The sequence below is a fragment of the Cyanobacteria bacterium FACHB-DQ100 genome (assembly GCA_014695195.1).
In the GTDB taxonomy this organism is placed as follows: domain Bacteria; phylum Cyanobacteriota; class Cyanobacteriia; order Leptolyngbyales; family Leptolyngbyaceae; genus Leptolyngbya.
The window spans coordinates 288,358-346,028 of the sequence record JACJNW010000028.1; the positions used below are offsets into that span (position 1 = coordinate 288,358).

Annotated in this window: 51 protein-coding genes (2 of these 51 only partly in view); 34 read left to right on the forward strand and 17 right to left on the reverse strand. The window is 49.4% G+C overall.

The features are described from left to right. From H6F51_12530 to H6F51_12545, 4 genes are all read left to right on the forward strand, one after another. Nucleotides 1–118, forward strand: partial view of a class I SAM-dependent methyltransferase gene (locus H6F51_12530; protein ID MBD1823306.1) — the final stretch only. It extends 542 nt beyond the left edge of the window; the window shows 118 of its 660 coding nt (coding positions 543–660); its start codon lies beyond the left edge, outside the window; the stop codon is at nucleotides 116–118. After that, nucleotides 115–1,260 carry a cobalt-precorrin-5B (C(1))-methyltransferase gene (locus tag H6F51_12535; protein ID MBD1823307.1) on the forward strand — a complete coding sequence of 382 codons (1,146 nt, stop codon included), beginning with the start codon at nucleotides 115–117 and terminating at the stop codon, nucleotides 1,258–1,260. Before H6F51_12530 ends, H6F51_12535 begins: the two co-directional genes overlap by 4 nt. A gap of 184 nt (nucleotides 1,261–1,444) precedes the next feature. Continuing rightward, a complete protein-coding gene (guaA, locus tag H6F51_12540; protein ID MBD1823308.1) occupies nucleotides 1,445–2,992 on the forward strand; it encodes a glutamine-hydrolyzing GMP synthase in 1,548 nt (515 codons plus the stop codon). A gap of 145 nt (nucleotides 2,993–3,137) precedes the next feature. Then, complete coding sequence (locus tag H6F51_12545; GenBank protein ID MBD1823309.1) at nucleotides 3,138–4,067, forward strand: cation transporter; 930 nt, start codon at nucleotides 3,138–3,140, stop codon at nucleotides 4,065–4,067. Nucleotides 4,068–4,140: 73 nt separating this feature from the next. Here the strand turns inward: H6F51_12545 and H6F51_12550 are convergent, their stop codons facing one another. Then, the gene (locus tag H6F51_12550) at nucleotides 4,141–5,982 is read right to left on the reverse strand and encodes an ATP-dependent metallopeptidase FtsH/Yme1/Tma family protein (protein ID MBD1823310.1); all 1,842 of its coding nucleotides are present in this window, start codon (nucleotides 5,980–5,982) and stop codon (nucleotides 4,141–4,143) included. Nucleotides 5,983–6,158: 176 nt separating this feature from the next. Here H6F51_12550 and H6F51_12555 point away from each other — a divergent pair, with 176 nt between their 5' ends. The 3 genes from H6F51_12555 to H6F51_12565 are packed head-to-tail and all read left to right on the forward strand — an operon-like array spanning nucleotide 6,159 to nucleotide 9,051. After that, nucleotides 6,159–7,343 carry a tetratricopeptide repeat protein gene (locus tag H6F51_12555; GenBank protein MBD1823311.1) on the forward strand — a complete coding sequence of 395 codons (1,185 nt, stop codon included), beginning with the start codon at nucleotides 6,159–6,161 and terminating at the stop codon, nucleotides 7,341–7,343. Then, complete coding sequence (locus tag H6F51_12560; protein MBD1823312.1) at nucleotides 7,337–8,131, forward strand: aminotransferase class IV; 795 nt, start codon at nucleotides 7,337–7,339, stop codon at nucleotides 8,129–8,131. Before H6F51_12555 ends, H6F51_12560 begins: the two co-directional genes overlap by 7 nt. Nucleotides 8,132–8,184: 53 nt before the next feature. Beyond that, nucleotides 8,185–9,051 carry a universal stress protein gene (locus H6F51_12565; GenBank protein ID MBD1823313.1) on the forward strand — a complete coding sequence of 289 codons (867 nt, stop codon included), beginning with the start codon at nucleotides 8,185–8,187 and terminating at the stop codon, nucleotides 9,049–9,051. On the opposite strand, the gene H6F51_12570 is transcribed toward H6F51_12565, so the two are convergent. The 3 genes from H6F51_12570 to H6F51_12580 all read right to left on the reverse strand — a co-directional run bounded on the left by H6F51_12570 (nucleotide 9,048) and on the right by H6F51_12580 (nucleotide 12,294). Further along, nucleotides 9,048–10,595 (reverse strand): serine/threonine protein kinase, encoded by a 1,548-nt coding sequence (locus H6F51_12570; GenBank protein ID MBD1823314.1) that lies wholly within the window; start codon nucleotides 10,593–10,595, stop codon nucleotides 9,048–9,050. The two genes, H6F51_12565 and H6F51_12570, sit on opposite strands and share 4 nt — an antisense overlap. 79 nt (nucleotides 10,596–10,674) lie before the next feature. Further along, nucleotides 10,675–11,133 carry a hypothetical protein gene (locus H6F51_12575; GenBank protein MBD1823315.1) on the reverse strand — a complete coding sequence of 153 codons (459 nt, stop codon included), beginning with the start codon at nucleotides 11,131–11,133 and terminating at the stop codon, nucleotides 10,675–10,677. 45 nt (nucleotides 11,134–11,178) lie between these two features. Further along, nucleotides 11,179–12,294 (reverse strand): anhydro-N-acetylmuramic acid kinase, encoded by a 1,116-nt coding sequence (locus H6F51_12580; GenBank protein ID MBD1823316.1) that lies wholly within the window; start codon nucleotides 12,292–12,294, stop codon nucleotides 11,179–11,181. Between the two features lie 41 nt (nucleotides 12,295–12,335). Here H6F51_12580 and H6F51_12585 point away from each other — a divergent pair, with 41 nt between their 5' ends. Both H6F51_12585 and H6F51_12590 read left to right on the forward strand, forming a co-directional pair. After that, nucleotides 12,336–12,470 (forward strand): pentapeptide repeat-containing protein, encoded by a 135-nt coding sequence (locus tag H6F51_12585; protein MBD1823317.1) that lies wholly within the window; start codon nucleotides 12,336–12,338, stop codon nucleotides 12,468–12,470. A gap of 159 nt (nucleotides 12,471–12,629) precedes the next feature. Then, entirely contained in the window at nucleotides 12,630–12,992 is a 363-nt protein-coding gene (locus tag H6F51_12590) for a PepSY-like domain-containing protein (protein MBD1823318.1), read from the forward strand. 60 nt (nucleotides 12,993–13,052) lie between these two features. Here the strand turns inward: H6F51_12590 and argJ are convergent, their stop codons facing one another. Continuing rightward, nucleotides 13,053–14,309 carry a bifunctional ornithine acetyltransferase/N-acetylglutamate synthase gene (argJ, locus tag H6F51_12595; GenBank protein ID MBD1823319.1) on the reverse strand — a complete coding sequence of 419 codons (1,257 nt, stop codon included), beginning with the start codon at nucleotides 14,307–14,309 and terminating at the stop codon, nucleotides 13,053–13,055. Nucleotides 14,310–14,656: 347 nt separating this feature from the next. Further along, nucleotides 14,657–17,248, reverse strand: coding sequence for a bifunctional aconitate hydratase 2/2-methylisocitrate dehydratase (acnB, locus tag H6F51_12600; protein ID MBD1823320.1), 2,592 nt, complete (start codon nucleotides 17,246–17,248; stop codon nucleotides 14,657–14,659). Nucleotides 17,249–17,447: 199 nt separating this feature from the next. Here acnB and H6F51_12605 point away from each other — a divergent pair, with 199 nt between their 5' ends. Further along, nucleotides 17,448–18,374 (forward strand): LysR family transcriptional regulator, encoded by a 927-nt coding sequence (locus H6F51_12605; GenBank protein ID MBD1823321.1) that lies wholly within the window; start codon nucleotides 17,448–17,450, stop codon nucleotides 18,372–18,374. A 51-nt stretch (nucleotides 18,375–18,425) separates the two neighbouring features. Beyond that, complete coding sequence (locus H6F51_12610) at nucleotides 18,426–19,496, forward strand: anthranilate phosphoribosyltransferase family protein (GenBank protein ID MBD1823322.1); 1,071 nt, start codon at nucleotides 18,426–18,428, stop codon at nucleotides 19,494–19,496. Here H6F51_12610 and H6F51_12615 read toward each other — a convergent pair. After that, nucleotides 19,493–20,818 carry a histidine phosphatase family protein gene (locus H6F51_12615; GenBank protein MBD1823323.1) on the reverse strand — a complete coding sequence of 442 codons (1,326 nt, stop codon included), beginning with the start codon at nucleotides 20,816–20,818 and terminating at the stop codon, nucleotides 19,493–19,495. The two genes, H6F51_12610 and H6F51_12615, sit on opposite strands and share 4 nt — an antisense overlap. Before the next feature lie 127 nt (nucleotides 20,819–20,945). On the opposite strand from H6F51_12615, the gene H6F51_12620 reads away from it, so the two are divergent. After that, on the forward strand, nucleotides 20,946–22,451 hold the full coding sequence (locus tag H6F51_12620) for a CPBP family intramembrane metalloprotease (GenBank protein ID MBD1823324.1): 1,506 nt from the start codon (nucleotides 20,946–20,948) through the stop codon (nucleotides 22,449–22,451). Here H6F51_12620 and H6F51_12625 read toward each other — a convergent pair. Then, nucleotides 22,448–22,828 (reverse strand): hypothetical protein, encoded by a 381-nt coding sequence (locus H6F51_12625; protein MBD1823325.1) that lies wholly within the window; start codon nucleotides 22,826–22,828, stop codon nucleotides 22,448–22,450. The genes H6F51_12620 and H6F51_12625 overlap by 4 nt on opposite strands. A gap of 184 nt (nucleotides 22,829–23,012) precedes the next feature. On the opposite strand from H6F51_12625, the gene H6F51_12630 reads away from it, so the two are divergent. The 4 genes from H6F51_12630 (at nucleotide 23,013) to H6F51_12645 (ending at nucleotide 26,601) form a co-directional block, all read left to right on the forward strand. Further along, a complete protein-coding gene (locus tag H6F51_12630; protein MBD1823326.1) occupies nucleotides 23,013–23,276 on the forward strand; it encodes a TM2 domain-containing protein in 264 nt (87 codons plus the stop codon). 105 nt (nucleotides 23,277–23,381) lie between these two features. After that, nucleotides 23,382–23,564 (forward strand): hypothetical protein, encoded by a 183-nt coding sequence (locus tag H6F51_12635; GenBank protein ID MBD1823327.1) that lies wholly within the window; start codon nucleotides 23,382–23,384, stop codon nucleotides 23,562–23,564. Nucleotides 23,565–23,654: 90 nt separating this feature from the next. Further along, nucleotides 23,655–26,003 (forward strand): copper-translocating P-type ATPase, encoded by a 2,349-nt coding sequence (locus tag H6F51_12640; protein MBD1823328.1) that lies wholly within the window; start codon nucleotides 23,655–23,657, stop codon nucleotides 26,001–26,003. A 169-nt stretch (nucleotides 26,004–26,172) separates the two neighbouring features. Then, the gene (locus H6F51_12645; protein ID MBD1823329.1) at nucleotides 26,173–26,601 is read left to right on the forward strand and encodes an FHA domain-containing protein; all 429 of its coding nucleotides are present in this window, start codon (nucleotides 26,173–26,175) and stop codon (nucleotides 26,599–26,601) included. Nucleotides 26,602–26,651: 50 nt separating this feature from the next. Here H6F51_12645 and H6F51_12650 read toward each other — a convergent pair whose 3' ends face one another. Continuing rightward, a complete protein-coding gene (locus H6F51_12650) occupies nucleotides 26,652–26,999 on the reverse strand; it encodes a hypothetical protein (GenBank protein MBD1823330.1) in 348 nt (115 codons plus the stop codon). Between the two features lie 285 nt (nucleotides 27,000–27,284). On the opposite strand from H6F51_12650, the gene H6F51_12655 reads away from it, so the two are divergent. Both H6F51_12655 and H6F51_12660 read left to right on the forward strand, forming a co-directional pair. Then, nucleotides 27,285–27,920: a dTMP kinase gene (locus H6F51_12655; protein ID MBD1823331.1), complete on the forward strand. Its 636-nt coding sequence runs from the start codon at nucleotides 27,285–27,287 to the stop codon at nucleotides 27,918–27,920. After that, nucleotides 27,920–28,405, forward strand: coding sequence for a nucleoside deaminase (locus H6F51_12660; GenBank protein MBD1823332.1), 486 nt, complete (start codon nucleotides 27,920–27,922; stop codon nucleotides 28,403–28,405). Before H6F51_12655 ends, H6F51_12660 begins: the two co-directional genes overlap by 1 nt. Before the next feature lie 10 nt (nucleotides 28,406–28,415). Here H6F51_12660 and H6F51_12665 read toward each other — a convergent pair whose 3' ends face one another. Further along, nucleotides 28,416–28,775, reverse strand: a complete 360-nt coding sequence (locus H6F51_12665) for a cupin domain-containing protein (protein MBD1823333.1) — start codon at nucleotides 28,773–28,775, stop codon at nucleotides 28,416–28,418. Nucleotides 28,776–28,778: 3 nt separating this feature from the next. Further along, on the reverse strand, nucleotides 28,779–29,051 hold the full coding sequence (locus H6F51_12670) for a hypothetical protein (GenBank protein ID MBD1823334.1): 273 nt from the start codon (nucleotides 29,049–29,051) through the stop codon (nucleotides 28,779–28,781). Nucleotides 29,052–29,179: 128 nt separating this feature from the next. Here H6F51_12670 and H6F51_12675 point away from each other — a divergent pair, with 128 nt between their 5' ends. From H6F51_12675 to H6F51_12695, 5 genes are all read left to right on the forward strand, one after another. Continuing rightward, the gene (locus tag H6F51_12675) at nucleotides 29,180–30,652 is read left to right on the forward strand and encodes an HlyD family efflux transporter periplasmic adaptor subunit (protein MBD1823335.1); all 1,473 of its coding nucleotides are present in this window, start codon (nucleotides 29,180–29,182) and stop codon (nucleotides 30,650–30,652) included. Between the two features lie 245 nt (nucleotides 30,653–30,897). Continuing rightward, a complete protein-coding gene (rimO, locus tag H6F51_12680) occupies nucleotides 30,898–32,271 on the forward strand; it encodes a 30S ribosomal protein S12 methylthiotransferase RimO (protein ID MBD1823336.1) in 1,374 nt (457 codons plus the stop codon). Between the two features lie 200 nt (nucleotides 32,272–32,471). Continuing rightward, entirely contained in the window at nucleotides 32,472–33,905 is a 1,434-nt protein-coding gene (locus H6F51_12685; protein ID MBD1823337.1) for a DEAD/DEAH box helicase, read from the forward strand. Between the two features lie 75 nt (nucleotides 33,906–33,980). Continuing rightward, nucleotides 33,981–34,757, forward strand: coding sequence for a 3'-5' exonuclease (locus tag H6F51_12690; protein ID MBD1823338.1), 777 nt, complete (start codon nucleotides 33,981–33,983; stop codon nucleotides 34,755–34,757). Nucleotides 34,758–35,096: 339 nt separating this feature from the next. Then, nucleotides 35,097–36,581: a glucosaminidase domain-containing protein gene (locus H6F51_12695; protein ID MBD1823339.1), complete on the forward strand. Its 1,485-nt coding sequence runs from the start codon at nucleotides 35,097–35,099 to the stop codon at nucleotides 36,579–36,581. A gap of 94 nt (nucleotides 36,582–36,675) precedes the next feature. Here the strand turns inward: H6F51_12695 and gndA are convergent, their stop codons facing one another. The 4 genes from gndA to H6F51_12715 all read right to left on the reverse strand — a co-directional run bounded on the left by gndA (nucleotide 36,676) and on the right by H6F51_12715 (nucleotide 41,625). Continuing rightward, nucleotides 36,676–38,193 carry an NADP-dependent phosphogluconate dehydrogenase gene (gene gndA / locus H6F51_12700; GenBank protein ID MBD1823340.1) on the reverse strand — a complete coding sequence of 506 codons (1,518 nt, stop codon included), beginning with the start codon at nucleotides 38,191–38,193 and terminating at the stop codon, nucleotides 36,676–36,678. Between the two features lie 125 nt (nucleotides 38,194–38,318). Further along, the gene (locus H6F51_12705; GenBank protein MBD1823341.1) at nucleotides 38,319–39,962 is read right to left on the reverse strand and encodes an ATP-dependent DNA helicase RecQ; all 1,644 of its coding nucleotides are present in this window, start codon (nucleotides 39,960–39,962) and stop codon (nucleotides 38,319–38,321) included. A gap of 130 nt (nucleotides 39,963–40,092) precedes the next feature. Beyond that, complete coding sequence (locus H6F51_12710; protein MBD1823342.1) at nucleotides 40,093–41,109, reverse strand: SDR family oxidoreductase; 1,017 nt, start codon at nucleotides 41,107–41,109, stop codon at nucleotides 40,093–40,095. Between the two features lie 15 nt (nucleotides 41,110–41,124). Further along, nucleotides 41,125–41,625, reverse strand: coding sequence for a hypothetical protein (locus H6F51_12715; GenBank protein MBD1823343.1), 501 nt, complete (start codon nucleotides 41,623–41,625; stop codon nucleotides 41,125–41,127). 243 nt (nucleotides 41,626–41,868) lie between these two features. Here H6F51_12715 and H6F51_12720 point away from each other — a divergent pair, with 243 nt between their 5' ends. The 5 genes from H6F51_12720 (at nucleotide 41,869) to H6F51_12740 (ending at nucleotide 46,757) form a co-directional block, all read left to right on the forward strand. Further along, a complete protein-coding gene (locus H6F51_12720; protein MBD1823344.1) occupies nucleotides 41,869–42,966 on the forward strand; it encodes a DJ-1/PfpI/YhbO family deglycase/protease in 1,098 nt (365 codons plus the stop codon). Nucleotides 42,967–43,028: 62 nt separating this feature from the next. Beyond that, the gene (locus H6F51_12725; protein MBD1823345.1) at nucleotides 43,029–43,742 is read left to right on the forward strand and encodes an SRPBCC family protein; all 714 of its coding nucleotides are present in this window, start codon (nucleotides 43,029–43,031) and stop codon (nucleotides 43,740–43,742) included. 202 nt (nucleotides 43,743–43,944) lie between these two features. Further along, nucleotides 43,945–45,114, forward strand: coding sequence for a glutathione-dependent formaldehyde dehydrogenase (locus H6F51_12730; protein MBD1823346.1), 1,170 nt, complete (start codon nucleotides 43,945–43,947; stop codon nucleotides 45,112–45,114). 2 nt (nucleotides 45,115–45,116) lie between these two features. Beyond that, the gene (locus H6F51_12735) at nucleotides 45,117–45,587 is read left to right on the forward strand and encodes a hypothetical protein (protein MBD1823347.1); all 471 of its coding nucleotides are present in this window, start codon (nucleotides 45,117–45,119) and stop codon (nucleotides 45,585–45,587) included. Continuing rightward, on the forward strand, nucleotides 45,588–46,757 hold the full coding sequence (locus H6F51_12740; protein MBD1823348.1) for a glutathione-dependent formaldehyde dehydrogenase: 1,170 nt from the start codon (nucleotides 45,588–45,590) through the stop codon (nucleotides 46,755–46,757). Nucleotides 46,758–47,008: 251 nt separating this feature from the next. On the opposite strand, the gene H6F51_12745 is transcribed toward H6F51_12740, so the two are convergent. Then, nucleotides 47,009–47,965: an aldo/keto reductase gene (locus tag H6F51_12745; GenBank protein ID MBD1823349.1), complete on the reverse strand. Its 957-nt coding sequence runs from the start codon at nucleotides 47,963–47,965 to the stop codon at nucleotides 47,009–47,011. Between the two features lie 135 nt (nucleotides 47,966–48,100). Between H6F51_12745 and H6F51_12750 the strand changes: the two genes are divergently transcribed. Both H6F51_12750 and H6F51_12755 read left to right on the forward strand, forming a co-directional pair. Continuing rightward, nucleotides 48,101–50,242, forward strand: a complete 2,142-nt coding sequence (locus H6F51_12750) for a glycine--tRNA ligase subunit beta (GenBank protein ID MBD1823350.1) — start codon at nucleotides 48,101–48,103, stop codon at nucleotides 50,240–50,242. 229 nt (nucleotides 50,243–50,471) lie between these two features. Further along, nucleotides 50,472–50,924 (forward strand): late competence development ComFB family protein, encoded by a 453-nt coding sequence (locus H6F51_12755; GenBank protein MBD1823351.1) that lies wholly within the window; start codon nucleotides 50,472–50,474, stop codon nucleotides 50,922–50,924. A gap of 47 nt (nucleotides 50,925–50,971) precedes the next feature. On the opposite strand, the gene H6F51_12760 is transcribed toward H6F51_12755, so the two are convergent. Continuing rightward, the gene (locus H6F51_12760; protein ID MBD1823352.1) at nucleotides 50,972–52,315 is read right to left on the reverse strand and encodes a sensor histidine kinase; all 1,344 of its coding nucleotides are present in this window, start codon (nucleotides 52,313–52,315) and stop codon (nucleotides 50,972–50,974) included. Between the two features lie 87 nt (nucleotides 52,316–52,402). Here H6F51_12760 and H6F51_12765 point away from each other — a divergent pair, with 87 nt between their 5' ends. The 4 genes from H6F51_12765 to H6F51_12780 form a co-directional block, all read left to right on the forward strand. Next, complete coding sequence (locus H6F51_12765) at nucleotides 52,403–54,040, forward strand: cyclic peptide export ABC transporter (protein MBD1823353.1); 1,638 nt, start codon at nucleotides 52,403–52,405, stop codon at nucleotides 54,038–54,040. Nucleotides 54,041–54,223: 183 nt separating this feature from the next. After that, nucleotides 54,224–56,815: a GAF domain-containing protein gene (locus H6F51_12770; GenBank protein ID MBD1823354.1), complete on the forward strand. Its 2,592-nt coding sequence runs from the start codon at nucleotides 54,224–54,226 to the stop codon at nucleotides 56,813–56,815. 166 nt (nucleotides 56,816–56,981) lie between these two features. Next, nucleotides 56,982–57,284, forward strand: a complete 303-nt coding sequence (locus H6F51_12775) for a hypothetical protein (GenBank protein MBD1823355.1) — start codon at nucleotides 56,982–56,984, stop codon at nucleotides 57,282–57,284. A 251-nt stretch (nucleotides 57,285–57,535) separates the two neighbouring features. Then, on the forward strand, nucleotides 57,536–57,671 hold the beginning of the coding sequence (locus tag H6F51_12780) for a pentapeptide repeat-containing protein (protein MBD1823356.1). The gene runs 554 nt beyond the window's last position; the window shows 136 of its 690 coding nt (coding positions 1–136); it begins with the start codon at nucleotides 57,536–57,538; its stop codon lies off the right edge, out of view.

Consider the following 57,671-nt stretch of genomic DNA (forward strand, 5'->3'; position numbering starts at 1 on the left):
TCACGATAAGATTACCAACACCATTCGCGCCTTTAATGCCAAAGTGGCGCAAGACGATCGCGTCTGGATCAGTCTATTGCCAATCGCCGATGGATTAACGTTAGCCCTGAAGAAATGAAATCTGGATATACCTTACCTGTTTTTGCTTGTGCCTCTGCGATCGCTGCTCTGCACCACCTTCGACACGGAATCGCGATCGATCAGGTTGAGCTTGATTTAATTAATCCGGCTCAAATTGTTCAGATCGCGATCGATCAGGTTGCGAAATTAAGTAAAAATTCTGCGTTAGCAATCACTCGCAGCGATCCGGGTGACAATCTCGACCTCACCCGCAATACGCCTGTTTGGGCAATGGTGGAATTAGAGACAAGTGCTGCGATTGGAGATCTCGGAGGCCCCCTAAATCCCCCACGAGTGGGGGACTTTGATGTTTCCGATAATGTAGAGAGAATTACGATCGTCGGCGGTGAAGGCGTTGGACAGCGATCGGATCAACAAGCTGCCATCTACGCTTACGCTCAACAGCTAATTCTCACCAACTTAAATCGGTTGCTTCATGCTGGAGAATCGCTGCGCGTCACCTTAATCTTGCCTGAAGGTCGGCAACTGGCAAAACGCACCTCAAACGAAGCGTTCGGAGTCGTTGAAGGCTTATCGCTGCTTGGAACTTCGGGCATTGCTCAACCGCTCAGCGCTCCCGACCAGCTCGAACAATTTCGCGCAGAACTTCAGGAAAAATCAAAGCGATTTGACACCCTCGTTTTTTGCATTGGAGAGAATGGTTTGGATCTTGCCGCAAAATTGGGCATCGATCGCGATCGCACCCTCAAAACTGCGAATTGGATCGGGTCTCTCTTAGTCGAGGCGGGAATTCAGCAAGTGAAATCAATCCTCCTATTTGGCTATCACGGTAAATTAATGAAACTTGCAGGTGGCATCTTTCATACCCATCATCATGTTGCCGATGCTCGACAAGAAATTCTCACCGCTCATGCTGCAAAAGTGGGAATCGATCCAGCAGATTTGCAAGCCATTCTTGCCAGCGCTACGGCTGAAGACGGATTGAAATACTTAAGAAATTTAGGAAAAGAAATCGAAGTTTATACCTCGATCGCCCAAACGATCGACGATCGTGCCCAGCATTACATCTTTACCCACAGTGAGGCAACCGTTGAGGTCGGTAGTATTTTGTTCGATCGTGCTCGGCAGATTTTGGTAAAAAGCAGAAAAGCAACCCAACTGCTTGAGTCCGTTTGCTAATGTGATTAGAATAGCCAGAATATCTAAAACGATTCATTTTTTACCGCTCTTCAAAACGCCCGTTTATCGTCGGTTTGACTCTCGTTCATTTCATCAGGAAACTCCCGTGACTCCACACACTGACCCGTCTGTTCTGGATACCCCGATCGTATCTACTTCAGATTTGGATGCGCTCGATCGTCAAATGATCGTGATTCTCGATTTTGGGTCGCAATATTCAGAACTGATTGCCCGCCGCATTCGCGAAACCCAAGTCTATTCTGAAGTTCTGTCGTATCGCACCACGATCGAACAGTTGCGCCAACTCAACCCCAAGGGCATTATCCTATCCGGTGGCCCAAATTCGGTTTATGACAATGGCGCACCGCATTGTGATGCGGGAATTTGGCAGCTTGGCATTCCCGTTCTGGGAGTCTGCTACGGAATGCAACTGATGGTGCAACAGCTTGGCGGCAATGTCGAACGCAGCGATCGCGGCGAATACGGCAAAGCAAATCTCGCGATCGATGATCCGACCGATTTGCTTACCAATGTCGAAGATGGCTCGATCATGTGGATGAGCCATGGTGACTCAGTGACGCAACTTCCATCTGGATTTGAGATCCTCGCTCACACGGCGAATACGCCTTGTGCTGCCATTGCCGAACACGATCGTAAACTCTACGGCGTACAGTTCCACCCGGAAGTGGTGCATTCTCAATACGGACAAGCTTTAATCCGTAACTTTGTCTACCACATCTGCGAATGTGAGCCGACCTGGACAACCGATGCGTTTGTCGAAGAAGCGATTCGCGAAATTCGTGCCAAAGTTGGGGATAAGCGAGTGCTGTTAGCGCTGTCTGGCGGCGTGGATTCCTCAACGCTGGCATTCCTGCTGCATCGAGCGATCGGCGATCAACTCACCTGTATGTTTATCGACCAAGGCTTCATGCGAAAGCTAGAGCCAGAACGCTTAGTGAAGCTGTTTCATGAGCAGTTTCATATCGATGTTGCCTATGTGAACGCTCGCGATCGTTTCTTGGCAGCGGTCGAGGGTATCACCGATCCTGAAGAAAAACGCAAACGCATCGGGCACGAATTCATCCGCGTGTTTGAAGCAGAATCGAAGCGGTTAGGGCCGTTCGATTATCTCGCTCAAGGGACGCTTTACCCGGACGTGATTGAATCTGCAGATACTAACGTTGATCCAAAAACCGGAGAACGAGTCGCAGTCAAAATCAAGAGCCATCACAATGTCGGTGGACTGCCAAAAGATCTGCAATTCAAGCTGATCGAACCGTTGCGGAAACTGTTCAAAGACGAAGTACGAAAGGTTGGTCGATCGATCGGTCTGCCTGAAGAGATCGTCAATCGTCAGCCCTTCCCTGGCCCCGGTCTAGCGATTCGGATTTTGGGCGAAGTGAACGAAGAAAAGCTGAACATTCTGCGGGATGCCGATCTAATCGTGCGTCAGGAAATCAATCGCGCAGGCATTTACCACGATGTATGGCAAGCTTTTGCCGTCTTGCTGCCTGTGCGAAGCGTCGGAGTGATGGGAGATCAACGCACTTATGCTTATCCGATCGTGCTGCGCTGCGTCAAGAGCGAAGACGGCATGACCGCAGACTGGGCGCGAATTCCCTACGATCTGCTTGAAACCATTTCCAACCGCATTGTGAACGAAGTCAAGGGTGTGAACCGTGTGGTTTACGACATCACCTCGAAGCCACCGGGAACGATCGAGTGGGAATAAGTAGAAACGGCACGATCGCCCTCAATTAATCAAGGGCGATCGGACGGTTGCACACGACTGATCATTGCAGAATTTCTCGTAGTGACGCGATTAATCGCGTCACTACAATCTGAACCTAGAATTGAGAAGCTGCATTCGACTCGATATGGCACCCCACCACAGGCATCCCCCCGGTCACGGTCATACCCACCGGACTAATTCTTACAATCGCGCTTTTATTGTCAGTGTCACGCTGAATGCTGGTTTTGTCGTTGCTGAAGTGGTGTATGGACTTTTAGCTAACTCTCTAGCGCTGCTTGCGGATGCAGGACACAATCTCAGCGACGTTTTAGGATTATTACTGGCTTGGGGGGCGAGTATTTTAGCGCGTCGTCAACCGACTCCCCGACGCACGTTTGGATTTCGCCGATCGTCAATCTTAGCCGCTTTGCTCAATGCAACGTTTCTCCTCATTGCCTGTGGTGGCATTGGCTTAGAAGCGATCCAACGATTTCACACTCCAGCACCCGTTGAAGGTGGAACGATTATTTTGGTAGCAGCGATCGGGATTGCGGTGAATACGATCAGTGCGCTGATGTTCGTGTCGGGACGCAGCTCTGATCTGAATATTCGCGGCGCATTTTTGCATTTAGCCGCCGATGCGCTGGTTTCGCTGGGCGTGGTGCTAACTGGGATTGCAATTCTGATGACTGGATGGCAGTGGCTTGATCCGATCGTCAGTTTGGCAATTACGATCGTGATTGTGATCGGGACATGGCAACTGTTTCAAGAATCGTTTAATCTCATGCTGGATGCAGTTCCAGAAGAGATTGAACCGCTTGCGGTGCGAACGTACCTTGCAGAGCGTCCTGGTGTCGCTCAGGTGCATGATTTGCACATTTGGGCGATGAGTACAACCGAGGTGGCGCTAACGGCTCATTTGATCACCCCGGCTGGGCATCCGGGAGATGCCTTCTTAGCTGAACTCTGCCGCGAGTTGCATGATCATTTCGGCATCGAACACGCCACAATTCAAATCGAGCTTGGTGATCCAAGTACAGCTTGTGCTGTAGCTTGTGAAGATGCCATCCAATAAATAGAGGGATGCCCCGGTGGAACATCCCTCAAAAAGATTCTATTGGGTTAGAAACTAGGCGAGTATTCAGCGCTTACGCGATCGCTGCAATCTTCACATCACTGGTGCTGAGCAATTCTTGCAGTTCGTCTGAATCCACCGTTTCTTTCTCAACTAGCATTTCAGCCAGTTTGTCGAGAACCGGACGATTTTGAACCAGAACCGCTTTAGCGCGACGATACGCTTGCTCGACCAAGTTCCGCACTTCGTCATCGATCGCGGCTGCGGTTTCTTCCGAGAAGTCGCGTTCTGCGGCAATGTCCCGACCGAGAAACATATTGCCTTGCTGACGACCAAGCGCTACCGGGCCTAAACGATCGCTCATTCCAAAGCGTGTCACCATCTGCTTCGCCACTCGTGCCACTTGCTGAAGGTCATTCGATGCGCCTGTGGTCACTTCTTCTTCACCAAAGACGATCTCTTCAGCAATCCGACCACCGAGTGCAACTGCCATCTGGTTTTGCAGGTAGGAGCGGGAGTATAAGCCCGAATCCATCCGGTCTTCGCTCGGTGTGAACCAAGTTAAACCACCTGCACGACCGCGAGGAATGATGCTGATTTTTTGAACTGGATCGTAATCGGGCATTAACGCACCGACTAATGCATGACCTGCTTCGTGGTAAGCGACTAGCTCTTTACGCTTTTCGCTCATGACGCGATCTTTCTTCTCAGGTCCAGCGAGGACGCGATCGATGGCATCGTTAATTTCGTCCATCGAAACTTCGGTCAGATTGCGACGAGCCGCCAGAATCGCGGCTTCGTTCAGCAAGTTCGACAAGTCTGCTCCGGTAAATCCAGGAGTCCGACGGGCGATCTTTTCAAGATCAACATCTTTCGACAGGGTTTTGCCGCGAGCGTGGACGTTGAGCACTTCCAAACGACCTGCGTAATCAGGACGATCGACCACCACTTGACGGTCAAACCGACCCGGACGCAAGAGCGCAGCATCCAGCACATCAGGGCGGTTCGTTGCCGCGATGATGATGATTCCGGTGTTGCCTTCAAACCCGTCCATCTCGGTAAGAAGTTGGTTCAGGGTTTGCTCCCGTTCATCGTTTCCGCCACCGAGACCTGCGCCCCGTTGACGACCAACCGCATCAATTTCATCAATAAAGACGATACAAGGTGCGTTGGTTTTTGCTTGCTCAAACAGATCGCGGACGCGGGAAGCTCCCACACCGACGAACATCTCAACGAACTCAGAACCCGAAATTGAGAAGAACGGTACACCTGCTTCACCTGCAACTGCTTTTGCCAGCAAGGTTTTACCGGTTCCGGGAGGGCCGACAAGCAGGACACCCTTGGGAATTTTTGCGCCAATTGCGGTAAAGCGATCGGCATTCTTCAAGAAGTCCACGACTTCATTGAGTTCGAGTTTTGCCTGGTCAATCCCTGCCACATCATTAAATGTGACTTGGGTTTGAGGTTCCATTTGAACTCTAGCTTTGGATTTGCCGAAGTTCATGGCTTGGCTACCCGGCCCGTTTTGAGCACGGCGCAACAGGAAGAATAGACCCACAAGCAGCAAGATCGGGAAGAACAGGCTGCTGACGGCGCGGAGCCAGAAGTCGTTGCCATCGGTTGCAGGCAGGACAGAAATATCAACGTTGTTGCGGGTCAGAATGCTAATGAGTTCGGGGTCGCTGGGTAGATTAACTAGAATCCGGCTACCGTCTTGGGACTGCACCAAGGCGCGCGAGCGATCGGAACTCAAACTTACTTTATTGACGTTATTTTTTTCAACTTCTTGAATAAACTGGCTGTAGCGCCAAGTTTCACGTGTTTGGGGTTGCTTATCAAAGACCGCCGTTGCTAAGGCAATCACGACGATCGCTAAAAGCGCATATAGCCCTGCATTTCTCCACCGCTTGTTCACCGGGGTGTATCCTCCTGAAAATAGGAATGAAAAGGGATCTCAGATTTGTATTGTTAATTTATATTACTGCTTATTAAGGCAGCTTGCATGGATCTGCAAGAAATCTGAGAATCACTGGTTTATCCAATTTAACGTAATGATTTGATAATGGACTTCGATTTCTGGGGCAAATTGCGATGCAGCTAAGCTTTTGTATCATTGTCAAAAATGAAGAGCAGAATTTGCCGCAATGCTTGAGGAGTGTGCAGGATTGGGTCGATGAAATGATTGTGTTAGATACGGGATCGAGCGATCGTACCGTTGAAATTGCTCGATCGTTTGGGGCACAAGTTCACTCTTTTGATTGGTGTAATGATTTCTCAGCAGCGCGGAATGAGTGCTTGAAGTATGCTCAGGACGATTGGGTATTAGTGCTGGATGCAGATGAAACTTTAGTGCCTGAAGTTGCGCCGATTTTGCGAAGCGCGATCGAGCAGGAGGAGTATTTAGTCTTTAATTTAGTCCGGAGGGAAGTTGGAGCCGCACAATCGCCGTACTCGCTAGTTTCTCGATTGTTTCGGCGGCATCCTGAACTTTGGTTTTCTCGTCCCTATCACGAGATGATTGATGATCAGGTGTTGTTGTTGTTGCAGCACGAACCGCACTGGAAAATTGGAGCAGTTTCAGAAGTTGCAATTCTGCATGAAGGCTATCAGGCGGACGTGATCGCGGGGCGCGACAAGGTGAATAGAGCACGATCGACCATGGAAGCCTTCCTCGCTGCTCATCCGAATGATCCTTATGTTTGTAGCAAGCTGGGTGCGCTCTATGTTGGAGTGGGTGAAACTGCAAAAGGAATCGAGCTTTTAGAGCGGGGATTATCGGCGGTCGAAGATGCTTCGACAAAATACGAACTGCATTATCATCTGGGTGTTGTGTATTCAGAGCTAAATGAGATAGAGAAAGCGGCACAACAGTATCAGGAAGCGATTCGGCAGGCAGTTCTACCAAAACTTAAGCTAGGAGCAATCAATAACTTTGCAAGCCTGCTGAAGGACTGTGGTGATCTGCAAAATGCAGCGCTTCTTTATCAACAAGCTTTAGACATTGATCCAACTTTCGCGATCGCATATTGCAATTTAGGTGCAACGCTCAAAGCAATGGGACAGTTCACCACCGCGATCGACCATTATCATCAAGCCATTGCACTCAATCCGAACTATGCAGAAGCTTATCAAAATCTCGGTGTGGTGTTGCTGAACCTGGGTCGAGTTCCTCAAAGCTTAGAGGCATTCCGAACTGCGATCGCGCTACATCAACAACAAAATCCTTCTGAAGCTGAAAGACTCAAGCTTGGTTTAAGAGAGATGGGACTATGGTGAAACATTGGTACAACGGCAGCGCGATCGAGGGCGACCAAATTCAACTCTCAATCAATGATCCAGGCTTAATTTATGGTGCAACGACGTTTACAACATTGCGAGTGTATCAATCCCTGGATCACGCTTTAACTCAGTGGGATGAACATTGTGAGCGATTGAAGACCACGATCGCAGCCTTTCACTGGCAAGATCCAAACTGGAACAACATTCGCTCTGGTGCAGAATGGATGGCGCTTCACTATCCAACGCTGAGAGTTGTTGTGTTTCCAGATGGGCGAGAATGGATTACGGGTCGATTGCTCCCTTCTGATTTAGCTCAGCGTCAACAGCAAGGCATTACTGCTTGGGTAGCAGAATCAGAACTGAGTCGATCGCTGCCTCAACATAAAACCGGGAACTATCTCGCGCCTTGGCTTGCACTGCAAACCGCGCAGCAATTGAATGCTCAAGAAGCAATTTTGATTGATCAGCATGGAAACTGGCTCGAATCAAGCACGGGGACGCTTTGGGGCTGGAAAGACGATCGCTGGTGGACACCACCTTTAAGCACGGGCATCTTACCCGGATTATTGCGCTCGCGCTTAGTTCCAGAACTATCACCGATCGAGGAAGCTTGGACGGCTGAAGTGGTGAAGGGATTTGAAGCGATCGCCTATACGAACTGTGTGATGGAACTGATTCCGATTCATACGGTGATCGATCGCGACCAAAAGTATCACTACAATTCGGCTCATACAAAATTTCAGCAAATCAGAAATCTCTTTCTGACCAACTCTACCGACTTGTAGGAAGGCGCGGGATGTTGCACAGTTAAGGAAGAATAGCGCGTTATCTAAATTCTATGTTTTACCGGATTTTAATCTGTACTGACTTCAACGATGGACTCCAACGACTGGTACATTTTGTCCCTCAGTTTGCCGCCAGCGGAATGCAGCAAATTGTATTTCTTCATGTCGTGCCGCTCTCAGAAGATCTCGGAGTGCCTAAGGCCAATGCCGAAAAAGTCGCTCGTGCTCAAAAACGGCTTGCTTCTGCACTAGAACAAATTCCCGCAGGAGTCGAAGTCAAAGTCGAAGTACAACCCGGACGCGCTGTAGATGTGATTCCCCGCATCGCCAAAACCTATCAATCCGATGTGATTTTGATGGGAACCCAAAGCCGTAACCTTTTCACCGAAACTCTATTTGGTAGCACCACCGCAGAACTTTCGCAGCGATCGCCCACTCCCCTCATGACAGTGCGCCCTCAACTGATCTCAGCCCTCACCACCGAAGAACTGACCCTGCGCTGTCAGCATCTATTCCGGGGACTGCTGATTCCCTACGACGACAGCAATGCTTCAAAGCACACGATCGCTCAAATTGTTCAACATGCCCAACCTGAAATCCCTCAGACTTGCTACCTTTGTCGCGTCATTGAAGAAGGCGGCAGATTTGCTCCCTCGCCTGCGGAAGAACAACGTTTAATCTCAGAAACCTTAGCGCCTGCTCAAGCCCAACTGCAAGCCGCAGGTATCAAAGCCGAACTCGAACTGCGTCGAGGAAACGCGATCGCTCAAATCCTACAGGCTGCTCAGGATAAAGATGTCAGCGCGATCGCAATCTCCTCTAACAGCAGCAATCGTGGCTTCTACTCTGTTCCTAGCTTTGCAGCAGAACTCTTACGACGAAGTTTGCATCCCGTTTTATTTTTTCCGGCTCCGCGTTAAGCCGTACTTCTGTCGGAATGAACCTGGGTTAAATCCGACAAAATTTTCGGCTTCATCCGCTCAAATTCAGCTTTGAGCAAATCTTTACTGACGGCTGCTTTGCCCACAGATGCCCAGGCTTGGCTGGCAAGCATCCACTCGCGAATTTGCGATCGTTGGGTAGCTGTGGTCTGTACGGGTATCACATAGGCGCAGTGGTGCGGATCTTCGATCGCGAAAAACAGAATGTAATAACTTTCCTTTTCGATCAGGAGACGAGTTAGTTTTTGACCTTGTTCGGTTTTCAAATCCAGAAAACACTTTAACCAGCGCGGGTTGCCGTCTTTATGCTGAATCTGATTGTAAAGCGCTGTCACCCAGAGAACCACAGGATGCGGCGATTGAATGCACAGAAACGTTTTGAAAAACTGATTGTATAGCCGACCGATTTGAATGTTCTCAATTTCCTGCTGAGGTAGCATCACCCATATCGTTGCTGAAGTGTCCTGCTTGGTTTCGAGAACGTGGGGAAAGACAATTTGCGCGATCGGCTTATCTTTGGGCCAAGCGGTGAGTTGGCAAGCATCATCCGCAGAGAGGCGATGTGTACTGCGAGTTAGTGTTGTAACGGGTCGTTTCAGCAACGCCTCACCAATGCGATGACTAATTTGGCGATTGGCATCGTAGCGCTGTTCGAGCGGCTCTAAAGCTTTGAGAATTTCTTCGACCGTTTGAGGACGATCTTGTGGCAGTTTGGCTAAACACCGCATGACCAGGGCTTCTAGTACCTTCGGAACTCTTGTGGAGGGATTTGCCTCGGCAAAACTTTTTGGTTGCTGAAAATGATGCGTTTTGTACCAACCGCCAAACGAATGGGTATCCGCTTGCAGCGGCATTCGTCCGGTTAGCATTTCATAAAACATCACCCCCAAACTGTAGATATCCGATCGCGAATCGAGTTCGCGTCCTTCCATTTGCTCTGGGGAAGAATACGCCAAAGTTCCCATGTAGGAACTGGTTTGACTGCTGTCGGCTTGCATCAATTTGGAAATCCCGAAGTCGAGAACTTTGAGCAATTCTCCGAAACCCGTGTCCTGTGTTACGAGGATGTTGCTAGGCTTGATATCTCGGTGAATGATTGGACAAAGAGCACCCTCGATCGCAATGCCCTGATGAGCGCAGTGTAATCCCGCACAAAGCTGACGCGCCAAACTGAGAAAGCGAGGAAGCGGTAGATTTTGAGCGCTAATCATTTCGCTCAAGCTATTGCCCTCTAAGTATTCCATTACGTAGTAGGGCACTTCTTGGTCATCGACTCCGTAATCCATCACGCGGACGATGTGCATACTTTTGGTGCTGAGGAGCGCACAAGTCCGGGCTTCACTCCGAAAGCGATCGCGCATTTTCCGCGTTAACAGCGTTTGCGACAGAAACTTGACTGCGACGATCACGCCGCCGAGTAGGACATCTTCCGCTTTGTATACCTGCCCCATCGCACCACGTCCGATCAGCTCGATCAGTTGATAGCGATTGGAGAGCAATTGTCCGATTCGAGGGTCAGTCATGCGGCGAGAGATTCAAGCAACGGATAACTTCAGTATGGACACTTGCGTCTTTGAAATAACTTGATGAAGCGGGGGCTGCCTACGTAAGTGGAGCAGCTTGTCGCTCTAGGGTGGCTTCCATCATGTTGGTCAGCGCGTGTCCAGTAAGCATCGTGCTGGCAAGGTAATAGCGATCGTCGCTCAGGCGGTAGAGTGTTTCAAATCCGCTGCGTCGCTGGCGATCGCCCAAAACCCAGTGCCGTTGAACGAGCGATTCAGGCGCAACCCACCCTTCGCCTTCGATGCGTCCCAGAATACTGTGCTGCAACACAAAGGTATAGCGGCGATCGCCCTGGTCAAGCCGTCCTCGATAGTGCAGGGTCATGTCTTCGCGATCGGGTGCTTGAGGAAACGTGAGTTTGGTAATCAGAGTGAACCAGTCATCACGGCTCCAAGCGACGATGAGTTTTCCTTTCATAGCGATCGGGAGTCCGTCACGCTCTAGCCAATTTCCCTGGAGCGTCCAGCGTCCTGGCTCCATTAAAAACGTGTGGTTCACGGCGGTTCTAGGCTAAGTGGCTCCCCATGCTACCATGCAGCGCTCTTAGGCTACGTGGTAGATTTCCCCTAAAAGTACGGGTTGCGGTGCGCCTGTGACCTCCGGGAGATTACCGGGAATTCCGCGATAGCGCCAATATGCCAGGATTGCAAATGCGATCGCTTCTTTAAAGTCGGCGTTCAGTCCAGCTTCGTCGGTTGTGGTAATAATGCTGTCGGGCAGGAAGGCTTGGAGGCGAGCTTTGAGGTAAGTGTTATGACTGCCACCCCCGCAGACTAGGACGCGATCGGGCAGTTGCGGCAGGAATGTTTTGTAGCTGTGGGCGATCGAGGCAGCGGTGAATTCGGTCAGGGTTGCCAAAATGTCAGCCTGACTTAGACCTGCGGCATCGGCTAAACAAGCGTTGAGATAGTCTTGTCCAAAGTGTTCTCGTCCGGTAGATTTGGGCGGCGGCTGCTGAAAAAAGTCTTGCTGTAACCAGCGATCGACGAGTTCTTGATTTGGGGTGCCGCTAGCCGCCCAAGCGCCATCGCGATCGTAAGTTTGATCGGAGAACTGTTGGACTGCCAGGTCGATCAGCATATTTCCGGCTCCCGTGTCCCAACCCCGAATCGGTAGTCCTGATTTTACTGGAGGTAAAAAGGTGACATTGCCAATGCCGCCGATGTTTTGCACACAGCGATATTCGATCGGGTGTCTGAGTAAAGCGGCATCGATCGCGGGAACGAGGGGTGCGCCTTGTCCGCCGATCGCGATGTCTGCTGTGCGGAAGTTGCTGATTGTGGCGATTTTTGTTTGATGCGCGATCGTGGCTCCGCGTCCAAGTTGCAGGCTGTAGCCTAAGCGATTGGATGGGGGACGATGAAAAACGGTTTGACCGTGCGAACCGATCAGAACGGCTGGCGTTTGGTTGGTCTGAATTCGCAGGGCGGCTTGGGCGAATTGATCAGCAATTTCGTCATCGAGTTCGGCAAGTTCCGCCATTGATAAAGCGGCTCCACTGCAAACCGATAGAATGAGATCGCGTAACTGTGCTGGATAGGGATAGGTTTCACCTGCGATTAGAGTTGCTTGCAAGTCATCTGTAGAGCCAGAGATCTCAACTAGAGCGGCATCAATGCCATCGACGGATGTACCACTCATCAAGCCAGTTATACGCATGGGGTTTGCTGCTTAAAGGTCAGGATTTATTGTGGAGTTGAATGGTTGAAACCGCAATCATTTGCAGAATTGATTCCAGTTTGAAACACAAATTCCGAAATGCTCAATTCCGAAATGCTCAATTCCGAAATGCTCAATTCCGAAATGCTCAATTCCGAAATGCTCAATTAATGTGAACGTCCACAAATCAAATTGAGATTAGCGCCTGGGCAGACTAATTTAGAAATCACCTGCCATTCATTATGCTATTCAACTTTTCCACAGTGCGCCGATCGCATAGACACCCAATTCTGATCGCATCTTTAGCGCTTGCTGGTTGTAGCTCCAGTTATGCAGTGCCAAGTTCTGTTCAGCAAGCTTTCAATCTGAAGTATCCCGGCATAAATGCAAGGTGGGAAGAAAAGCCTTACGGTTATGAAGCAGTTTTTGTAAAGGATGGCAGGGAGTATGAGGCGGAGTTTTCTCGATCGGGGCAGTGGCTCGAAACGGAATACGAAGTGGGAGCCGATCAGTTTTCTGCGATCGTGCTAGAGCGGGTGAGACAGCAATATCCGGGGTATGCGGTGACAAAGCACGAAATTGAACTGACTCCGAGCGGCACATTTTATGAGGTCGAAATTGAGCGCGGTAATGAAGAAATAGAGCTTTATTTTGACGAGCGCGGTAATTCGATCAGCAATGCCAACGAGGATGCTTAGGATACGAGAGCGATCGTATGAAGGACGATCGCTCTTTACAGGAGCAGTAATTTGAATGCTCTAAGTTGTATACTCTGCGTTGATTTTCACATAGTCATAACTTAGATCGCAGCCCCAAGCTTTTCCACTGCCTGAACCGTTACCAATGCTTACAGAGATAATCACCGGATGATCTAACGATTGTCGATCGCCTTCTGTACTTCTTGCAGCTTGTTGCTTCAAATATCCACTCGCTGCTGCACGATCGAACGGTTGTGGTTGTCCGTTCTGCATCATCAAAAATTCACCCAGCTTAATTTGCAAGCCTGCTTGATCGAAGGTGACATCCGCTCGTCCGGCTGCACCCGCAATTCTGCCCCAGTTCGGATCGCGTCCAAAAATCGCCGATTTTACCAGCGACGACCCTGCGATCGTTCGCGCCACTCTCCGCGCCGATGCGTCATCGGCTGCACCCGAAACCTGCACTTCAATCAGACAGGTTGCTCCTTCGCCGTCTCGTGCGATCGCTTTTGCCAAATACATACAAACTTCTGTCAGCATCGCTTCGAGCTTTTCTGCTTCGGCTCCCGCTTCGGTAATGGCAGGTGTTCTCGATTGTCCATTTGCTAAAGCAATCAAACAATCATTCGTACTGGTATCGCCATCGACTGTGATTTGGTTAAAACTACGATCGGCTGCCCGACTTAACATTTGCTGCCATAGAGGAGGAGAAACCGCCGCATCGCAAGTGACAAACGCTAACATTGTCGCCATATTGGGGTGAATCATGCCTGAACCTTTAGCAATGCCACCGATGCGAACCGGACGATCGCCGATCGTCGTTTCGAGCGCAATCGATTTGGGGACTAAATCTGTGGTTGTGATCGCTTTGGCTGCGGCATCGTTTCCGGTTTCGCTCAGGCTTGTGACGAGAGTTGGCACTGCTGATCGCAACGCATCCATTTTGATGCGCTGACCGATGACTCCGGTGGAAGCGAGCAGAATTGTATCTGAAGCTAGATTGAGCGCCTGGGAAATCAGTTGGGCGCTTTCGAGCGCATCAATCATGCCTTGTGCGCCTGTTGCGGCATTCGCTTGTCCTGCGTTGCAGAGAATGGCGCGACAATTTGATTTCGTTTGCAGGCGTTCGCGGCAGTAATCGACCGGAGCAGCGCGGACTTGAGACGTGGTGAAGACTCCAGCTGCGATCGCATCGACTTCGGAGACAATCAGGGCGAGATCTGGTAAGCCAGAGGGCTTGAGTCCAGCCGTGATTCCTGCTGCTTTGTAGCCTTTCGGGGCTGTAATGCCGCCTGCGATTTGCTGCCAGTCTGCCATGATATCTCACCTATGTTCCTGAATCGCGATTATATCGGCAGTCGGGATGAGGGGCTAGAGGTTTAAACAAGAAAAAAGGAGGGTCGCAGTTCGCGAGTCCCCCCATCATCAGGGTGCATCTACTTATCACAGTATGACATTGACAGGGTGAGGGGTGAAACCCCTTCAGTGCAACTTCGTAAAATTTACACCTTATTTTGAAGCAGCTTCACAAAGATCAGTAATCTTACGCTGGGAAAAGCGGTGTCTATAAACTTGTAGGAAAACTCCATTTTTCCAGCAGTTCAGTCGAAAAGCAGATGCCATCGCCTTTTGAGCAAGATCGTAGACACCCTCTTCCCCCCTAGCTAGCTCACACTAGCGATGAGTTTTGCTTCTTCTTCTTTCGATAGCACTCGTCCTTCATCCTCGAAACCGGAAATCCGATCGAAGTTCAAATACTGATACAAGTCTGACGCAAACGGGTCAATTTTCTCCTGTACCACGCTCATGTACTCCTTGATCGTCGGAATTTTGCCCAACAGCGCACAGACTGCCGCCAGTTCCGCAGAGCCAAGATAAACCTGCGCCCCTTTACCCATGCGGTTGTTGAAGTTACGGGTCGAGGTCGAGAACACGGTTACGCCATCCTCGACTCGCGCTTGATTGCCCATGCAGAGCGAGCATCCCGGCATTTCTGTTCGCGCTCCGGTCGCCTGGAAGATTTCGTAGACTCCTTCAGCGCGTAGCTGTTGTTCGTCCATGCGGGTTGGCGGGGCGATCCAAAGCTTGGCTTTGGCGACTCCGGCTCCTTCGAGAATTTTCGCAGCAGCGCGGTAATGTCCGATGTTGGTCATGCAAGAACCGATAAAGACCTCGTGAATCGGATCGCCTGCACATTCGGACATCAGCTTGATGTTGTCGGGATCATTGGGAGCAGCAACGATCGGCTCTTTAATCTGATCGAGATCAACTTCGATAATGTCTGCGTATTCAGCATCTGGATCAGCTTGTAATAAATGCGGATCAGCTAACCATTCTTCCATGTTGCGGACGCGGCGGAGAATGGTACGAGCATCACCGTAACCTCGTGCCACCATATTTTTGAGTAGGGCGGTATTGGAGCGTAAGTATTCAGAAACGGTTTCAACCGAGAGCGCGATCGTGCAGCCTGCTGCCGATCGTTCAGCCGTGGCATCTGTGAGTTCAAACGCTTGCTCTAGCTGCAAATCGGGCAATCCTTCCATCTCGATAATTTTGCCAGAGTAAACGTTCTTTTTGTTTTCTTTGGCAACCGTGAGCTTACCTTGCTGCATCGCGACGTATGGAATCGCGTTTACCACATCGCGTAGGGTGACTCCGGGCTGTAGTTTGCCTTTGAATCGAACTAGTACCGATTCAGGCATATCGAGCGGCATTGCACCGAGCGCAGCGGCAAATGCAACCAAACCTGAGCCAGCCGGGAAAGAGATGCCAAGCGGGAAACGAGTGTGTGAATCGCCGCCTGTGCCAACGGTATCAGGAAGCAGCATCCGATTCAGCCAGGAGTGAATGATGCCATCTCCTGGGCGCAGAGAAACGCCGCCGCGAGAATTAATGAAATCAGGCAGCTCGTGATGGGTTTTGATGTCTACAGGTTTCGGATAGGCTGCTGTGTGGCAGAAGCTTTGCATCACCAGATCTGCGCTGAATCCGAGACAGGCGAGTTCTTTCAGTTCGTCGCGGGTCATGGGCCCTGTGGTATCTTGCGATCCAACCGTGGTCATGATGGGTTCACAAGAGGTTCCGGGACGAACACCGGGAAGCCCACAAGCTTTACCCACCATTTTTTGAGCCAGTGTAAAACCTTTTCCGGTATCGGCTGGCATTTGCGGACGCACGAACAGATCGGAAATCGGTAATCCCATTGCCGATCGAATCTTGTCGGTTAGCGTCCGACCGATCAGCAAGGGAATCCGTCCCCCAGCTCGGACTTCATCCAAGATCGTGTCCGGTTTCAGCGTGAAAGTTGAAATAACTTCACCGGATTCGTTGGTGATTTCACCTTTATAGGGATAAATCGTGATCACATCGCCTGTATTGAACTGCGTGACATCACATTCGATCGGCAATGCTCCCGAATCTTCTGCTGTGTTGAAGAAGATTGGCGCAATTTTCCCACCGAGAATGTAACCGCTCGATCGCTTGTTCGGCACAAACGGAATATCCTCGCCAATGTGCCACAGCACCGAGTTGATCGCTGATTTCCGCGATGATCCGGTTCCGACCACATCGCCCACATAAGCAAGCGGATGCCCTTTTTGTTTGAGTTCGACGATCGTTTCCAGCGATCCAGGTTGGCGCGTTTCCAACATTGCCAGCGCGTGAAGCGGAATGTCTGGGCGCGTGGTGGCGTGAGTTGCAGGTGATAAATCGTCAGTATTGGTTTCGCCCGGAACCTTGAACACCGTCACCGTAATTGCTTCTGGCAAAGGAGCGCGATTGGTAAACCATTCTGCCTCTGCCCAAGACTTCAACACGCGCTGAGCGTAGGCGTTCCCGCTCTCCGCCAGTTCTTGCACATCATGAAACGCATCGTAAACCAGCAGCGTTTTACTCAGAGCCGCTGTCGCTGTTTCTGCAATCTCAGGATTCGGTGACTTGAGCAATTCGATTAGCGAATGCACATTGTAGCCCCCCATCATCGTGCCCAACAGTTCAACCGCTTCTTTCGGTGAGACAAGTGGACTGGTGATTTCTTCTTTCGCGATCGCGCTCAAAAATCCTGCCTTAACGTAAGCCGCTTGATCGACTCCCGGCGGAATACGATCGCGTAACAACGAAAGCAGAAACGCTTCTTCACCTGCAGGTGGAGCCTTGAGCAATTCACACAGGTCTGAAGTTTGCTGCGGGCTGAGAGGGAGGGGTGGAATTCCTAAAGCCGCCCGCTCAGCGAGGTGTTGACGGTAAGATTCAAGCATATTCGGGTTGATTCGGTGTAGATCAGCAGCGTTATCACTCTATCGCGAACTTCTAGTCTAAAACTTCAGAGGAAGGATGCGGTAGAATGACTGCACTTCAAATCCTTTTCTGAACCTAAATTTTCTCCTGTATCAGCCCTTACGAAAGTTCTTTCGCAAATCCGTTAAGGTCACAAGAATGTGACTCAGGTTACACCTTATGCGTCTAGAGCAGCTACAGGCATTTTTAGCGATCGCAGAAACCGGAAGTTTTCAGCAAGCCGCCCGCAAGTGTGATGTGACGCAATCGACGATCAGCCGCCAGCTTCAGTCGCTGGAGGCTGATTTGGGAATGTCTTTGCTGCATCGGACGGCTCAGGCAAAATTGACCGTTGCAGGTGAGCGATTTTTGCCTCGCGCTCGCAGGATCTGTCAAGAATGGCGGAACGCGATCGCTGAGCTTGAAGAACTCCGGCTTGGTAAACAACCTGAACTTTGTATTGCCGCAATTCATTCGGTCTGTGCCTTTCATTTGCCGCCTGTGCTGCAACGCTTCTGTCAAGACTTCCCTGACGTACAGCTGCGGGTCACTTCGCTAGGGAGCGATCGCGCCTTGAAAGTCTTGAAAGATGGATTGGTAGATCTAGCGATCGTCATGAACAACCGCTTTCTCACGGCAAGTCCAGAAATGGTGGTGGATGTGCTTTACGATGAGCCTGTACGGGTGTTAATGGCAGCAGATCACCCTTTGGCGCAGTATCAAATGGTGCCGTGGTCGGAGCTAGTTCACTATCCACAAGTCGTGTTCAAAGATGGGTATGGGATGCAGCGCTTGGTGCAAGAACAATTCCAGCGCCAAGGTGCAACGCTCAAAGCGGCTTTAGAACTGAATACTCTGGATGCGTTTCGAGGCGTGGTCAGGCAGGGAGAATTGATTGCGCTCTTACCTCAAAGCGCCATTCAAGACATTCATCTCGATCCAACGCTGGCAGTACGATCGACCACTGACCCAACGCTCATTCGACAAGTCGTTTTGGTGACGACGCACGATCGACTTCAAATCCCGCCCATTCAGCGATTTCGGGCACTGGTTCAAGAACTCATGCAGCCGTCGTTGTTGGTACAGCTTCCAAAAGCGCTCGTCTGATATGATGTAACACCTTGCAATGTGCAGCCATTCATTTCTTGGGTAGAAGCTATGAGCTATGAGTTTCGGGACTTGCTAAAAAAGGTCGGCAGTGGAACCCACACAAACGAGAACTTGACTCGTCAAGAAGCAGAAACCGCAACTCGACTGATGCTGCTGCAAGAAGCAACTCCCGCCCAGATTGGCGCGTTTATGATTTCGCACCGGATCAAGCGCCCCACCGGAGAAGAACTGGCTGGAATGCTGGATGCCTATGATGCTCTAAGCGATCGGTTGCCTGCGATCGCATCCAAGATTCCCGTTACGGTGATGTGCAATCCTTACGATGGTCGATCGCGCACTGCTCCATTAAGTCCGTTGATTGCGCTGGTTTTAGCGGCGGCAGGCGTTCCGGTGGTGCTACACGGGGGCGATCGAATGCCGACGAAAGAAGGTGTTCCCCTGATTGAACTCTGGGATGGATTAGGCGTGAATTGGAAGCCCTTGTCGATAGCTCAAGTGCATCAAGTTCTAGAAAATACAGGCTTAGGATTTGTCTATTTGCCGACGCATTTTCCCTTAGCTCATGGTTTGGTTCCGTATCGAGAGCAGATTGGCAAACGTCCGCCGTTTTCGACGCTGGAATTGATGTGGAACCCTTATGCGGGTGAATCGCATTTAGTTTGCGGCTATGTCCATCCACCAACTGAAGGAATGTTCCGGGATGCGTTTGCAATGCGGGGAACGACGAACTTTACAACAGTGAAAGGACTAGAAGGCAGCTGCGATTTACCTCGCGATCGTACCGCGATCATCGGCATTGGTATGGGCGAAAAGTTTGAGCGCCTAACTCTAGTGCCGCGTGATTATGGATTTGCCGCAAGAGAGTTACCCCTCACCCCGCTCGATGAACTTTTCACTGAGATGCAGGCAACTCTTAAAGGCGAATTCTCTGAACTGTCGCAAGCGGTGATTTGGAATAGTGGGTTTTATTTGTGGCGATCGCACATCTGCACCAGTCTAGAAGCGGGATTTGCTCAAGCAAAAGCGATTTTAGAACTAGGGCAAGCTGAGCGGAAGTTGCAGCAATTGATTGGAGCGATCGCGAACCTGCGATCGCCCGCCTCGGTCAATTCGATCTAGAGTGCGCCTGCTGCGGTCTTATCCAAAACGCCACCTAGATGAGTTGTGATATTCATTGCCATCAACAAAGGAGTTGCATCGGCTCCTTTGACGTAATCGATCACGCTCACCGCACCGTTTCCTTGCTTAAAATTCCAAAAAGCAGCCGGAGTTAAGCCTGCAACGTAGCAGAGAATCGCTTTGTTAATGGCATCGTGAGCCACAACGAGAATCGTTTCTCCGGGTTGAGCCGACTCAACGATCGCATTCCATCCCGTAACGGCACGATCCCAAACCTGCTGTAAATTCTCACCTTCAGGCATCTGTACCGTTTCCGGTTTACTTTGCCATTGATGCAGCAATCCTGGATAACCTGCTTCAATCTCGGATTCAAATTTGCCTTCCCAAAGTCCGTGACTAATCTCGCGCAGATCATCGCGCAGCTGCAGTTCAACTTCAGGATGGTATTTGAGAATAATTTCTGCGGTTTCTTTTGGACGCGCCATTGAGCTACTGACGGCAGAATCGATTTGCACAGATTTGAGAAATTCTGCGGCTTGACTCGCTTGAACTCGTCCGTTGTCGTTGAGCGGTACATCAATTTGACCCTGAAATCGTCCCTGTCGATTCCACTCAGTTTCGCCGTGTCTCACAAGCAACAGACGAGCGCCTTTGTGATTCGGTCTCGTTTTAGGAATCGTTTCACCCAGATGTGAGGTGACGTTGAGCGATTCGATTTGAACTTGATCCCCCAATTCACCAGAGAAATTGAGAACGCTGATTCCACAGTTAGAAATATGGAAGCGCTGATAATCTGCGGGTTGAAGCCCGATCGCAGTATTAATCAAAGCCCGATTGATGCCACTATGCGCGACGATCAGAATCGTTTGATTCTGGTGTTGGGGAATGATCGATCGCCAAAATCGCTCTGCCTGCTCATATAAATCCAAAACAGGAGAAAGTTCAGCCCCATCCGGTAGCGGCATTCTGACCTTGTGCGGTTCCGAGTGCCAATGAGCATACATTTCCGGGTATTTCTCTGCAATTTCCGTAAACAGCAAGCCTTCCCAAATCTGAATATTAATCTCTTTGAGATCATCAGTCGTTTGAAGCGGAGGCGGATTGTCAAGACCTGCAAGAACAATTTCAGCCGTGCGTTTAGCGCGTTGTAAGGGACTGCTGTAAATCGCATCGAACTTCAAATCTTTCAGGGCGGTTGCAACTTGGGTTGCCATCTTTTCGCCCTTCTCGGTCAGCGTGGAGAGATCACAATGCCCCTGCGCTCTTTTTTCCACGTTATAGCTGCTTTCACCGTGGCGCACGAGAATTACACGAGTCGTCATAGAAGTTGTTTAGGGCAAAAAGTCAGCCTGATTTTATCGTGTTCGGGTAGCGAAAGTACGATCGTGATTCAGCGCGATCGCGCTCTGAGTTCCCTAGAATAACGGGAAGACACTTTAAGGGACTGGCATGACACCGAAGCGGATTTTATTGTGGGGTTTGACTTTAGTCGCAGTCGCGGCGATCGCGCTTGACCTAATTGGCAGTTGGAATCAACCTCAATTCCAAAGTCGATTAGAACTTTCTCAGACCGATTTGCTTCTGCAAGCGGCGCAGTACCAAGGCGATTCAAATACAGCCGCCCTCACCGATCGCAACCCCCAGAAAACCGCGCTGGAAGCGTATCAAAAAACGCGATCGTCCGTCGAAAAAGGAATTTCCACGGCTCAAACCCAAATTGAATCAGATTCCGATTCTGCTAAAGCCTTAACGACGGAACTTGCAAAACAAGTGACATTGCGCGATGAGCTTGATGTCAGAATTGGCATCCTCCAGGCTCAACAAAATCAAGTTGATGCGGCACTCAAAAGCTGGGCGAATCTTACCGCTCCGCAGACTCAAAAAAGCCGCAATCTCAAAATAACGGCGGATACCCTAACTGCACTGTGGCAGAATACATTGCCACCCAGAGCCGAATCCATTCTGAAGCAAAATCTGACAGGCTGGTTCCGCAACCGATCGCTCGAAAAACTCTACACTCTAGAACAGCGATCGGATGCCTTAACTGACCTTCGCAATGCAGAACAGCAAACCTCTCAACAGGCTTTAGTGAAGTGGGTCAGCGCTAATGCGGTTCCAGCGATCGCGCTAATTGTCGGCTTTGGGGTGCTGCTCATTCTAGGGGGACAATGGCTTTTCAAGCGCAATCAATCCTTACTCAAAGGAACGAATTCAGTGCGATGGGCAGTGCCTTGGGATTTTGAGATTACTTGGCAGGTGTTAGTTGTTGGATTCTTCGCTGTTGGGCAACTGTTAATCGGACAGGTGATTGTCCCGCTCGGATTGTTGGCGGCAAGAACAGCATTTCAGCTTGATCCGACGACCTTTACTGTGCGCGATCGAGCGTTTCTCGCTTTTTTCACTTATCTATTGCTGGCAGCAGGTGGACTTAGCGTTCTGTACTTCTCGATTCGGAAGTTTTTGCCGCTTGAGAACAACTGGTTTCGCTTCAGCCTAAAGGGTCGCTGGTTACTTTGGGGAGTGGGCGGATATGCCGCAGCTTACCCGCTAGTTGCAGGAATCTCCTGGATCAATGACAAAATTTGGCAGGGTCGCGGCGGCAGTAATCCGCTCTTGTCGATCGCGCTTGAAGGCCGAGATTCGATCGCGCTTGTTCTATTTTTTGTCACGGCAGCGATCGCGGCTCCGTTGTTTGAGGAAACGTTTTTCCGGGGATTTCTCTTGCCTTCATTGACGAAGTATTTCACGACTTGGCAAGCGATTTTGATCAGTGGCTTGATCTTTGCGATCGTGCATCTCAGCTTATCCGAAGTCCTACCTCTAACTGTGTTGGGCGTGATCTTAGGATTTGTCTACACGCGGACGCAAAATCTGATGGCATCGGTGCTACTTCATGCTTTATGGAATAGCGGCACCCTATTAGCATTGTTCCTACTTGGTAGTGCAGCAACCTAACCTCGCTTCCACCTCAGCTTGATTATCGCGATCGCCCCTAAAAACATTGCACAAAGGGCGATCGCGACGATCGTTTCTTCGATTCTGGGTGACAGAACCACAATGAAATTTTGTCCCTTTGTTACCGCTGCAAAACTCGAAACACAGAACGGCATCAGATACAGCCTGAACGCTTGCCAACGATCGCGCCTGTTTTGAGGAGAAACGCTGAGGAGCAACCCTGTTCCAATCACGGCGCTAATACCGATCGAGTTGATCCAGAGTTTAGGTGACGGATCGAAGTAAAAGTAAACCGTAACCAGATACCAAATGAGGTAGCACCAGAGAACCGCTTTACCGGGTTTGATTTTATAAAGATATTGAATCAATCCTTTCATTGACACATCTTGGTGGGCAAGCGTCGGCGATCGATGTGGATAAATTGTCGCATTAATCCTGCACCGTAAAATGCTTAAGTACTACACCGTGATATTACGGATACATTTGTAAAAATTTATGTAAGTAATTGATAAGCTTGGGGTACACTGCCAGCAGAAGACATGAGCCTCAAAAGGAGAAAGTATGACGAGTGGAACCTCTGGTGATGCAAGCAAGAAAATTGCAGCAGGCATCTGCGGTATTTTGCTAGGAAGCCTTGGCGTACACAAATTTGTTTTGGGTTACACAACCGAGGGGCTAATTATCTTAGCTGCAACCTTTCTAACCTGCGGAGTTGGTGCAATGGTGACATCAATTATCGGAATCGTAGAAGGCATCATTTACCTTACCAAGAGCGATGATGAATTTGTCAGCACCTACATCGCCAGCAAAAAAGGCTGGTTTTAACAGTTGGTTCTAACAAAGGTAGCTTTAACACAAGGGTAGCTTAGTAATGCAGTCTAGTTTTGACGATCGACATTAGGCTGCATTTGATTCTCTTTGGTCTTAACAATGCAGAAGCTTTCAAAATCCTCGCTGCTGTTCTTCTACGGTGTTCTGGGAATGGGCTATTTCAATGCCTTTTCCTCACTCGACATTAATCCAATTCTCAGAAATTACCTCATTCTCGTCCCGGTTCAGATTGGGCTAGTCGTCTATTTTCTCTGGTTCCGTCGCGACACTTTGAAAGACTAAACCCTAACGAGATTCAAAAAAAAATGACCAATCCGGCAAAACATCTTCTACGCTCAAGAAAGGAGATGTCTTTGATCGGAGCGTTGGATCTTGTCGCAAACCGTTTTACCCCCTACAGACGAATCAATCGAAACGATTACCCTTGATGTCACCGGAATGAAATGCGCCGGATGCGTCAAAGCGGTCGAGAAACAACTGACTCAACAACCGGGAGTCAAATCTGCCACGGTCAATTTGGTGACAGAACTCGCTACAGTCGAATGCGATCCGTCGATCGACCCTGATAGCCTCGCTCTCAAACTCACTGAAGCAGGCTTCCCAAGTCAGCCACGCACCGCAGAAAGTTCCGACACTCCTGATCTTACAGAACGCCGTCAAGCAGAAATGCAGCGGCAAACGAAACAACTCGCGATCGCCATCTTACTGCTCGTCTTCTCAACGATCGGACATCTCCACATTGGAATTCTTGGACTGAGTAATGTTTGGTTTCACTGTGGGTTGGCGATCGCCGCGCTGATTTTTCCCGGTCGATCGATGATCGTAGACGGTTGGCAAGGACTCCGCCGCAATGCACCGAATATGAATACGCTGGTGAGTTTGGGAACGCTCACAGCCTTTACCGCGAGTTTCGTTGCCTTGATCTTCCCGCAACTTGGATGGGAGTGCTTTTTCGACGAGCCTGTGATGCTAGTCGGGTTTATCTTACTCGGACGAACCCTCGAACAACGTGCACGCGGACAAGCTGCCGCCGCCCTTCAATCCCTTGCCGCCCTACAACCGCGATCGGCAAGACTAATCGGCAAAAATGGCGCGACTCAACCAGGAATCGAGATTCCGGTCGCTCATATTCGAGTCGGAGAATGGCTGCAAGTTTTACCGAGTGAACAAATCCCGGTTGATGGTGAGGTCGTTCTGGGTGAAACGACGATCGACGAATCCTTATTAACAGGCGAATCTATTCCCGTTCAGAAACAAGTCGGTGACCTCGTCGCGGCTGGAACAATCAATCAATCGGGCGCGATCGCTGTTCGAGTCACGCGAGTCGGCAAAGATACCACTTTGGCGCGAATTATCGATCTGGTCGAATCGGCTCAAGCTCGCAAGGCTCCGATTCAAAAATTAGCCGATACGATTGCAGGCTACTTTACTTATGGCGTGTTATCGATCGCGCTTTGCACTTTCTTATTCTGGGAGTTCATCGGCACTAAGATTTGGACAAATTTACCGCAGTGGACGATCGGTATCGAACATGCTCACGATATGGGCATGATGCCGCATCCCTCACCGATGCTGCTGAGTTTGAAGTTAGCGATCGCTGTCCTTGTCATCGCCTGTCCTTGTGCTTTGGGACTCGCAACGCCGACTGCGATTCTCGTCGGTTCCGGTATTGGAGCAGAGCGCGGATTACTGATTCGAGGGGGAGATGTCCTGGAGCAAGTGCATCATCTCGATACGATCGCCTTTGACAAAACTGGAACACTCACGACTGGAAAACCGGTTGTAACTGATGTGATCGAATTTGAAGGCGGTTCGGTCTTGCAGCTCGCTGCCACGGTCGAAAGTGGAACCCGTCATCCGCTTGCTGCCGCAATTCTAAAGGCTGCTGAAAACCTACCCCTACTTCCGGCACAAGATTTTTACACGCAGGCAGGATTCGGAGTTTCGGCAAAAGTCGAAATTGATTCGGCTCAGCAGCAGGTCTTTCTTGGAACTGCAAAATGGCTCGAAAATAACCACATCGCGATTCCCGAAACTGCTCGATCGCAAGCTGACCAACTTGCAGCCGCAGGAAAAACGATCGTCTATGCCGCCACCGAAGCGCTTATTGGCATTATCGCGGTTTCAGATGCGCTCAGACCGGATGCCCAATCGACGATCAAAGCGCTAAAAGATCTAAATCTGCGGGTCTTGATGCTCAGTGGCGATCGCACCTCAACCGCTCAAGCGATCGCGGCAAATCTTGGATTGTCTGATGTCTTTGCCGAAATTCCACCCGAAGGAAAAGCCAGCGCGATCGCCCAACTCCAAGCTGAAGGTTACTGCGTCGGCATGGTCGGAGACGGCATCAACGACGCACCCGCTCTCGCCCAAGCCGATGTCGGCATCGCGCTCAAATCGGGAACCGATGTCGCGATCGAAACCGCAGGAATCGTGCTGATGTGCGATCGTCTCAGTGATGTGGTTGAATCCATCCGCCTCAGTCGCGCCACCTTTGCCAAGATTCAACAGAACTTATTCTGGGCATTCGCCTATAACTTACTCGGAATCCCGATCGCTGCCGGTCTTTTACTGCCTGCATTCGGTATTTTGCTCAGTCCCGCCGCCGCAGGCGCATTTATGGCATTTAGCTCTGTTAGTGTTGTCACCAACTCGCTATTATTACGACGTTTTTCAAAATCGTCAGAACGACCAGAATCAGTTACATTGGGTGAGGCATAAACGATTTAATCGTCGATCGTAATCAGCCTGATTCATTACAATGAAACACCGAAGCACACCAGCTTGAGCGAATATCGATACTCGTACTCTGTTGCTTCGCGTAAACTAGACTTATCTTTTTTAGGATAAATCCTTCCTGCCGTTCACCCAATCCTTAATTCGAGTGTCAATGCCCTCAGAACCGCATCAAAACCATCTCATCATTATCGAAGATGATAAGGGTCGCCGGGAGTTTGTGTTAGATGCCCCGGTTTATTCGATCGGACGTGATGCCAAGTGCGATATTCGCTTAGTGTCGCAGTTTGTTTCTCGTCGTCATGCGACCCTGCTTCAGCTCCCCAACGAAGACGGAACGCATTATTACCGGATTGTCGATGGCAACCTCAAAGGTAAGCCAAGCGCGAATGGGCTTTTGATTAATGGTCGTAAACTGCAACAATGCGACCTCCGTAACCAAGATGAGATTGTTTTTGGCCCTCAAGTCCGCGCCATCTATTACTTGTTGAAGCGGGATGCGGTGCTGACGGTTCCACCCGATGAGTTTGATATTACCTTGATTAGTCCGAATATGGTTGGTGATCCAGAGGACGAAGAATAAAAAAACTCCGATCTTCTACTGGGGAGATCGGAGTTTTTTAGTTTAGAGAATTAGCCCGTTACTGTTTCAATCAAATTCCAGCCCTGATTTTCGCTGATCGCTTGGCTAACCAAGTTATACATTTTGCGACAGTGATTCTCAACTTGAAGCGGTAGCTCTTCGTTCTTAACAACAAAATTCATCCGAGTTTCTTGGTCGGTTGCCGTTGTCTTATCAATCAGCACCTCCACTGTAACCAGCTTTGGAAATGCCACTTTCCCTGGAATTTCACGCGCCATCATGTAGTCTTCTGTCGCGTAAATGACATCCAGGTTGCAGGACTTCAGCGTCTGATTCAACAGCGGCTGGAGATTCTGCATTGGGACTCCAACAGTGAATAGACAGGTGTAACGAGCCATAGCAAACCCCAATCTTGTGACAAGTGAATCTTCACTTTCTCCGTTACCAACCTACGCTAAAACGATGCTCTGGTCTAGGTATCTGCCCGTAAATTTTAATTCGGTCGCCAGACCAATACAGCCAGCAGTCTGCGTAGTTCTTGTCTAGAGCATGGCGCTCTTAGTGACAAGTCGTTCTAGCCCCTTTATAGCGGATAACCTCAAAAGTGATCTATTCTGCGGAGATCGAATAGAAAGCATTTAATTTGAAATACGCTAGAGGATCGGAACTGACGTGGGTTTAAGATGAGTGGAAAATTGATTGTCTTTGAAGGAATAGAAGGCTGTGGCAAGACGACGCAGCTTGAACGATCGCGCCAATGGTTAACCCGCAGCATTCCAGTAGAGATAATTTCAACCCGCGAACCTGGCGGAACTCGACTCGGTGGGGGCATTCGTCAGCTTTTACTGCACAATGACGAGGAATCAATTCACGATCGGGCTGAGTTGCTGCTGTATGCTGCCGATCGCGCTCAGCACGTCGAAACCTTTTTGCGTCCGCATTTAGAACGAGGCGCGATCATTTTGTGCGATCGCTACACTGATTCGACGATCGCTTATCAAGGTTACGGTCGCGGCTTGGATCGCACCTTGATCGACCAACTCAACCAAGTGGCAACCGGTGGATTACAGAGTGATCTAACCATTTGGCTCGATATTGATGTCGAAGTTGGATTCGAGCGGATGAAACAGCGAGGAAAGCGCGATCGTATCGAGCAAGCCAGTCTTGATTTTCATCATCGCGTTCAACAGGGATTTGCAGCACTCGCGCAGGAGAATTCCGATCGTATCGTTCGCATTGATGGGAGCGGCAGCGAATTAACGGTGGCAGAACAAGTTAAAGCTGTACTGAGTCAGGCACTGAAGCGCTGGGGGATGTGATGGAAACACGCGATCCGACTGCTGAGGAAATACTGAAACATTTGCGGCGAGCAAATCAGATTGCCGTGCGATCGCGCTCCTTTGGTCATCATCCGTTCGGTGGGATTCTGGTTGCTCCGGATCACAAAACCGTTTTGTTCGAGCAAGGCAACGTCAATTCAGTTAATCACGCTGAATCGGTGCTTATCCGAACGGCGTATCAAAATTTGAGTCCGGAGTATTTGTGGGATTGCACCCTCTACACAACGGTTGAACTCTGCGCCATGTGCGCTGGAACGCTGTATTGGGGAAATATTGAGCGGTTAGTGTATGGAATTGCGGAGACTCGGTTATTAGAGTTGACAGGCAATCATTCGGAGAATCCAACGCTAAATTTACCTTGTCGATCGATCTTTCAACAAGGTCAAAAGCCCATTCGAGTTTGGGGCGAAATTCCAGAGGTTGCAGAGGAAATTCTGGAAGTCCATCGCGATTTTTGGACTTAATACTTTGGACTTAATACACCGTTTCGTCTTCTTTGCGCCAAGCCGGATCAACGATGCAAATAAAAACGATCGCCTCATGCCCCACATTCCGAATGAACTGCCGCGCATTCGGCGGGATGTATACAGCATCGCCCACTCGAACTGTCTGCACCTCATCATCGATATGCATCTCACCCACGCCACTGAGAATGTAATACACCTCAGAAGTCTTGAGAGAATGCGGGATGGATACCTGATCCACCGGCACGATCGCATGAGCTAAACTGTAGCGCAGCTCAATCTCTTGCTTTTCTGGATGCAGCAATTCCCGCAGCAGCGTACCGTCTCCTGCGACAAACTCAGGACAATCCGCTAATTTCCTCACCAACATTAGTTAACGCTCGTAATAATCGGGGCAAGCGATCGCATCTTCGGAAAGCGCGGTCATCGGATGCACTGGACACTTGAGATTATAGTCTCCGGTGAAAAATTGGCAGTCCGCGCAGGGAATTTGGTGCATCTGCTTGGCTTGCTTCACCGTGTCTCGTGTGATCTCAAACGTCCGCCAAGCCATGCTCAAAACCAGCGCCCAAGCCGCAATAAAACAAGTCGGAACCAAGAAGGGCTGAAACCAATGAATCAGGCTCACTAAAACTTTAAAGAACATCTCACGAAATCAACCAGATTGTTATGGGCAATTTAGGTTAAATAATAGTAGACCCCTTGGCATCTGACCCCGGACTTACTTAAGGGTGATTTACCAAACTTGCGATTGCCCACTTAATCAACACCATCATGAGAGTTTCTCTGGCTGCTAGCCCCGCCCAATCCCAACAAACCCGCCATCAGCTTGCCAACCCTGAAGACTCCCTATCCTACGAGTTAGGCAAAGCGGTACAGGAGTTGCCGCCAGTCTATACCCGAGTCTTAGCAGGCAGCATCAGCGTTTTAGTGCTGGGAACGATCAACTGGGCGCACTTTAGCGAAGTCGAAGAAGTTGCCAACGCCACCGGGAAAATTGTTCCTTCGACTGAAGTTCGACCGTTTCGCGCTCCCAGCGTCGGCACGATCACAAGAATCAACGTCAAGCCAGGAATGACCGTTGAAAAAGGACAAACCCTGATGGAAATCGACCCAGGGGCAACCGAAACGAATGTCGATAGCTTGAAGCAGGACGCGAAAAAAATTCAGGAAGACATTCAGCGACTCGAAGCGGAGAGCCAAGGACAAGGCGCAACGGGAAATGCGCTACAAGATCAACTGACTGCCTCACGCCAGCGAGAATTTATCGATAAGCAAAATGCTGCAATTGCTGAAGCCAATCGTCAAAACGCCACGATCGGTGAAGCCCAAGCCCGTCTGGAGCGCTTCCAGGAAAACTTGGTCAATGCCCGCGCAACTTTGACAAACGCGACGGCAAGTAAAGCAGATGCTCGTAAAAACCTAGAAATTGCCCAAGAGCGACAAAGACGCCTCAAAACGCTAGAAGACAGCGGAGCCGTTCCGCACTTAGAATTACTGAACGCAGCGGCACAGGTGACACAAGCTAGCCAACAACTGACAAGCGCCATCAACCAAATTAACGAGGCGGAAGGTCAAATCACTTCCCTTGAAAGAGAAATTGAAGCGCAACAACAGCGGATTAATCAGGCTCGACAGGCTTTTGAATCAGCACGCAGCACCGCACAAGGACTCACCCCTCAACGTCAATCAGAGATTTTGACGCAGTTAAAACAACGCCGGGAAGAGTTGACCAAAAAACAAGGCGAAATTGCAGTTGCAACTCAGCAACGTAAAGACCGCGAATCGATCACGGCTCCTTTTGCGGGAATAATCTATAACCTCAAAGCTACAGAAGGATTGGTACAGCAGGGTGAAGAGCTCCTCTCGCTGCTGCCAAAAGACCGCGACTTGGTACTAGAAGTGAAAGTCTCTAACCAAGATATTGGCTTTGTGCGTCCGGGAATGAAAGCAAAAGTGAAGCTGGCAACCTTCCCGTATCAAGAATTCGGCGTGATCGAGGGAGAACTGATTTCGATTAGCCCAGACGCAGTGGTCGAAAGAGATGAAAACGGGCGCGAATTAGGACCTGTTTTTCCAGCAAAGGTGAGACTCGATCGTAATGCAATTCCCGTTCGGGGTCGCAATGTCGAACTTTCTCCAGGGATGGCAGGAACAGCAGATATTGTGACGCGCAAGCGATCAATTCTCTCTTTCTTGGTTGAGCCGATTACACGACGATTTAGCGAAGCCTTCTCGGTTCGATAGAGCGGAAAAAGATTGGGTGTTTTCGGACGCTCAATCTTTGCTGAAAAAATCTGATTTACACAACGTAATATTTCAGATATGCGCTATGATAGACCATAGTGTAGCGAAACGATTGCGTCTGACCACACCGCATCTTCGAGTGGTGAGTAAAGTGAGGAAACTCCGGGAGCGATCGAGCTAATTCTTTAGGCTTCGCTGCGATCGAAGATTTCTGTTTCACTTTCCTTACTTATCCGAAGTTCTACATGGGCAACAAGCCAACGATCGCCTTCTCTCATTTGGGCTGCGAAAAAAATCGAATTGATACAGAGCATATGCTCGGTCTTTTAGTCGAAGCAGGCTATCAGGTCGATGCAGACGAAGAACTCGCCGACTACGTCATTGTCAACACCTGTAGTTTTATCCAAGCTGCCCGCGAAGAATCGGTGCGAACCCTAGTGGAGTTAGCCGAGTCTGACAAAAAGATTGTGATTACAGGCTGCATGGCGCAGCACTTTCAAGAACAATTACTCGACGAATTACCGGAAGCAGTGGCGCTTGTGGGCACAGGCGACTATCATAAGATAGTAGATGTGATTAAGCGCGCAGAATCTGGAGAGCGCGTCAAAGAGGTTTCCGAAGAACCGACTTATATCGCCGACGAAACCACTCCCCGATACCGCACGACGACCGAGGGTGTCGCGTATCTGCGGATTTCAGAAGGCTGCGATTATCGATGCGCCTTTTGTATTATTCCGCACTTGCGAGGAAACCAGCGATCGCGCACAATTGAGTCGATCGTCCAAGAAGCGGAACACTTGGCTTCAGAAGGCGTGAAAGAGATTATCTTAATCTCGCAAATTACGACGAACTACGGATTAGATCTTTACGGAGAACCTAAGCTTGCCGAACTGCTTCGCGCTTTGGGCAAAGTTGATGTTCCCTGGATTCGGATGCACTACGCTTATCCGACCGGACTCACCCCTAAAGTAATCGAAGCAATTCGAGAAACGCCCAACGTTCTACCCTACCTAGATTTACCGCTCCAGCATTCCCACCCGGAAGTGCTACGATCAATGAATCGCCCCTGGCAAGGTCGGGTGAACGACAGCATTATCGAACGGCTGAAAGCAGAAATTCCCAATGCAGTGTTAAGAACGACGCTGATTGTGGGCTTTCCTGGCGAAACAGACGAGCATTTTGAGCATCTCAAGCAGTTTATTGGGCGACACGAGTTCGATCACGTTGGTGTGTTTACGTTCTCGGCTGAAGAAGGAACATCCGCCTACAGCTTGCCGAATCAACTGCCTCAATCGGTCATGGATGCGCGTCGAGATGCCTTGATGCAGCTTCAGCAACCGATTTCCCTCAAAAAGAATCGTGCTCAGATCGGCAAAGTTGTGGACGTGCTGATCGAGCAAGAGAATCCCCAAACCGGAGAGCGCATCGGACGATCGGCGCGATTTTCCCCGGATGTGGACGGAATTGTATACATCGAAGGCGATGCTCCACTCGGCACGATCGTGCCTGTGGTGATTGTCGATGCGGATGTGTACGACCTATACGGACGAGTTGCGAATGCTGCGGATTTGATCCAGCACTCCGCGCTCGCCGTTCCTGCTAGTGCTGTGTTGAAATGACGATGTACCCCGTTTGCTCTGAATGTTAGACCCTCACCGCTTCTAATTTCTTACCCCTTTCCCGCGCCTTTAGTGGCAATGTTGTAGGAGCAAATTGCTTCTATGTCCGATTCAGACGGCTTGGCTGTGATTGCAAAGACCGTCCCTGAGTTCGAGATTGTCGCTCCGGCGCAAGACCCTTACTTTTACTAGGAGACTCAATGACCCTTTCTTTTCATAGCCTTGGACTGTCTGAAGACCGGATTCGCCATTTAGAAGACCTTGGATTTACAGCTCCGACTGCAATTCAGGCACAAGCGATTCCGCATCTACTGGCGGGGCGGGATGTTGTCGGTCAAGCCCAAACCGGAACCGGAAAAACGGCCGCATTTGGTCTGCCAATTCTGGAGCGCATCGATCCCAAATCTCCGAATGTCCAAGCGCTAATTCTGACCCCGACTCGCGAACTGGCAATGCAAGTTTGCCAAGCGATTCGATCGTTTACCGACGATCGTCGAGTCAAAGTCGTGACAATCTACGGCGGACAATCGATTGATTTGCAAGTCGATCGCTTACGTCGTGGTGCTCAAATCGTTGTGGGAACCCCAGGGCGAGTGATCGATTTGCTCGGTCGCGGCGACCTCAGACTCAATGATCTCAATTGGCTTGTCTTAGATGAAGCCGATGAGATGTTGAATATGGGCTTTATTCAAGATGTTGAGAAGATTCTGAACCAAGCCCCCGCTGAACGTCAGACCACGTTCTTCTCAGCCACGATGGAGCCTTCGGTTCGCAAGCTGGTGACGAAATTCTTGCGATCGCCGATTACCGTGACGATCGAACAACCGAAGGCGGCACCCTCGCGAATCAATCAAGTGGCTTACACGATTCCACGGGGTTGGACAAAAGCTAGAGCCATTCTGCCGATTCTGGAACTTGAAGATCCAGAAGCAGCAATTATCTTTGTGCGGACTCGTCGCGCTGCGGCAGAACTCACCAGTCAATTGCAAGCGGCAGGACACAGCGTGGATGAATACCACGGCGACCTGAGCCAAAGTCAGCGAGAGCGCTTGTTGCTGCGGTTCCGTCAGCAGCAGATCAAGTGGGTCGTGGCAACTGATATCGCCGCACGTGGAATTCACGTCGATGACTTGACTCATGTGATCAACTACGACTTGCCAGATAGCGTTGAAAGCTATGTTCACCGGATTGGTCGGACGGGTCGTGCGGGTAAAGAAGGGACTGCGATTTCACTCGTGCATCCGCTTGATCGCCGCAAGCTGCGCGACATTGAAAACCATGTGCGTCAGCGCTTAGAAATCAAAGCGATTCCGACTCGTGCCGAGATCGAAGCTCGCTACTTGGATAAATTACAGTCTCAAGTGCGTGAAGCCTTAGCAGGTGAGCGTGTGGCATCGTTCTTGCCGATCGTCTCTCAGTTAGCTGAAGATTACGAACCGCATACGATCGCGGCTGCCGCGCTGCAAATGATCTACGATCGCACTCGTCCGGCTTGGATTACGATGGGCACTGATCCAACTCCTGAAGAGTCATCTGGTGGACGGATGAACGGGGGAGCTAAATCTAAGCCTGTGAAGCGATCGAGACCTTCGGGATCGTCGGGTCATCGTCGTCAGCCTGCTCAGTCTAAGTAACGCTTCGCTCCTTTGTATGATTAGAACTCCGACTTCTTCAAGAGGTCGGAGTTTTCCAGCTTTCGGACTCACACTATGCCAACTCTTTCAACAGATCTGCTTGCGTTTTATCGAGATATCTGTTCGCGTCCGCTGACGGTGGTTGATCTAGAGACTTCTGGACACAAACCGCCGCGGAGTCGAGCGATCGAAGTCTCTGTTTTGAACGCGAGCTTGAAAGATGGCATTCTCAATCAAGAAACTTATCTAATTAACCCTAATGTGGTAATTTCTCCGATTATCACCAACATTACGGGAATCTCTCAGGAGATGCTAGAAGATGCGCCTGCCCCCGAAGAGGTCTGGCTGAAGTGTTTACCTTTGCTAGAGCAGGGAACACTGACGGCGCATAATATTGGCTTTGACTATCCGTTTATTCGATCAGAGTATGCGCGATTGGGCATTTCGTTTTATCGATCGAAGTCAGAGCAGCTTTGTACAGTGAAGCTGGCGCGATTGATGCTGTCTGAGTTGCCATCCCGCAGCTTACCGAATTTAGTCAAACACTTTGAATTTCCGGTGGGAGAGTCGCATCGCGCTGAAGCCGATACGATGGCATGCTGGCTTTTAGCAGAAATGTTGCTGAAGCAGATTGCTAATGAAGACGATGAAACGGTTTTAACTAGAATCGGGCAGCAGCTTTTGTCGCTGGGCGATGCTGCAAAAATTATAGGGGGTTCCCACAAAACGGTGCGGACTCGGATGGATGTCGCAGGGATTGAACCTTATGTTTCTCGGACGGGTGCTCATCTGTATCGTCGTATTGATGTTGAGCGGATGTATTGGCAAAAGCATCAGCTTTCGCTCACTTAGTCGGTGAACTGAGTGCAATCGTAATGGCTTGTATTGGTGCAGGGCTGATGTGTGGCGAGTATTTAGAGATTTGGGATAAGGCACTATTTCCGCCTGAAAGCGTCTGAGCAATTGATCGGATTCCGTTGATCGATGGAGATTTCGCTGCGGTTTAGTTGGAGCGCGCCGCCTAAACTTTTCACTTATAGGACGCTTCGATCCGGTATCGTTCAAGGTTCCTCAGTATGAGGAATTTAGAAATTAGGGCTTCTTAAATCGCGTCGAAGCACTCTATCGTACTGACGCTGGGATTTTGCGTATCTACCGAGGTCAACATGATTCAGCTTAGCAACACTACACATGATATTCGAGTCGAATTGCTGCCCGGATTGCACGAATGTAGAGATTAAGTCCTGTAAACCATTCATCGCCTCAGAGCGAAAACGACCTGACGATCGTGCGGTTGCGCCAGAGCGGATGTCCCTGCCCGACTCAACTGGTGGTATTTCTAACAGACGCGATCGCCTCGAAACGATTCGACCTACAACTCAACCGATCAAGCGAGTATTTCTTGTTGTTAACTTAGCTGGATCGGCGCAATCCTCGATCGCGGCCAGCCTAACCCGTCTCCGGAGCCAAACGGCAGCGGCGCTAAGAACGCAAGGTTTTACGGTTGTAGAGGTTCCGATAGGGCTTCCACCAGAAACCGCGATCGCTTGGATCAATCGACGTGCGGCTCCTGGAGATACAGCTTTATCGATCCAAACTGACGCATTTTCTAATCCTGATGCGCGAGGCATTGCAGCGTTCTACCGGGCAGGAAGTTTGGAGCGCCGTCAACAGGCGGAGCAACTGATTGATCAAATTTTAATGAACGTGCCGAACTGGATCGATCGCGGAGTCAAACCTGATACTGAAACCGCATTTGGTAGCCTTCCGTTTGTGCGCCAAATGAAGATTCCGGCGATCGCGCTCAGCGTCGGGTTTGCCACGAGTCCGCAGGATCGAGCGATCGTTCGGTCTCGCTCCTTGGCGATCGCTCAAGGCATTGCGACTGGATTAGTGCGTTGGAACCAAACTCCAACGCCGATCAATCTCAGCATCAATGGCAAAGTGTTCGATCGCAAAGGGGCGATTATTGAAGGCAGTGCTTATCTTCCGATCGAGGTGTTAAATCAGCTCAAGATTGATGCCCAACGCTCTAAAACGGCGCGGCTGATCACAAGCAACAATAGCACTTATATTCGAGCGAGTGATTTACGAGCCTTGAGCGTTTTAGTGGGCTGGAGTTCTAGCCGTCGAACGGTTGTTTTACGAACAACGCCGCTTTTGACCTCAAATAAACTAAGCCGCATTATGGGACGCGGTTATTTGTCAAAAAATACCTTAAAAGCATTTCTTCAGCAGAACAATCCCCAAGCATTTAGAGCCTTTCCCGAAATTGCCGATGTGTATATCGAAGAAGCGACGATCGAAGGCGTGAATCCGGATATCGCATTTACGCAGGCTTTAATCGAAACTAATTTTTTTCGCTTTGGAGGTGTGTTTCAGCCGAGCCGGAACAACTTTGCTGCCCTCAAGGATGTGGGGAGTGCTTCAGACGGCGCGGTTTTTCCCAACACTAGAACCGGAGTACGTGCCCATATTCAGCTATTGAAAACTTACGCCAGCTTAGAGCCACTGAATCAAGCGATCGTCACGCCACGATTTCGCTTTATTGAACGTGGAATCGCACCTGGGATCGAGCAGCTAGGGCGGTATTACTCAGATGATCCGTTCTATGCAGAGAAAATTTTAGGGTTGCTGAGACAGCTTTATGAGTATCAACTCACGACAACTGGGTGAATCGCTCGGAGCGATCGAAAAGGTCGATCAAGAAAATCCCTCGATCGACCTTTTTATGTAAACGTTCCCAAGCTAGTGGCTTAAGTGTAGCTGACTAACGATTCGTCTGCACTTCTTTTATCTCAACATCTTCTGCATGAGGACGCGGTTGGTCTGCTACAAGCTTCTGCGGAGTCGAGAAGCTGGAGGCGGATTCTTGCGCCAAAGTCGTCCATTCCGTGTGGAATACGCCTTCTTTGTCGGTGCGGAGATAGGTGTGTGCGCCAAAATAATCGCGCTGCGCTTGGGTTAAGTTTTGTGGCAAGCGATTGCGGCGGTAGCTGTCGAAGTAGTCGAGCGATGCGCTGAATGCAGGAACCGCAATTCCGTGACGAGCAGCAGCCATGATCACTTCACGCCATGCCCCTTGACGATCGAGAATCGTTTGCTTGAACTCAGGAGCCAGGAGCAAGTTCGGTAGCGTTGGATTATCGATAAACGCGCTTTGAATTTTGCCCAAGAAATCTGCCCGGATAATGCAACCGCCTTTCCAGATTCGCGCACATTCTGCCAAGTTCAACTCATAACCGTAGTTCTGAGATGCCACATTCAGCAGCGCCATCCCTTGAGCATAGGAGCAGATTTTCGAGCAGTAGAGCGCATCGCGAACCGCGTTGATGAAAAGCTTGCGATCGCCCTCAAACTTCGGACTCTGGTAGCTCAATTGCTGGGAGGCTTCGATCCGCTCGGACTTGTACGAAGACATAATTCGAGCATTCACCGCAGCGATGATTGTGGGGATCGCAACGCCTTGTTCCAGTGCATCGGTCACTGTCCAGCGTCCGGTTCCTTTTTGCCCCGCAGCATCGAGAATGAAATCGACAAGCGGCTTTTGCGTATCGGGATCAAGAATCTTGAAGATATCTGCGGTAATTTCGACTAGATAAGAGTTCAGTTCTGGAGTCGTGTTCCATTCGCTGAAGACTTCATGCAGTTCGTTGTGATTGAGTCCACCGACATTCTTTAACAAATCATAGGCTTCTGCGATTAACTGCATATCGCCGTATTCGATGCCGTTGTGAACCATTTTGACGTAGTGACCTGCGCCACCCGGGCCAATATAGGTTACACAAGCCCCATCATCGACTTGCGCCGCGATCTTTGTGAAAATCGGCTCTAAAAATTCGTAAGCGGACTTAGTTCCACCGGGCATCAAGCTCGGACCATTCAGCGCACCTTCTTCACCGCCGCTCACCCCCATTCCAATAAAGGTAAATTTTGCGGCTTCAAGCTCACGCGCTCGGCGGGCGGTGTCGCTGAATAGCGAGTTACCGCCATCGATTAGGATGTCGCCTTCATCGAGGAGCGGTTTGAGTTGTTCGATCATGGCATCCACAGGCACACCTGCTTTCACCATGATCAGGATTTTGCGGGGACGTTCGAGTGAGGCAACGAATTCTTCGATCGTATACGCTGCCTTGACATTCTTTCCGCCTGCTCGATGCTCCATGAAAGCATCGGTCTTTTCGCGGCTTCGGTTGTAGACAGCGACGGGAAAGCCATTGCGCTCGACGTTTAACGCAAGGTTCTCGCCCATTACGGCGAGACCAATTACACCAAAACTTTGTGCCATATAAATTCTCTGCTAACTCTGTAACGGCAAGGAAGCGATCGTTTCTTCAAGGTAGCTCGATCGTCTCAAGGTAACGTGGAAGATTACATTAAGACTCTGGCTATAGAGGGAAGGTGAGAAATCGTTTAAGTATTGAGGCGCTGGAGTAAACCTCGCAGGAGTGCGGCTTCTAGGCTGATGGTTTTGTAGCCAACTTCGTCAAACAGAATCACGATTTTGTCACCTTCGTAGCGCATCACCGTGCCTTCACCCCAGGATTTATGCAGGATTCGGCTGTTGAGGGGGTAGGGTTTGCGGGAATCGTTTTGTTGAGCCGCAATTCCGGCACAGCAGTTGTCACAATTTCCACACAATTCTTCACGGGGATCACCGAAATAGTTCAGGAGAAACTTGCGGCGGCAGTCTTGCACTTCAGCATAACTCCGCATCATTTCGAGGCGCGATCGCTCGACTTTAATCTTACGCTCTTGTGCTTGTAACACTTCTTGCGCGGCTTGTGTTAAGTCTGGTGCGTTCTTGCTGAGGTTCACTTCTCCGGTTGGAAGCGTTTCAATCACACCTAAAAATTCTAGATGGCTTAAGGTTATCTTTAACTTTGCCTGAGATAGGTTGATTAGGGGTTTTAAGGCTTTTGGATGAATGGGTTCTGATTGTTGTCGAACAATGTTAGCAAGCTCAATAATCTGATCGATATCAAGCTTTCCACCTCCTGAAAAGAACTTGCGTAAGTTCAAATCATGAGGCGTATAAAACAAAATAATGTTTGCGGGATCACCATCTCGTCCAGCGCGTCCGATTTCTTGGTAGTAACTATCGATCGAATCACTAATGTTATAGTGCAGCACAAATCGAACATTCGATTTATCTACACCCATGCCGAATGCAGTGGTTGCCACAATTACTTCTGCTTCGTCAGACATAAATGCATTTTGAGCTTGTTCGCGCTCTTTGGTTTTGAGTCCGGCATGGTAAGCGATCGCGCGAACTCCCACTTGATTCAGTGCATCCGTTAATGACTCAGTTGCTTTGCGAGTCGCAACGTAAACAATCCCCGGCTTTGTTAATTGTTGAATGCGTTTGACAAAGATTTCTTGCTTTTCGGCTTCATCATCATAGTTCTCAACGGCTAAGCGCAGATTCGGACGATCGAAGCCTCGAACAATAATTCTCGGATTGTTCATGCCTAAACGTTGAATGATTTCTTCACGCACAGGCGGTGATGCAGTTGCGGTTAAAGCTAATGTTGTGGGATGTCCTAATGCTTCGATCACGGTTCCTAATCGAAGATAATCCGGGCGGAAACTATGTCCCCACTCACTAATACAGTGCGCCTCATCAATCACAAACAGCGAAGGTGGAGCCGCTTGTAGATGTTCGATCGTGTCTGTATTGTTGAATTGTTCGGGTGCAAGAAACAGGAATTCAAGCTTGCCATTGTGCCAGCGATCGAAGATTTCAGCCCGCTCTGATGCTGTGATCGTTGAATTGATCACTGCTGCATTCCCAACATCAATATCTTCTTTGTCGATCGACTCCACTTGGTCTTTTTGTAGCGCTAACAGTGGAGAAACAACAATGGTTGCTCCAGGAATCCTTGTGGCGGCAAGCTGATAGATTGCTGATTTACCTGATCCGGTTGGCATCACAGCTAGAGTATCGCAATGTTCTAGGACGGATGCGATCGCAGCTTCTTGTCCGGGTCTGAGGTCATCGTAGCCGAGATGAGTTTGAGCGAGTTTTTGAATTGAGACGGAGCGTTTTCTTGCCATTGGTGTGATAGTTAGAAAAGAAAATGCAGGACAAGTTAGACTTGTCCCACATTCGAGAGGTTGAACAGCATGAGAACTTGAACGCTTAACTCTTGAACATCTAACTCTTGAACATCTAACTCTTGAGCATTTAACTATGGTCGTTGAATCCGCCGAAGAATGCTAATCCGCCGAGAACAGCCGCCGCAAGTACGCCGAGCGAGAACAACGGAGTTTTATCAATGTGGTCGAGGAAGCTGGGAATTTCAAGATTGCTGTAGTCGCCATTGACGCGATCGTATCCCGGTTCTTGAATTGCTTCGTACAGATTGTTCGGATCGTCCTCGCCCTTTTCTTCTTTGGTGCGTTGTGAAACGAATCCGATCGCTAACAATGCAGTATCGACCAAACCTGGAGAAATCCGTTGAACAACATCTAACACCTTGCCAACATCGCTGACAATGTAATCGCGAACCGGATGTTCAGCAGCATATAGAATTGCATCCGTCACTAAGCTGGCATTGTAGAAAGGGGGTGTTGCCATTGGTTTAACACCAAGTTTTGTCTTGCCTTTAGTGTAGAACGGAGTATTGATTACTCCGGGCATAATGTTGGCAACATTAATCGGATAACCTTGATGCTTTAGCTCTAATCGGAGTGCATCAATCATTCCCATGGTTCCGTGCTTTGAAGCAGAATATGGGCTTTGATAAGGCAGCGATCGACGTGCTTCAACCGAAGTAATATGAATCAGCGATCCACGTCCTTCTTTTTTCAAGTGCGGCAACGCGACCATTGCTCCATACACTTGACCCATCATGTTGACATCAATCACCCGCTTAAACTCTTCGGGTGTGATGCGATCGAAGGTCGAAAACAATCCGGTTGCGGCAGTATGAACCCAAGTATCAAGCCGACCAAAGCGATCGACTGCTTTATCTGCGATCGCTTTGACTTGCTCGTAATCTGCCACATCCGCGATCACCGCGATCGCTTCACCGCCGCGCTGATGAATCTCTTCGACCAAGCTTGCTAAGCCCTGTTGACTCCGTGCAGCCACAATGACCTTAGCACCCCGTTCTGCAAACTTCAGAGCCGCGTCGCGACCAATACCACTAGAAGCTCCAACGACTGCTACAACTTGTTGATTAATCGGTTTTAAGTTCATTGTTTTTTAAAGGAATTAAATTTCATCGTTTCTACGGTCTTCGTAGTCTTCGGAAGAAGAAGGCTCAAGCTCCCATCTGCGGTCATCGCGCCCTTCTAAAATCTCATTGGTGTGCAGATAGTTGTAGTCACTCATCTCCAAACCGACTGCACGTCCTATCTCGTCCACAATGTCCATATCCGGGGTCGATACTGTTCCGCCAACAGATTCGTCTCCAACCGCGTTGGCTTGCTCATAGTTCGCATCAATATCGCCACCCGTTAACACCGCAGAAGCTTCATTCAGCTCACTTTCGCGATCGCGCATTGTTCGACCGCCGATCGTATAGCCTGGCATTTCTACAACACCCGTACCATAAGACTCGGTGTATTCTTGGGGAACATCTCCAAAGTCTTGCTCTTCTTCGAGGTCATCCTCCTCGTCGTAGACATCGCCGCCTAGATTGTGTAACGCTGCCTCTAGATCGGCATCATCAGAGATGTCTTGATATCCTGGATTGCTTTTGTTGTAAGTCATCGTGTTCTCCCGCTCGTAAGGCATCGCACAATTGTTAAGTTAACGAATTGCAATCTGAGCAGTCTCCTCATATAGAAAGTTCCTTGATCCACCTCAGGAGGGACTTTTGCCTCTGTCATTTGAATGAGGAGCGATCGAGAATTTTTCTTTAGCTTGTAGAAAGCCTGTTTAAGCCGAGAATTGCGAATTTTTGGGACACAGAAGTTTAGGTAAAGGCAAGTCTAGACACAAGGAGAAGCGGCAATGGTGATGGACACGCAGCCAAAGCGGGTTGCAATTCTAATCGAGCAAGGGGTTGAAGATGCCGAATTTCAGCTTCCCTACAATGCGCTGAAAAAAGCAGGAGCCGAAGTGGTGGTACTCGGTTCGCGGGTGAATGAAGAATACAAAGGCAAGCAAGGCAAGCTCAACATCAAAGCCGATGCGACGACTACGGAGTCGATCGCAACTGACTTTGATGCCGTCATCATTCCTGGTGGTCATGCACCCGACAAGATGCGGACGAATCTAAAAACAGTTCAGTTTGTCGAAGATGCACTTGAGAATGGTGTGTTAGTTGCCTCGGTCTGTCATGGTCCTCAAGTTCTGATTGAGGGCGATATGTTAGATGGCGTTCGGGCAACTGGATTCCGTGCAATCCGCAAAGATATGCAAAATGCGGGTGCTGAGTTTGTTGATGAACCCTTGGTGGTTGATGACAATCTCATTACCTCTCGTCGTCCGGGTGATCTACCAATTTTTGTGACTGCAATTCTTCAGCAATTAAATCTCAACATTCCCGATACAACATTGCCTCCGGTTAGCGATATGGATGCGGGCTGGTGGAAGCTCGGCGAAGAATGGGGCGGTTCTAGCAGAAGCGAGATTGTGCAGGCTCTGAATACTGCCATTCAAGGAGAGCGCTACAGCTTGGAAACATTCCAGCACTATTCGGATAATGCCACCGATGATGCCATGAAGGAACTGTTTCAAGAGATTTTGCAGCACAAACAGCAACACATCCAACAGTTAGAAGCAAGATTAGGGCTGTTTAACGAAACTCCTTCGCTTCCTGCTGCAGTCAGCAATCTGTATGCCAGCGTCAAATCATTCTTCCAAAATGATCAGACCGATGTTGAAATCTTGCGGCGTGCATTAGGTGATCTACAAACGGGTGTGGTTGATACCTACAATCTCCGCAATAAGCTAACTGATCCAGCAACGGTTGAGATTTTTGATCGAATGGAAGTGACTTTGGCAAGAGATGAGCAGCGAATTGCGAATCTCTACAAAGACCGATTGGGCGATCGCACTCCGGGATCTCCCAAGCCTTCTAGCCGTCCTGCCACAACAGGCGCATAGTTCTACCGAAGTCGAAGGTTTCACTACTTTCGACTTCGCTGTTTCAATCTACGTGAGTCTTTATGGAAACTGAATCAAACAAAACAATCAATTCTTCTGAATCTCAACCGCCATCGTTGACCGATACCGAAAAATGGGCATCGATCGTCGGCGGTAGCGCAATGGTGCTATTTGGTCTACAAAAACGATCGCTTCGAGGCGTATTGACGGCGATTGCAGGCGGAAGCCTTGCTTATCATGGCGCAACGGCTGAGAAAAGCTTAACCGACAAAGTGAGTGATGCAGTCGGACTCAATAAAGCCATGAAAGTTGAGAAGACTGTCACAATCAATAAGCCCGCAGAAGAGCTTTACAGCTATTGGCGTAACTTTGAAAACTTGCCAACTTTCATGAAGCACGTCAAGTCGATCACCGTGAGCGAAGGTGGCAAGCGATCGCACTGGGTTGCAAATGCGCCCTTGGGTCAAGAGGTCGAATGGGATGCAGACCTGATCAAAGATGAACCGAATCATTTGATTGCTTGGGCATCGATTGAAGGTGCAGATGTCGATAATTCGGGATTTGTGCGGTTTACGCCTGCACCGGGCGATCGTGGGACTGAGGTGAAAGTGGTGATGGAGTATGAGATTGCGGGTGGTCGATTGACTGCTGCTTTAGCAAAGCTGTTTGGTGAGGAGCCAGAGCAGCAAGTTGGAGATGAACTTCGCCGCTTTAAGCAATTGATGGAAGCAGGCGAGATTGCGACCACTGAAGGACAACCTCGCTGTCACGGATAGTTTTCTAAGTTGTTTAGCTTCGTTTGGATCTGCGGGTAGCCCCCTAAATCCCCCATTCTGGGGGACTTTGAAAGTCGGAGAACTTCCTCAGCAAAGGAAACTGCTTTTTCTCTTAGTCCCCCAGAATGGGGGATTTAGGGGGCAAGAAGCCGTCAACAACGAAGCCAACTCCTCTCTCAGTTCACTTAACACACAATTAACGATGAAAGCTGTATGTTGGCATGGCGCGAATGATGTTCGCGTTGATAATGTCCCTGATCCAACCATTCTGAATCCAAGAGATGCCATTCTCAAAGTAACCGCAACCACCATCTGCGGATCAGATTTACACATCTATGATGGCTATATCCCCTCAATGCAGCCTGGTGACATCATTGGGCATGAATTCATGGGCGAAATCGTCGAAACTGGGCGCGAAGTAAAGAAGCTAAAGAAGGGCGATCGTGTCGTCGTCTCTTCGATCATTGGTTGTGGTCAGTGTCACTTTTGCTCACACCAACAATGGTCGCTCTGTGATAACTCCAACCCAGGTGGCGCACTGCAAGAACCTATATTCGGTTATAGCACCGCCGGAATCTTCGGATATTCACATCTCTTTGGTGGATATGCTGGCGCACAGGCTGAGTATGTTCGCATTCCCTTTGCCGATCATGGCTGTGTTAAAGTTCCCGATGGCATGACTGATGAGCAAGCATTACCGATTTCGGATGCTTTCCCGACTGGATACATGGGCGCAGATATGTGTGATATCAAGCCCGGAGATGTTGTTGCAGTTTGGGGATGTGGGCCAGTTGGATTGTTTGCGATTAGAAGTGCGTATCTGTTGGGCGCAGAGAAAGTGATTGGGATCGATCGCTTCCCCGAACGCTTAGCAATGGCAAAAGTCCAATGTGGTGCAGAAATCATTAACTACGAAGAAGTTGATGCAGGCGATGCACTGAAAGAAATGACAGGCGGACGCGGGCCGGATGCCTGTATCGATGCGGTCGGGCTAGAAGCGCATGGAACCGGATTGATGGGACTGTACGACGAAGTGAAACAGAGCGTTCGGCTGGAAACCGATCGACCCCACATTCTGCGCCAAATGATTGTTGCCTGCCGCAAAGGTGGCGTGATTTCGGTGATGGGTGTGTATGCCGGATTTATCGATAAGCTACCGATGGGAGCCGCCTTTAACAAAGGTCTCACCTTCAAAATGGGACAAATGCACGGACAGCGCTATATGCCCAAGCTGATTGATCACGTCCTCAAGGGTGACATTGATCCAGCATTTGCTTTCTCACATCATATGCCGCTTACCGAAGCGAAGCAGGCTTATGAAATGTTCAAGCACAAGACCGATAAATGTATCAAGATTCTTCTGAAACCGTAACAATGAACTACCTACGCAAGATTTTCTCAACTATTATTCTGAGTGTTGTCCTATCACTAACACTATTCTTGGTTCCGGCTCAGGCTGCGATCGCACCTCAAGAAGCTCAAAACATCATGCGCGATGCGAATAGCCTGCAAGAAGCCGGACAAAAGCTTAGAGAAGCAGATTCTTCCGAAAAGCTTCGCAACAATGAAGCGCTGAACACGGCGAAAGAAGTCCGCAAAGGTAGCCCCGCGATCGATGCCAAAGGTAACACGAATCCAATCGCGGATATCAAAGAAGGCATCAAAGACGCGGCTGAAAACGTCAAAGAAAAGCTGAATCTAGATGAACCGCTTGCGCCTTCGACCAAAGAGTTTCTCGGAAAGCGCCAAGAAACCGTTGAACCCGACGGAAAAGTTCTCGTTAAAGAAGAGCCTGGATACTATCAGCGCGGTCGTGAAACCAAAGTTTTTGAAGAGGACAGATAAATGAGAGCTTTGTGCTGGCATGGTGCGCTCGATGTTCGCGTTGACAATGTTCCTGATCCAAAGATTTTGAATCCGCGTGATGCGATCGTGAAGATCACATCAACTGCGATCTGTGGCTCTGATCTCCACCTCTACGATGGTTTTATTCCCACTGTGCAATCTGGTGATATTCTCGGTCACGAATTCATGGGCGAGATTGTTGAACTGGGGTCTGCGGTCAAGAATCTCAACATTGGCGATCGTGTCGTAGTTCCTTTTACGATCGCCTGTGGCAATTGCTACTTTTGCCAAACCGATCTGTGGTCGCTGTGCGATAACTCAAATCCAAACGCCTGGATGATTGAACCTTTGTATGGAACTTCTCCGGCTGGATTGTTTGGTTATTCGCATTTCTTTGGCGGGTATGCAGGTGGACAGGCTGAGTATGCACGGGTTCCGTTTGCTGATACCGGATTGTTCAAAGTTCCGTCGGAACTGACTGATGAACAAGTGCTGTTCTTGACTGACATTTTCCCAACCGGATACATGGCAGCAGAACATTGCGACATCAAACCGGGACACACCATTGCGGTTTGGGGCTGTGGCCCTGTGGGTCAGTTTGCGATTAAGAGTGCGTTTCTGCTAGGTGCAGAGCGAGTGATCGCGATCGACCGAGTGCCCGAACGCTTAGAAATGGCGAAAACTCAGTGCGGTGCGGAAGTGCTGAACTATGAGGAAGTTGATGTCGGGGACGCGCTGAAAGAGATGACAGGCGGACGCGGGCCGGATTCTGTGATTGATGCAGTAGGTTTAGAGTCACACGGAACCAGCATCGATTACTGGGCGGATCGAGTCAAGCAAGCCGCTCGACTGGAGACCGATCGACCGATCGCGCTGCGTCAAGCGCTGGTTGCTTGTAGCAAAGGTGGAACAGTTTCGATTCCGGGTGTGTATGGCGGTTTCCTCGATAAAATTCCGATGGGAGCGGCGTTTAACAAAGGGCTAACGTTCAAAATGGGACAAACCCATGTGCATCGTTATCTCAAGCCTTTGATTGAACACATTCAGCGCGGCGACATTGATCCGTCCTTTGTGATCACACACACGCTACCTTTGGATCAAGCTCCGCATGGTTATGAGATCTTCAAACAGAAGAAAGATAACTGTATCAAAGTGGTGCTGAAGCCTTAGTGGGCGGTTTGCTGTCTAATCGAACAAGCATCTCTAAATGGGGCAGAGCTTCTCTAGTAAAGCTTCTGCCCCTCGTTGTATGTCGCAGCCTTTACACCAAATTGATCTTTGAGTGCTACAGATCTTGGAAGCCCCCTAAATCCCCCACGAGTGGGGGACTTCAAGCCCAAACTGGTTCAGATTCTCAAAGTCCCCCATTCTGGGGGATTTAGGGGGCGAAGGATCTATAGCATTAACAAATTGATTCGGTATTACTTCTGATACGATCGCGTCAACAAATCAAGCTGCGTTACTTCTTCTGGCTCCAAATCCCAACCGATCGCGCCTGCGTTTTGTTTTGCCTGACTCGCATTTTTCGCGCCCGGAATTGGAATTACATTTCCCTGAGCAATCAACCAATTTAGGGCAACTTGCGCTGGAGTTCGATCGTGCTTCGCGCCGATTTCGGTGAGACGATCGATCAAAGGCATCAGTTTTTCCAAGCCCTGACGACTAAATTTCGGATCGAGCTTTCGCGCTCCAGTGACAGAATCAGCATTTTCGGGCTTATATTTTCCGGTGAGTAAACCTTGTGCAAGTGGACTATACGCGAGAATTGTCACGCCCAACTCTTTAGCGGTCGCCAGAATTCCGTTGACTTCAATTCCCCGGTGTAGCAGGGAATAGCGCACCTGATTTACCGCTAACGGAACCCCTTTTGCTGCCAAATACCCTTGTGCCTCCCGCATTTGATCGGCGGAATAGTTGCTCACCCCGATCGCGCCAATTCTTCCTTGCTTGACTTCCTCGGCGAGTGCTTCCATCAGCGTTTTCTTACCCATGAAAAAGTCAAACGGCATATGCACTTGATACAGTGCGACCGAACTGACTCCTAAGCGCTTGAGGCTTTCTGTCACCGCATCATGTACGGCTTGAGCGCTAAACCGCCAGGGTAACGGCATATATTTGGTCGCGATTTGAACAGACTGATCAGTCTGCCGCATAAACTGACCTAAGAATTGCTCAGACTTACCTAACCCGTAAATCTCAGCCGTATCAAAGAAAGTCACACCTGACGCGATCGCATTTTCAAACGCCTGCTTCAGATCAGCTTCGGTGTAATCTTTGCCATAACTCCAGAACAGCGAATCACCCCAAGCCCAAGTTCCAATACAGAGCGGCGGAACCGACAGACTCGTTCTGCCTAATGAAATCGATTCAGTAGCCACGAGAATTCCCCTTGTAACATTTCTTTAAGTCTAACGAGGGCGATCAATTCTGACATTCTTCTTGCGATTGACTCATCTCGATTTCCTGTCCCACGGTAAACTGGTGAAATTGATTATTGCGATCGCGCTTTTGTTATGCCGTCATTTTTACTCGAAGTTGGAACCGAAGAACTCCCCGCAAGCTTTGTCGATGAAGCATTGTCGCAATGGCGATCGCGCATCCCCAAACAGCTTAGCGAGTTAAATTTGGCATCTGATTCGATTCAGTTTTATGGCACACCGAGACGATTAGCGATCGTGATTGGAGGCTTACCTGCTCAGCAGCCGGATCAAGAAGAAGAAATCAAAGGGCCTCCCGCACAAGCCGCATTCAAAGACGGCAAGCCGACCAAAGCCGCAGAAGGATTTGCTCAGAAACAAGGAGTGTCGATCGACTCGTTTGAGATTCGTCCGACTGAAAAAGGCGAATTCATCTTTGTGAAGAAAACGATTAAAGGTCGCCCCATTTCGGAAATTCTCACAGAACTAATTCCGCAATGGATTACGCAGCTTGAAGGAAAGCGCTTTATGCGGTGGGGCGATGGAGATTTACGGTTCTCGCGCCCGATTCGCTGGCTGGTGACATTGCTCGATCGCGAAGTTCTCCCGCTCGAAATCACCAGCAATTCGATCCAATACAAGAGCGATCGTATTTCCTGGGGTCATCGCGTTCTGCATCCCGATTCGATTTCGATTCCGAATCCAGAATCTTACGTTTCAGCGTTAAAGTCTGCGTTTGTGGAAGTGAATCCAGACGATCGTCAAACTTTGATCAAACAGCAAGCGGAAGATGCTGCAAAACGAGTCAATGGTGTTGCCATTATTGATCCTGATTTGTTGCGCGAAGTCACTAACTTAGTGGAATATCCTTCTGCTGTTGTCGGTAAATTCGATGCCGACTTCTTAGAACTTCCCGCAGAAGTGATTACAACCGAAATGGAAAGCCATCAGCGCTATTTCCCGGTTCGCAAATCGGATAGCTCTGAACTCTTGCCTTATTTCATTACTGCTTCAAATGGTGATCCAAAGAAAGCAGACATCATTGCATCTGGAAACGAGCGAGTCATCCGGGCGCGGCTCTCAGATGGGAAATTCTTTTTTGATGCCGATCGCAAAATTCCCCTCGAAGCCTATCTTCCCAAACTCGAAACCGTAACCTTCCAGGCGGATCTCGGATCAGTGAGATCCAAGGTTGATCGCATCATCGGCATTGCGGCTCAACTTTGTACTCAGCTAAACGTTGCCGATCGTGCCTCAGTCGAACAAGCTGCACTCCTTTGCAAAGCCGATCTCGTCACTCAGATGGTTGGCGAATTTCCAGAGCTACAAGGTGTAATGGGGCAAAAATACGCGATCGCCTGTGGTGAATCTGAAACCGTAGCGACCGCGATCTACGAGCATTACTTACCGCGTGGTGCAGGTGACGATCTACCGCAAACTCTAGCAGGAGAGATTGTAGGAATTAGCGATCGTCTCGATACCTTAGTCTGTATTTTCGGCTTAGGTCTGATTCCAACTGGCTCATCTGATCCGTTTGCACTCAGACGGGCAGCAACTGCGATCGTCAACATCACCTGGGCAGCAAACTTAGAACTCGACCTCAATCAGCTACTAGAGCAGACTGTTTCTAGCTTCAGTGCGAACTACGCCCAAGTTCAGAAACTTCCAGCAGCAGACCTACTCAAACAGCTAAAAGACTTCTTCTTACAGCGAATTGAAACGCTGCTGAAAGATGAGCGAGGCATCGATTACGACCTGGTGAATGCAGTCTTGGGTGAAAACGATCCAGATTACACCGCACGAGCCTTACAGAATTTATTAGATGTGCGCGATCGAGCCGAATTTCTGCAAGCAATCCGCACCGATCAACGCCTCGCTGCTATCTACGAAACTGTCAATCGTGCTTCTCGTCTCGCAGTTCAGGGAACCCTGGACAAGCAGCGGCTTGATCCGGTTCCAGTCATTCGTCCTGAACTGTTTGAGAAAAACTCAGAGAAAGCCTTCTTTGCTGCACTTCAGCAGTTAAATCAAACGATGCAAGGTCAAGCCGACTATACCAAACTGGTTGAAGCCTTGAGCCAAATTGCGCCCACAGTTAGTGCGTTCTTCGATGGTGAAGACAGCGTACTGGTGATGGACTCTAATCCTGACATCAAACAGAATCGTTTAAACCTGTTGGGAGTGCTGCGAAACCATGCAAGAGTGTTAGCGGACTTCGGAGCGATCGTCAAAAGCTAGCTGCACGGACTATTAATTTTCCGTTATCAACATTAATACTTTATCAAGCCAGCCTCGCAGATAAAAATTCTGCAAGGTTGGTACACCTGTTGTTGTTTCGATCGCGATTGAGAGTAATGCTTTATACATTACTACTCAATCCATCATTATGCCCGGTCTATCGAATTCTCACACTGACCCTGCTCCGACTAAACCTCCTTCTTCTCGCATCGAAGCTTCAGTGAACGTCATGGAAATCTTGGTTGCCGAAGAAGTTACAAATCAGCTCGGCTCCCTTCCGTACAAGGTTGCTCGCCAAACGAACCCCTCTGAAGTTGCCGCTTTCGCCCTCAATCGGCTCCCAGCCCTGTATGCCACAAGCAAGCGGGGCTGGGAGCGCCAGTGGAAGCGAGGCAAAGGAGAAATGCAAGCGCAAATTGCCACTGCTGTCCGTCAGGGAATCGTGGCAGTCCAGCGCGACCCTCTCTATGCAGATAGTCCCCTCGCCTTTGACAATCCCTCCGAAACAGCGCTGCAAGAACTCAGGCAGCTCCTCCGCTGTGAGGACTTGTCCTGGCAAAATCTATCCAGCGTCGTCAGACTAACCTTGATGGATACGCTACGCGGCAAAATCACTTGGGCTGCACCTCAGCGCAATGAGGGCTTCGATTGGGAGAATCATCCCCATCATCAACGAAGCTAGCGATCGCCCTCAATCTCCTATGCCCCTTGAGAACGCGCTCCACTCTCTTAATTTAGGGGCAATAAGATCTCAAACACCGTCCCGCGGAACTCTGGCTCAATACTGGAGTAGACGCGGAACTTCCCGCCATGTCTGCCTGTAACGATGCGGTAGCTCATCGCCAAGCTGGTTTCTTGTGCCAAATCTGTTGAAAACGCATTCAATAATTGATTTTGCGTCTCGATCGATATCTCAGGATTGCTGTCGGAAATCTGAACCGAAACCCAGCGCTGCCCCGATCCGTCGAGCGAACACACTTCGGTCAAAATTGTAATTTTCGGGGATTCGCAAGACTCCAGTTCACATCGAGCCGCTTGATTGAGCAGAGCATCGATCGATCGGTTCAAAATATTCATGAACACCTGGCTAAGCTGACTGATAAAGCAAGGAATCGGCGGGAGGTGTCCGTAATGCTTCACAACTTGAATACTACTCGTCAGGCGGCTCTTCAACAGAAGTAACACCGAATCCAGACAATCATGTAAATTTGCGGGGCGCGGATACACCTCATCGATGTGACAGAAATTTTGTAGACTATTTGCCAATCGAGAAAGGCGTTCTGCCCCTGTTCTAATGCTGTCAAGCGTTTTCGGCAAATCCTCGCAAATGTAATCGAACTCGATCTCTTCCTTCAAATCCGTGATCTTTTGCGGAACTTGAATCACATATTTCTCATACACCTGGATAATCTCAAGCAAACTCCGACTGTACTCGGCAATGTGGCTCAAGTTCCCCCAGATAAAACTCACCGGATCGAGAATCTCGTGCGAAACTCCATCGACAAGCCGCCCCAAGCTTGCCATCTTTTCACTCTGAACCATCTGAAGCTGGAGACGCTCAATTCTGACCTGCGTCTCAATTCCCCGCAATTGCCAGTAAGCAATATTCAATTCGTGAACATCGAGAATGCGGTACTGAGCAGAATCGAGATGCACAACGATCGGATCACTCAAGCGCTCAAACGGACGACGCAACGCTTGCTGTGCTGCACTCAAAATCGGAGTATCACCGCTCAGAATCAGGGGTACAGCGCGATCGTAGCTATGCAAAACCCGAAGCGGCTTGTCGAGAAAAAGATCAACTCCGTAAGGACGCAGCAAGTATTCCAGCAGTCGTTGGCGCGGTAACATTCCCACAAAGCGCCCTTGTTCGGTTAAAATGACCCCCGGAAGTAGCGAATGCTGCTCGAAGACTCGCGCTACCTCCGTTCCCAAAACGTCTAATTCTGCCGCAAAATCATACAGAGGCAGATCCTTCAGTGTCGATTCAAGCTGGATCGATTGCGTGTTCCCACGAGTCAAACTGGGAGCGTTCAGGGGCGATCGAGCAGTAGAGGTTGGTTTTGTAAACACAAGGGCAGTCGTCCAAGTTACAAACTTGCTGAATCTACACTGCCCAAATTTGCGTCTACTTCATCAGCCTTACCCGAACCTCCTGCTATGCAATTGATTTCTTTCTTGCTCCGGTCTTCTCCCAAATTAGTCGCGATCGCGATTTTTATGGGGCTTCTCAGTGGGGTGAGTAGTGCGGGATTAATTGCATTAATCAGTCGGGCGCTGGGAAGTCCGAACGCAGCGATCGGGCAAATTGCAGGAGCGTTTGTTGGGCTGGCGATTCTATCCCTAGTGACGAGCGTTATTTCTCAAGTAGTGCTGATTCGTTTAGCACAAGATGCAGTATTTCATCTGCGATTGCAGCTAAGCCGCCAAATCTTATCGTCTGAGCTGCGGCATCTAGAACAGCTTGGCAACGCTCGGATGATGGCAACCTTAACCGAAGATGTGCAGGCGGTAGCAACGGCTGTTTCGTCGTTCCCGTTTCTTTGCATTGAGCTGGCAACTGTTGTTGGCTGTTTTGTGTTCATCGGCTCATTGTCTTGGGTTGTGTTTGCAATGGTAATGGGCTTGTTTGCATTCACATTTTTAACTTGTCAATGGTTACTCAATCAAGCGCGTCGTCGGATGGTTGATGCGCGTGAAGATCAAGACGCTTTGTTTCGACATTTCCGATCGATTACCGATGGCATCAAGGAACTAAAGCTGCATTCTCCCCGCCGTCAAGTCTTTCTCAATCAAGAACTAGAAACGACTTCAGCCTCTTTTCGTCGCCATAACATTTATGCACTGATTCTGTATGCGTCCGCCGGGAGTTGGGGCAAACTGATTTTCTTCTTTGCGATCGGCTTTTTGCTGTTTGCGCTTCCTAGTCTTTTATCGATTCCGATCGAAACGCTGTCAGGCTATGTTTTGACGTTTACTTATCTAACGTTGCCGTTGGATAAGTTAATTCTAAAGCTGCCAATTCTTAGCCAAGCGAGTGTTTCACTTCAGAAAATTGAAGCTTTGGGACTATCACTCAAAAATCGTGCAGAAGCCGCAAATAATCCAGCGGCGGTCACGTTTTCAGGTGAAGCCAGCGCCCAGAACTGGAGACAGATTAAACTTCATAACGTGGCTCACAGTTACTATCAGTCCGCAGATACACAGTTCAAACTAGGGGACATCAATCTCACGCTAAATGCAGGCGAAATTGTGTTTATTGTGGGTGGAAACGGTAGTGGTAAATCAACCTTAGCAAAGCTTTTAACTGGATTATACGCACCAGAATCAGGAGCTATTTTGCTCGATGGCACTCCGATTACAAACGAGAATCGAGAATGGTATCGGCAGCACTTCTCGACTGTGTTCGCTGACTTTTATCTCTTCGATCGCCTACTTGGTTTAGATGCTACAGATCAAGAAGCACAGAACTATCTGCAACAGTTGCAATTAGATCATAAAGTTCAGATTCGCAATGGTCAGTTTTCAACCACTGAGCTTTCTCAAGGACAACGAAAGCGACTGGCGTTGTTAACTACATATCTTGAGGATCGCCCCATCTATCTGTTTGATGAATGGGCATCGGATCAAGATCCTACGTTTCGTGAATTGTTCTACACCGAGTTCTTACCAAAGCTAAAGCATCGGGGTAAGACGGTGTGGGTGATTAGTCATGATGATCATTACTTTGGGTACTGCGATCGTCTGATCAAACTCGATTATGGGCAGGTTGAGTACGATCACCGCAATGAGTCCTGAATCGGAATGATCGTTCTTTAAGATACAAATGTAATTCTTTTGAGAAAATTCGCCCTTAATCGCATCAAATTTTCAGCTTTAGGGAACTCTGAGCACAGTTGCTGATTGTGATTTCGCGTCGGTTCATTGCGTTTTCCGAAACCATGAGCCTGTACAAGTTCCTCTAACAGATCCCCCCGTTCTATGACCTCTTTTTCCTCGCATCTACCCGATTCGCCCCGCCCCGTAACGATGCAGCCTGATGGTCGTGACCGCACGATCACGCCCCACCCTAGCGAATCGCGGCTTGTCGTCGCCTCAAACCATGCCTTAGCTCCCAAAGGAAGGTTTTCTTCATTTCTCGCACCGTTGACTCAGGAGAAGTTCAAAGAAGTTGTTCACGAGGTTGAACACAAGCTCAAAATCGTCAATCAAACCCTATCGATGCTGGATATGCAGGGGTTTGACACAATTTTGGAGGAGATGCTGAATTCGATCACCGCAAAAACCGGGGAATTGCTCAACGCCGATCGCACGACAATTTATTTGCTCGATGAGGAAAAGCACGAACTTTATACAACTGTGACAGAGGGATCAGGGGGACGTTCGATCGAAATCCGTTTTCCCGCTGATCAAGGGATTGCTGGAGAAGTGGCAACCTTTAAGCGCCCGGTGAATATTCCCTATGATTTTTTTGATGATCCTCGATCGACCCAATCTAAAATTCAGTTCAGCAAAACGGGCTATCGAACTTACACGATGCTAACGATGCCCTTGCTGAACGATGAAGGGGGCTTGGTTGCAGTAGTTCAGTTAATTAATAAGCTCCGATCCCGCTGCGATCGTGCTCTTCCACTCGATCAGCGAATTGCGCTCGAAGGCTTTACCCCACACGATGAAGAACTATTCCGAGAGTTTGCACCTTCGATTCGACTGATTTTAGAATCTTCGCGATCGTTCTACCTTGCAACCCAAAAACAACGGGCTGCCAATGCCTTGATCAAGGCAACTCAGTCGCTGAGTCAGAGCAGCTTAGACCTCGATGACACGCTCAAACGAGTGATGGACGAGGCAAAAACTTTAATGAACGCCGATCGCAGTACGCTTTGGTTGATTGATCGCGATCGCGATGAAATCTGGACGCGCATTCCTACAGTAGAAGGCGCAATGAAAGAATTGCGCTTACCGATCGGCGTTGGATTTGCGGGACAAGTCGCCGCTTCGGGCGAAGTCATCAATATTCCTTTTGATTTGTACGAGCAAGCAGGAGCCGAAACGGCTAAAAAAACCGACCAAGACAACGGCTATCGCACCTGTAGCCTGCTTTGTATGCCCGTTCGCAATGCTGACGGTGAGCTGATTGGTGTCACTCAGTTAGTCAACAAAACCAAGCAAGGCGATTTCCCCTCCTACGATCCTAAAGACTTCCCCAAAGCACCGGAGCGCTGGAGAGCAAGCTTCAACCGCAGCGATCAGGAATTCATGGAAACGTTCAATATTCAAGCTGGAGTTGCCCTGCAAAACGCTCGACTGTTTGAAACCGTCAAGCAGCAGGAACAAATGCAGCGCGACATCTTGCGATCGCTAACCAATGGCGTGATCTCCACCGATAAAGAAGGTAGGATCATTGCCGCGAACGAAAGCGCCAAAAAACTTCTGGGACTGAGTGAAGAAGACGCGATCGAAGGACACCTGATTACTCAATTGATCCAACTCGAAAAAGGCAGCTTCTACAACTGGTTCAATCAAGCCATTACAGGCAACCGTCAGCAATACTATCCAGATCAAACCCTACAACCCGTTAGAGGCGAGGAACAGCACAGCATCAACTTATCGATTAACACGATCGCCGATGCCAATGACCACCATCGCATATCGGGTGCGCTCGTTGTGATGGACGACATCAGCGACGAAAAGCGACTCAAAAGCACAATGTACCGCTACATGACCCAGGAACTCGCAGAACAGCTCCTCGAAAATCCTGATGCCGCAAAGATGGGCGGCGATCGCAAAGATGTTTCTGTGCTGTTCTCAGATATTCGCAGCTATACAACGCTGACCGAAACGCTCAAAGCCGAAGAAGTCGTCGAGATGCTAAATCAGTATTTTGAATCAATGGTCGAAGCGGTCTTCATGCACAAAGGCATTCTCGATAAATACATCGGTGATGCGATTATGGCGGTGTTTGGATCGCCCTTACCCTTAGACGATCACGAATGGATGGCAGTCCAAACCGCACTAGAGATGCGCCATCGGTTGACGGCATTCAATCGAGCTAGAAGCGCCTGTAATCAACAGACAATCTCGATCGGAATTGGCATCAATTCAGATACGGTGATTAGCGGCAATATTGGATGCAGTAAACGCATGGAATTTACCGCGATCGGTGATGGAGTCAATCTCGGTTCTCGGCTCGAAGGCGCAAGCAAGCTGTATGGAACCGATATCGTCATGAGCGAGACCACTTATCGCCCTTGCGCCGATCGCGTTTGGGCGCGAGAACTCGATTTCATCAAAGTCAAGGGTAAAAACAAGCCTGTTGCCGTTTACGAACTGGTGGGACTGCGATCAGAGAAAATCTCCGACAAGAAGCAGCGCATCATCGACCACTATCACAACGCTCGTCAGCACTATTTGAACCGTAAATTTGCCTTCGCTGTGGCAGAATTTGCAACAGTTCTAGAAATCGACCATACGGATAAAGCGGCATCTCTGCACATGGAGCGCTGCCAGCACTGGCTCAGAACGCCGCCGTCTGATGACTGGGACGGCTCCTGGTCACTCACCGAGAAGTAAGCTTCACAATTAAATTAAATTTTCATATACAGGTAGCACACCTAGAAAGACGATGCTATTCTTAACCCAGGAATTAGCAGACAGCTCGAAATACTTACCGGACACTACGCCCGCAGGGATGCGATTTCGCAGTTGCGAAAGGTATACTAGAAGTATTAAGAGCATAATGCTCACGCCATCACTGACCTCGATGTGTCGAGCCACCATTGACAGAGCCTGTATTGCTCCTGCTTGTATTGCTCCTGCTTGTATTCCTTCTACTGTAGTTATTCACCCCACCCTACTCATGTCTTCCTTCCACCACAACGGTCAAGCTGCTTCCATCGCTACAGCAAGCCCAGTGCATCAGCAGTCGTCGGATCTATTCAGCGATCTTCAAGCGCTGATTCCGCAGAATTTAAGCAATAACAAGCGTGCTGTGATTAATGCCCTAATCGCACGTCATCTAAAGAACTCTAGCGATCGCTAAATCTTATTTCTCCTAAAGCAGTGGGTCGATATTGTCTTGTCCCAAGCGAGATATAGGAGATTTGGCTATACTATATTATAATTCCTAACTTTTCGCGAGTTTGGGTTGTCTCTACCATTACTGAGACGGGCGACCCTTCACAAATCTTGATAAACTTTCTAAGCTTTGTGCGAAATGCGCCAGGGCCGTTTTGTATTCCTAACTGTGCAACGTCCTGTGTCCCCAGATGGTCTCAGTTAGGCAAGGCAAATATGATGACCAAAGAGCAATCTCTTCAACTTCTCTCGGACTTAATTGAACGAGTTACAAAGGCTGACACCGATGACTTCTTAATTCTTGCGGAAATCGCAGGACTAAACCCGCTTCAAGACTTTTCAGGAATTGATT

What these genes read in the sequence shown, in the direction of transcription:
- H6F51_12535 (MBD1823307.1), top strand. Translation starts at nt 115, where the DNA reads ATGAAATCTGGATATACCTTACCTGTTTTTGCTTGTGCCTCTGCGATC.
- guaA (MBD1823308.1), top strand. Translation starts at nt 1,445, where the DNA reads ATGATCGTGATTCTCGATTTTGGGTCGCAATATTCAGAACTGATTGCC.
- H6F51_12545 (MBD1823309.1), top strand. Translation starts at nt 3,138, where the DNA reads ATGGCACCCCACCACAGGCATCCCCCCGGTCACGGTCATACCCACCGG.
- H6F51_12555 (MBD1823311.1), top strand. Translation starts at nt 6,159, where the DNA reads ATGCAGCTAAGCTTTTGTATCATTGTCAAAAATGAAGAGCAGAATTTG.
- H6F51_12560 (MBD1823312.1), top strand. Translation starts at nt 7,337, where the DNA reads ATGGTGAAACATTGGTACAACGGCAGCGCGATCGAGGGCGACCAAATT.
- H6F51_12565 (MBD1823313.1), top strand. Translation starts at nt 8,185, where the DNA reads ATGTTTTACCGGATTTTAATCTGTACTGACTTCAACGATGGACTCCAA.
- H6F51_12570 (MBD1823314.1), bottom strand. Translation starts at nt 10,595, where the DNA reads ATGACTGACCCTCGAATCGGACAATTGCTCTCCAATCGCTATCAACTG.
- H6F51_12580 (MBD1823316.1), bottom strand. Translation starts at nt 12,294, where the DNA reads ATGCGTATAACTGGCTTGATGAGTGGTACATCCGTCGATGGCATTGAT.
- H6F51_12585 (MBD1823317.1), top strand. Translation starts at nt 12,336, where the DNA reads ATGGTTGAAACCGCAATCATTTGCAGAATTGATTCCAGTTTGAAACAC.
- argJ (MBD1823319.1), bottom strand. Translation starts at nt 14,309, where the DNA reads ATGGCAGACTGGCAGCAAATCGCAGGCGGCATTACAGCCCCGAAAGGC.
- acnB (MBD1823320.1), bottom strand. Translation starts at nt 17,248, where the DNA reads ATGCTTGAATCTTACCGTCAACACCTCGCTGAGCGGGCGGCTTTAGGA.
- H6F51_12605 (MBD1823321.1), top strand. Translation starts at nt 17,448, where the DNA reads ATGCGTCTAGAGCAGCTACAGGCATTTTTAGCGATCGCAGAAACCGGA.
- H6F51_12610 (MBD1823322.1), top strand. Translation starts at nt 18,426, where the DNA reads ATGAGCTATGAGTTTCGGGACTTGCTAAAAAAGGTCGGCAGTGGAACC.
- H6F51_12615 (MBD1823323.1), bottom strand. Translation starts at nt 20,818, where the DNA reads ATGACGACTCGTGTAATTCTCGTGCGCCACGGTGAAAGCAGCTATAAC.
- H6F51_12620 (MBD1823324.1), top strand. Translation starts at nt 20,946, where the DNA reads ATGACACCGAAGCGGATTTTATTGTGGGGTTTGACTTTAGTCGCAGTC.
- H6F51_12625 (MBD1823325.1), bottom strand. Translation starts at nt 22,828, where the DNA reads ATGAAAGGATTGATTCAATATCTTTATAAAATCAAACCCGGTAAAGCG.
- H6F51_12630 (MBD1823326.1), top strand. Translation starts at nt 23,013, where the DNA reads ATGACGAGTGGAACCTCTGGTGATGCAAGCAAGAAAATTGCAGCAGGC.
- H6F51_12635 (MBD1823327.1), top strand. Translation starts at nt 23,382, where the DNA reads ATGCAGAAGCTTTCAAAATCCTCGCTGCTGTTCTTCTACGGTGTTCTG.
- H6F51_12645 (MBD1823329.1), top strand. Translation starts at nt 26,173, where the DNA reads ATGCCCTCAGAACCGCATCAAAACCATCTCATCATTATCGAAGATGAT.
- H6F51_12650 (MBD1823330.1), bottom strand. Translation starts at nt 26,999, where the DNA reads ATGGCTCGTTACACCTGTCTATTCACTGTTGGAGTCCCAATGCAGAAT.
- H6F51_12655 (MBD1823331.1), top strand. Translation starts at nt 27,285, where the DNA reads ATGAGTGGAAAATTGATTGTCTTTGAAGGAATAGAAGGCTGTGGCAAG.
- H6F51_12660 (MBD1823332.1), top strand. Translation starts at nt 27,920, where the DNA reads ATGGAAACACGCGATCCGACTGCTGAGGAAATACTGAAACATTTGCGG.
- H6F51_12665 (MBD1823333.1), bottom strand. Translation starts at nt 28,775, where the DNA reads ATGTTGGTGAGGAAATTAGCGGATTGTCCTGAGTTTGTCGCAGGAGAC.
- H6F51_12670 (MBD1823334.1), bottom strand. Translation starts at nt 29,051, where the DNA reads ATGTTCTTTAAAGTTTTAGTGAGCCTGATTCATTGGTTTCAGCCCTTC.
- H6F51_12675 (MBD1823335.1), top strand. Translation starts at nt 29,180, where the DNA reads ATGAGAGTTTCTCTGGCTGCTAGCCCCGCCCAATCCCAACAAACCCGC.
- rimO (MBD1823336.1), top strand. Translation starts at nt 30,898, where the DNA reads ATGGGCAACAAGCCAACGATCGCCTTCTCTCATTTGGGCTGCGAAAAA.
- H6F51_12685 (MBD1823337.1), top strand. Translation starts at nt 32,472, where the DNA reads ATGACCCTTTCTTTTCATAGCCTTGGACTGTCTGAAGACCGGATTCGC.
- H6F51_12690 (MBD1823338.1), top strand. Translation starts at nt 33,981, where the DNA reads ATGCCAACTCTTTCAACAGATCTGCTTGCGTTTTATCGAGATATCTGT.
- H6F51_12695 (MBD1823339.1), top strand. Translation starts at nt 35,097, where the DNA reads ATGATATTCGAGTCGAATTGCTGCCCGGATTGCACGAATGTAGAGATT.
- gndA (MBD1823340.1), bottom strand. Translation starts at nt 38,193, where the DNA reads ATGGCACAAAGTTTTGGTGTAATTGGTCTCGCCGTAATGGGCGAGAAC.
- H6F51_12705 (MBD1823341.1), bottom strand. Translation starts at nt 39,962, where the DNA reads ATGGCAAGAAAACGCTCCGTCTCAATTCAAAAACTCGCTCAAACTCAT.
- H6F51_12710 (MBD1823342.1), bottom strand. Translation starts at nt 41,109, where the DNA reads ATGAACTTAAAACCGATTAATCAACAAGTTGTAGCAGTCGTTGGAGCT.
- H6F51_12715 (MBD1823343.1), bottom strand. Translation starts at nt 41,625, where the DNA reads ATGACTTACAACAAAAGCAATCCAGGATATCAAGACATCTCTGATGAT.
- H6F51_12720 (MBD1823344.1), top strand. Translation starts at nt 41,869, where the DNA reads ATGGTGATGGACACGCAGCCAAAGCGGGTTGCAATTCTAATCGAGCAA.
- H6F51_12725 (MBD1823345.1), top strand. Translation starts at nt 43,029, where the DNA reads ATGGAAACTGAATCAAACAAAACAATCAATTCTTCTGAATCTCAACCG.
- H6F51_12730 (MBD1823346.1), top strand. Translation starts at nt 43,945, where the DNA reads ATGAAAGCTGTATGTTGGCATGGCGCGAATGATGTTCGCGTTGATAAT.
- H6F51_12735 (MBD1823347.1), top strand. Translation starts at nt 45,117, where the DNA reads ATGAACTACCTACGCAAGATTTTCTCAACTATTATTCTGAGTGTTGTC.
- H6F51_12740 (MBD1823348.1), top strand. Translation starts at nt 45,588, where the DNA reads ATGAGAGCTTTGTGCTGGCATGGTGCGCTCGATGTTCGCGTTGACAAT.
- H6F51_12750 (MBD1823350.1), top strand. Translation starts at nt 48,101, where the DNA reads ATGCCGTCATTTTTACTCGAAGTTGGAACCGAAGAACTCCCCGCAAGC.
- H6F51_12755 (MBD1823351.1), top strand. Translation starts at nt 50,472, where the DNA reads ATGGAAATCTTGGTTGCCGAAGAAGTTACAAATCAGCTCGGCTCCCTT.
- H6F51_12765 (MBD1823353.1), top strand. Translation starts at nt 52,403, where the DNA reads ATGCAATTGATTTCTTTCTTGCTCCGGTCTTCTCCCAAATTAGTCGCG.
- H6F51_12770 (MBD1823354.1), top strand. Translation starts at nt 54,224, where the DNA reads ATGACCTCTTTTTCCTCGCATCTACCCGATTCGCCCCGCCCCGTAACG.
- H6F51_12775 (MBD1823355.1), top strand. Translation starts at nt 56,982, where the DNA reads ATGCTCACGCCATCACTGACCTCGATGTGTCGAGCCACCATTGACAGA.